Source organism: Halococcus hamelinensis 100A6 (assembly GCF_000336675.1).
Taxonomy (GTDB): Archaea; Halobacteriota; Halobacteria; order Halobacteriales; family Halococcaceae; genus Halococcus; species Halococcus hamelinensis.
Window position 1 is genome coordinate 1 of the sequence record NZ_AOMB01000032.1, and the last position, 56,267, is coordinate 56,267.

General features: G+C 68.5%; 51 protein-coding genes (1 of these 51 running past the window's edge). 19 read left to right on the plus strand and 32 right to left on the minus strand.

Going from position 1 to position 56,267, the window contains the following annotated elements:
* Positions 1-1,563, minus strand: a 1,563-nt coding sequence (locus C447_RS10610; protein WP_152416147.1) for a LolA family protein, incomplete at its 3' end; no start/stop codon positions are given.
* Positions 1,564-1,833: 270 nt separating this feature from the next.
* Between C447_RS10610 and C447_RS10615 the strand changes: the two genes are divergently transcribed.
* Both C447_RS10615 and C447_RS10620 read left to right on the plus strand, forming a co-directional pair.
* Positions 1,834-2,319, plus strand: coding sequence for a hypothetical protein (locus tag C447_RS10615; protein WP_237713441.1), 486 nt, complete (start codon positions 1,834-1,836; stop codon positions 2,317-2,319).
* The gene (locus tag C447_RS10620; RefSeq protein WP_007693724.1) at positions 2,312-3,193 is read left to right on the plus strand and encodes a hypothetical protein; all 882 of its coding nucleotides are present in this window, start codon (positions 2,312-2,314) and stop codon (positions 3,191-3,193) included. The genes C447_RS10615 and C447_RS10620 overlap by 8 nt, the downstream gene beginning before the upstream one ends.
* Before the next feature lie 6 nt (positions 3,194-3,199).
* Here the strand turns inward: C447_RS10620 and C447_RS10625 are convergent, their stop codons facing one another.
* The 3 genes from C447_RS10625 to C447_RS10635 are packed head-to-tail and all read right to left on the minus strand — an operon-like array spanning position 3,200 to position 5,526.
* The gene (locus C447_RS10625; RefSeq protein WP_007693726.1) at positions 3,200-4,192 is read right to left on the minus strand and encodes an AAA family ATPase; all 993 of its coding nucleotides are present in this window, start codon (positions 4,190-4,192) and stop codon (positions 3,200-3,202) included.
* Positions 4,193-4,195: 3 nt separating this feature from the next.
* Positions 4,196-5,251, minus strand: coding sequence for a DUF4350 domain-containing protein (locus tag C447_RS10630; RefSeq protein WP_007693728.1), 1,056 nt, complete (start codon positions 5,249-5,251; stop codon positions 4,196-4,198).
* Positions 5,251-5,526, minus strand: a complete 276-nt coding sequence (locus C447_RS10635) for a hypothetical protein (protein ID WP_007693730.1) — start codon at positions 5,524-5,526, stop codon at positions 5,251-5,253. The genes C447_RS10630 and C447_RS10635 overlap by 1 nt, the downstream gene beginning before the upstream one ends.
* Positions 5,527-5,699: 173 nt before the next feature.
* On the opposite strand from C447_RS10635, the gene C447_RS10640 reads away from it, so the two are divergent.
* Positions 5,700-6,698: a formylglycine-generating enzyme family protein gene (locus C447_RS10640; protein ID WP_007693731.1), complete on the plus strand. Its 999-nt coding sequence runs from the start codon at positions 5,700-5,702 to the stop codon at positions 6,696-6,698.
* Here C447_RS10640 and C447_RS10645 read toward each other — a convergent pair whose 3' ends face one another.
* Positions 6,699-7,307 (minus strand): hypothetical protein, encoded by a 609-nt coding sequence (locus tag C447_RS10645; protein ID WP_007693733.1) that lies wholly within the window; start codon positions 7,305-7,307, stop codon positions 6,699-6,701. It abuts the gene before it with no gap.
* A gap of 232 nt (positions 7,308-7,539) precedes the next feature.
* Between C447_RS10645 and C447_RS10650 the strand changes: the two genes are divergently transcribed.
* From C447_RS10650 to C447_RS10665, 4 genes are all read left to right on the plus strand, one after another.
* Positions 7,540-9,246 (plus strand): helicase HerA domain-containing protein, encoded by a 1,707-nt coding sequence (locus tag C447_RS10650; protein WP_007693735.1) that lies wholly within the window; start codon positions 7,540-7,542, stop codon positions 9,244-9,246.
* A 13-nt stretch (positions 9,247-9,259) separates the two neighbouring features.
* On the plus strand, positions 9,260-9,634 hold the full coding sequence (locus tag C447_RS10655) for a hypothetical protein (protein ID WP_007693737.1): 375 nt from the start codon (positions 9,260-9,262) through the stop codon (positions 9,632-9,634).
* A gap of 37 nt (positions 9,635-9,671) precedes the next feature.
* A complete protein-coding gene (locus C447_RS10660) occupies positions 9,672-11,321 on the plus strand; it encodes a hypothetical protein (RefSeq protein WP_007693739.1) in 1,650 nt (549 codons plus the stop codon).
* Positions 11,322-11,398: 77 nt separating this feature from the next.
* Positions 11,399-12,337, plus strand: coding sequence for an acetamidase/formamidase family protein (locus C447_RS10665; RefSeq protein ID WP_007693741.1), 939 nt, complete (start codon positions 11,399-11,401; stop codon positions 12,335-12,337).
* A 40-nt stretch (positions 12,338-12,377) separates the two neighbouring features.
* On the opposite strand, the gene C447_RS10670 is transcribed toward C447_RS10665, so the two are convergent.
* Positions 12,378-13,535: a glutathione-independent formaldehyde dehydrogenase gene (locus C447_RS10670; RefSeq protein ID WP_007693743.1), complete on the minus strand. Its 1,158-nt coding sequence runs from the start codon at positions 13,533-13,535 to the stop codon at positions 12,378-12,380.
* Between the two features lie 125 nt (positions 13,536-13,660).
* Between C447_RS10670 and C447_RS10675 the strand changes: the two genes are divergently transcribed.
* Complete coding sequence (locus C447_RS10675) at positions 13,661-15,466, plus strand: formate/nitrite transporter family protein (RefSeq protein ID WP_007693745.1); 1,806 nt, start codon at positions 13,661-13,663, stop codon at positions 15,464-15,466.
* Between the two features lie 51 nt (positions 15,467-15,517).
* Here C447_RS10675 and C447_RS10680 read toward each other — a convergent pair whose 3' ends face one another.
* Positions 15,518-15,697 carry a DUF7576 family protein gene (locus tag C447_RS10680; RefSeq protein ID WP_007693747.1) on the minus strand — a complete coding sequence of 60 codons (180 nt, stop codon included), beginning with the start codon at positions 15,695-15,697 and terminating at the stop codon, positions 15,518-15,520.
* 129 nt (positions 15,698-15,826) lie between these two features.
* Between C447_RS10680 and C447_RS10685 the strand changes: the two genes are divergently transcribed.
* Positions 15,827-16,540, plus strand: coding sequence for a ferredoxin--NADP reductase (locus C447_RS10685; RefSeq protein WP_007693749.1), 714 nt, complete (start codon positions 15,827-15,829; stop codon positions 16,538-16,540).
* A gap of 18 nt (positions 16,541-16,558) precedes the next feature.
* Here C447_RS10685 and glmU read toward each other — a convergent pair whose 3' ends face one another.
* Positions 16,559-17,740, minus strand: coding sequence for a bifunctional sugar-1-phosphate nucleotidylyltransferase/acetyltransferase (glmU, locus tag C447_RS10690; RefSeq protein WP_007693752.1), 1,182 nt, complete (start codon positions 17,738-17,740; stop codon positions 16,559-16,561).
* A 188-nt stretch (positions 17,741-17,928) separates the two neighbouring features.
* Between glmU and C447_RS10695 the strand changes: the two genes are divergently transcribed.
* Genes C447_RS10695 through C447_RS10705 form a run of 3 tightly spaced genes read left to right on the plus strand, consistent with a single transcriptional unit; the run spans position 17,929 to position 21,425 of the window.
* Positions 17,929-18,720: a QueT transporter family protein gene (locus C447_RS10695; protein ID WP_237713440.1), complete on the plus strand. Its 792-nt coding sequence runs from the start codon at positions 17,929-17,931 to the stop codon at positions 18,718-18,720.
* Between the two features lie 42 nt (positions 18,721-18,762).
* Complete coding sequence (locus C447_RS10700; protein WP_007693755.1) at positions 18,763-20,643, plus strand: ABC transporter ATP-binding protein; 1,881 nt, start codon at positions 18,763-18,765, stop codon at positions 20,641-20,643.
* On the plus strand, positions 20,640-21,425 hold the full coding sequence (locus C447_RS10705; RefSeq protein ID WP_007693757.1) for an energy-coupling factor transporter transmembrane component T family protein: 786 nt from the start codon (positions 20,640-20,642) through the stop codon (positions 21,423-21,425). The genes C447_RS10700 and C447_RS10705 overlap by 4 nt, the downstream gene beginning before the upstream one ends.
* Positions 21,426-21,467: 42 nt before the next feature.
* Here C447_RS10705 and tbsP read toward each other — a convergent pair whose 3' ends face one another.
* The 8 genes from tbsP to C447_RS10745 form a co-directional block, all read right to left on the minus strand.
* The gene (gene tbsP, locus C447_RS10710) at positions 21,468-22,298 is read right to left on the minus strand and encodes a transcriptional regulator TbsP (RefSeq protein WP_007693759.1); all 831 of its coding nucleotides are present in this window, start codon (positions 22,296-22,298) and stop codon (positions 21,468-21,470) included.
* Between the two features lie 111 nt (positions 22,299-22,409).
* On the minus strand, positions 22,410-22,814 hold the full coding sequence (locus C447_RS10715; RefSeq protein ID WP_007693760.1) for a VOC family protein: 405 nt from the start codon (positions 22,812-22,814) through the stop codon (positions 22,410-22,412).
* A 68-nt stretch (positions 22,815-22,882) separates the two neighbouring features.
* The gene (gene folP, locus C447_RS10720; protein WP_007693762.1) at positions 22,883-25,333 is read right to left on the minus strand and encodes a dihydropteroate synthase; all 2,451 of its coding nucleotides are present in this window, start codon (positions 25,331-25,333) and stop codon (positions 22,883-22,885) included.
* A gap of 59 nt (positions 25,334-25,392) precedes the next feature.
* Positions 25,393-26,241 (minus strand): sugar phosphate isomerase/epimerase family protein, encoded by an 849-nt coding sequence (locus tag C447_RS10725; protein WP_007693764.1) that lies wholly within the window; start codon positions 26,239-26,241, stop codon positions 25,393-25,395.
* A gap of 49 nt (positions 26,242-26,290) precedes the next feature.
* Positions 26,291-27,199, minus strand: coding sequence for a UbiA family prenyltransferase (locus C447_RS10730; protein ID WP_239639169.1), 909 nt, complete (start codon positions 27,197-27,199; stop codon positions 26,291-26,293).
* A gap of 5 nt (positions 27,200-27,204) precedes the next feature.
* On the minus strand, positions 27,205-28,035 hold the full coding sequence (locus C447_RS10735) for a sugar phosphate isomerase/epimerase family protein (protein ID WP_007693768.1): 831 nt from the start codon (positions 28,033-28,035) through the stop codon (positions 27,205-27,207).
* On the minus strand, positions 28,032-28,835 hold the full coding sequence (locus C447_RS10740; protein WP_007693770.1) for a TatD family hydrolase: 804 nt from the start codon (positions 28,833-28,835) through the stop codon (positions 28,032-28,034). The genes C447_RS10735 and C447_RS10740 overlap by 4 nt, the downstream gene beginning before the upstream one ends.
* 92 nt (positions 28,836-28,927) lie before the next feature.
* Positions 28,928-30,640 carry a glutamate--tRNA ligase gene (locus C447_RS10745; RefSeq protein ID WP_007693772.1) on the minus strand — a complete coding sequence of 571 codons (1,713 nt, stop codon included), beginning with the start codon at positions 30,638-30,640 and terminating at the stop codon, positions 28,928-28,930.
* A gap of 501 nt (positions 30,641-31,141) precedes the next feature.
* Between C447_RS10745 and uvrA the strand changes: the two genes are divergently transcribed.
* The gene (gene uvrA / locus C447_RS10750) at positions 31,142-34,084 is read left to right on the plus strand and encodes an excinuclease ABC subunit UvrA (protein WP_007693774.1); all 2,943 of its coding nucleotides are present in this window, start codon (positions 31,142-31,144) and stop codon (positions 34,082-34,084) included.
* A 15-nt stretch (positions 34,085-34,099) separates the two neighbouring features.
* Here uvrA and C447_RS10755 read toward each other — a convergent pair whose 3' ends face one another.
* From C447_RS10755 to C447_RS10775, 5 genes are all read right to left on the minus strand, one after another.
* On the minus strand, positions 34,100-36,505 hold the full coding sequence (locus C447_RS10755; protein ID WP_007693776.1) for an amino acid permease: 2,406 nt from the start codon (positions 36,503-36,505) through the stop codon (positions 34,100-34,102).
* A 63-nt stretch (positions 36,506-36,568) separates the two neighbouring features.
* Positions 36,569-37,513 (minus strand): universal stress protein, encoded by a 945-nt coding sequence (locus C447_RS10760; protein ID WP_010612510.1) that lies wholly within the window; start codon positions 37,511-37,513, stop codon positions 36,569-36,571.
* 196 nt (positions 37,514-37,709) lie between these two features.
* A complete protein-coding gene (locus tag C447_RS10765) occupies positions 37,710-40,121 on the minus strand; it encodes an amino acid permease (protein ID WP_007693785.1) in 2,412 nt (803 codons plus the stop codon).
* Between the two features lie 64 nt (positions 40,122-40,185).
* On the minus strand, positions 40,186-41,184 hold the full coding sequence (locus C447_RS10770) for a PrsW family intramembrane metalloprotease (RefSeq protein ID WP_029601917.1): 999 nt from the start codon (positions 41,182-41,184) through the stop codon (positions 40,186-40,188).
* 87 nt (positions 41,185-41,271) lie between these two features.
* Entirely contained in the window at positions 41,272-42,600 is a 1,329-nt protein-coding gene (locus C447_RS10775; protein ID WP_007693789.1) for a TIGR00341 family protein, read from the minus strand.
* Between the two features lie 84 nt (positions 42,601-42,684).
* Between C447_RS10775 and engB the strand changes: the two genes are divergently transcribed.
* The gene (gene engB, locus C447_RS10780) at positions 42,685-43,302 is read left to right on the plus strand and encodes a GTP-binding protein EngB (RefSeq protein WP_007693791.1); all 618 of its coding nucleotides are present in this window, start codon (positions 42,685-42,687) and stop codon (positions 43,300-43,302) included.
* Between the two features lie 19 nt (positions 43,303-43,321).
* On the opposite strand, the gene C447_RS10785 is transcribed toward engB, so the two are convergent.
* Positions 43,322-43,522: a hypothetical protein gene (locus C447_RS10785; RefSeq protein ID WP_007693793.1), complete on the minus strand. Its 201-nt coding sequence runs from the start codon at positions 43,520-43,522 to the stop codon at positions 43,322-43,324.
* Positions 43,523-43,655: 133 nt separating this feature from the next.
* On the opposite strand from C447_RS10785, the gene C447_RS10790 reads away from it, so the two are divergent.
* Entirely contained in the window at positions 43,656-44,102 is a 447-nt protein-coding gene (locus C447_RS10790; protein WP_007693795.1) for a DUF5799 family protein, read from the plus strand.
* Here the strand turns inward: C447_RS10790 and C447_RS18205 are convergent.
* The 9 genes from C447_RS18205 to C447_RS10830 form a co-directional block, all read right to left on the minus strand.
* The gene (locus C447_RS18205; protein WP_007693798.1) at positions 44,099-44,245 is read right to left on the minus strand and encodes a DUF7557 family protein; all 147 of its coding nucleotides are present in this window, start codon (positions 44,243-44,245) and stop codon (positions 44,099-44,101) included. The genes C447_RS10790 and C447_RS18205 overlap by 4 nt on opposite strands.
* A 38-nt stretch (positions 44,246-44,283) precedes the next feature.
* Positions 44,284-45,252 (minus strand): isocitrate/isopropylmalate dehydrogenase family protein, encoded by a 969-nt coding sequence (locus C447_RS10795; RefSeq protein ID WP_007693800.1) that lies wholly within the window; start codon positions 45,250-45,252, stop codon positions 44,284-44,286.
* Complete coding sequence (gene leuD / locus C447_RS10800; protein ID WP_007693802.1) at positions 45,245-45,871, minus strand: 3-isopropylmalate dehydratase small subunit; 627 nt, start codon at positions 45,869-45,871, stop codon at positions 45,245-45,247. The genes C447_RS10795 and leuD overlap by 8 nt, the downstream gene beginning before the upstream one ends.
* Positions 45,868-47,334 (minus strand): 3-isopropylmalate dehydratase large subunit, encoded by a 1,467-nt coding sequence (gene leuC / locus C447_RS10805; RefSeq protein WP_007693804.1) that lies wholly within the window; start codon positions 47,332-47,334, stop codon positions 45,868-45,870. The genes leuD and leuC overlap by 4 nt, the downstream gene beginning before the upstream one ends.
* Entirely contained in the window at positions 47,331-47,618 is a 288-nt protein-coding gene (locus C447_RS10810) for a hypothetical protein (protein WP_007693805.1), read from the minus strand. The genes leuC and C447_RS10810 overlap by 4 nt, the downstream gene beginning before the upstream one ends.
* Entirely contained in the window at positions 47,615-48,658 is a 1,044-nt protein-coding gene (ilvC, locus tag C447_RS10815) for a ketol-acid reductoisomerase (RefSeq protein WP_007693807.1), read from the minus strand. The genes C447_RS10810 and ilvC overlap by 4 nt, the downstream gene beginning before the upstream one ends.
* A complete protein-coding gene (gene ilvN / locus C447_RS10820; RefSeq protein ID WP_007693809.1) occupies positions 48,651-49,298 on the minus strand; it encodes an acetolactate synthase small subunit in 648 nt (215 codons plus the stop codon). Before ilvN ends, ilvC begins: the two co-directional genes overlap by 8 nt.
* Complete coding sequence (gene ilvB, locus C447_RS10825; RefSeq protein WP_007693810.1) at positions 49,295-51,145, minus strand: biosynthetic-type acetolactate synthase large subunit; 1,851 nt, start codon at positions 51,143-51,145, stop codon at positions 49,295-49,297. The genes ilvN and ilvB overlap by 4 nt, the downstream gene beginning before the upstream one ends.
* Positions 51,146-51,512: 367 nt before the next feature.
* Complete coding sequence (locus C447_RS10830; protein ID WP_007693811.1) at positions 51,513-52,757, minus strand: LeuA family protein; 1,245 nt, start codon at positions 52,755-52,757, stop codon at positions 51,513-51,515.
* Positions 52,758-52,972: 215 nt separating this feature from the next.
* Between C447_RS10830 and C447_RS10835 the strand changes: the two genes are divergently transcribed.
* The 3 genes from C447_RS10835 to C447_RS10845 all read left to right on the plus strand — a co-directional run bounded on the left by C447_RS10835 (position 52,973) and on the right by C447_RS10845 (position 55,076).
* Positions 52,973-53,956: a bile acid:sodium symporter family protein gene (locus C447_RS10835; protein ID WP_007693812.1), complete on the plus strand. Its 984-nt coding sequence runs from the start codon at positions 52,973-52,975 to the stop codon at positions 53,954-53,956.
* Between the two features lie 37 nt (positions 53,957-53,993).
* Complete coding sequence (locus C447_RS10840) at positions 53,994-54,287, plus strand: DUF5779 family protein (RefSeq protein WP_007693813.1); 294 nt, start codon at positions 53,994-53,996, stop codon at positions 54,285-54,287.
* Positions 54,288-54,359: 72 nt separating this feature from the next.
* The gene (locus C447_RS10845; RefSeq protein WP_007693814.1) at positions 54,360-55,076 is read left to right on the plus strand and encodes a hypothetical protein; all 717 of its coding nucleotides are present in this window, start codon (positions 54,360-54,362) and stop codon (positions 55,074-55,076) included.
* A gap of 9 nt (positions 55,077-55,085) precedes the next feature.
* On the opposite strand, the gene C447_RS10850 is transcribed toward C447_RS10845, so the two are convergent.
* Positions 55,086-55,766, minus strand: coding sequence for a VOC family protein (locus C447_RS10850; protein WP_007693815.1), 681 nt, complete (start codon positions 55,764-55,766; stop codon positions 55,086-55,088).
* A gap of 75 nt (positions 55,767-55,841) precedes the next feature.
* Here C447_RS10850 and C447_RS10855 point away from each other — a divergent pair, with 75 nt between their 5' ends.
* Positions 55,842-56,267, plus strand: the 5' portion of a protein-coding gene (locus tag C447_RS10855; protein WP_007693816.1) for a hypothetical protein. Its footprint extends 252 nt past the window's final position; the window shows 426 of its 678 coding nt (coding positions 1-426); the start codon lies at positions 55,842-55,844; its stop codon lies off the right edge, out of view.

Consider the following 56,267-nt stretch of genomic DNA (forward strand, 5'->3'; position numbering starts at 1 on the left):
GGTCGCCGTCGGCGTCACGGTGTCGGTCGCCGTCGCCGTCACGGTGTCGGTCGCCGTCGGCGTGTCCGTTGCACTCGACGTCGCCGTTTCCGTCTCCATCGTCTCGGTTGCCGTCACCGTGGTCGTCGTTTCGGCTGTCGTGGTCGCCGTTTCCGTTCCGGTCGACGTCGCCGTGGTCGTCACCGTCGATTCCTCCGTATCCCCGTTGGGCAGGTCGACGGTCAGGGTGTGGGTCCCCGACTCGAAGGTCTCGGTGTCGCTGTCGACGAACTCCTGGTCGGCCTCGGTCTGGGGGCTCCAGCCGGGACCGGTCTTCTCGTAGCTCGCGAGGGTCAACTCGATCGGTTCGCCCTCGCTGACGGTGAAGGTGATCGTCGCGGTGTCGTTCTCGACCGAGATGTCCTCGCTCTCGATCCGGTCGGCCACGGTTTCGTCGGTCACGAACTCGCCGTCGGAGACGCGTGTGATGTCCGAATCGGTGTTGCCGTGTGCGAAGCGGACCAGTCTATCGGGCGTGTAGTAGCCCTCGTCGCTCCGGAGGTTTTCGATCGCTTCGCCCGTCACGAAGTCCACCTGGTAGTACGTCGCGTTCTGGGGCATCGGCCGCTCCTCGACCGGCGTCACGTCGCCGTCGGCGAGGTCGAAGGTGGCGTTCGGGATCCCCGCGTTGACCGCGAGGTCGCTCACGAGGAACGAGGTGTTGATCGTGGTCGTCTCACCCTCGGTCGTGAGGGTGACGTTCGAGACGCCTTTCACCGGAACGCTCGACGCCCGGTCGAGGTAGACGGTCGCCGACGCGGTGTAGCCCAGCGATTCGTTCTCGCTCTCGATGGCGACCACGTCGGTCGTGTAGCCGTCGACCATCTCGGTGCCCTCGTAGGTCACGTCGCTGTCGGCCAGCATCGTCGAGGGGTCACTCGTGCCCATCGCGCTCGCGTTCATCCCCATCGCGTCGGCCTGCGAGACGCCGCCCGCGGTCGCCCCACCCATGGCGCTCGCCGGCGAGGCGTTAGCGAGGTCCGCCACCGGCAGCGCCGTCGTGGTGTCGGTCGCGGGGTCGTAGTACATCACCGTGGTGCCGTTCGAGGCCACGATGGTTCCGGCCTGGGCCTCGGGTTCGAGGACGTCGAGTCGGACCATATCCGGGGCCTTGTACGAGACGTTCGCGCTCGCGTCGAAGGACTGGCTCCCGGCGTCGTTCGAGACCACGGTCTCGCTCTCGACCGTCGCGCTCAGGTCGTGGAGACCGTCGTAGGACGTCCGTGCGTCCTGATACACGTCGAACAACGTCCGGTCGCCGTTTCCGGAAGCCGTCCCGGTCGCCGTCGCCGTGTCGGTGGCGGTTTCGGTCGCCGCGTTCGTTGCGGTGTCGGTCGATTCGGTCGCCGTTTCGTCCGCCGTCGACTCGACCTGTGCGTTCGCGCCGTTCGATACGTCCGCCTGTGCGCTCGCCGCGTTCGCGACCTGGTCGCCACCGAACGGGGAGACCCCCGAGACTGGAATCGCGACGGTGAGCAAGCCGAGCGCGACCACTATCGCGCCCAGCTGCTTCATTGATATCATCAGTTGTTTTATCTACGATAACCTCTATAAAACTTCGGGTCGGAAGAAAAGAACGAGTGACGTATCCCAGGAGAACGTCCCGAAAACGTATCGTCGACTGACCGACCGAGCCGCTCGATGCTCCGGTCGGCCCCACCGCTCGCGTCCGGCGTTCGGCTCCGAACGCGACCCCGTCTTTCGTGACTGGAAGGGCAAAAAATAAGCCGTCCTGGGTGGACCCGAACACGTGAACCGCTCCGCTTCCCAGCGACCGTTCCGGGAGCCCGTGAGGTGAGTGTCGCCGTTCGCGCCACCGGGGTCGGCCGTCATCCGCGCGCACGACGGGTGCTCGCCGCGCTCGGCGTGCTCGTCGCGACGGCGACGACGGTGCTGCTGGTCGGTCCCCTCGGACTGCTCGTTGCGGTCGCGGTTGGTGCGGGGCAGTACCTGTTCGGTACGGCGGTCGCGTTCGCGCTCGGACAGGTCGTACTCGTCGGCCTGCTTCCGTTCGACGGCCCCGTGGCCGACTTCGCCCTCGCCGAAGCCGGGCTGTGTCTCGTCCTCGTCTGCGGGCTCGTCGACCACGCGGAGCCGGTACGTTCGGTCGTGGCGACGCTCGTCGCGGGCGTTGCCGTCGGCGGCCTGACGTGGCTGGTCTTCCGCGCGACGGACTCGGTCCCGCTCACCGGCGGCGCGCTCGTCGTCGGGCTCGCGCTGGTCCTCTACGCGGGCCATCGGTACGAACGGGTTCGACTGGGGTTGGTCGAACGTGAGTGAGGCCGCTACGCGACCCGCCGAGGAAGACTCGACGGAGGCGGAGCCGTCCCCGAACGACGACCGCACGGCGCGGATCGAGGTGTTGCGCGAGGAGAACCAGCGCCTCCGCGAGGAGTACGCGCGGGCCCGTCGAACCCAGTATCGTCGGACGGCGCTCGCGCTGGCGGCGGTCGGGCTGGTCGCGGCGCTCGGCGGCGCGCTCTTTCCGAACTCCCGCACCGTGCTGTTCGCGCTTGGCGGGACGGGACTGTTCGCCGCCGCGCTCACCTACTACCTCACGCCGGAGCAGTTCGTCTCGGCGACCGTCGGCGAGGGGGTCTACAGCGCGTTCGCGACGACCGAAGCCGCGCTCGTCGACGAACTCGGGCTCCAGGACGACCGGGTCTACCTCCCAGGTCCCGAAACGGTCGAGGGGAGCTCGGTACGGCTGTTCGTCCCCCAGAACGCCGACTATCGCCTGCCGGAGCCGATGGCCCTCGGGTCGGTGTTCGTCGTCGACGACGAGGCAGCCCGTGGGGTGAGCCTCCATCCGAGCGGCGGGCCGCTGTTCGAGGAGTTCCGCCGGGCGCTCTCGACGGAACTCCCCGGCGACGCCGACCGCCTCGCCGACCGCCTCACCGACGGGCTCGTCGAGGAGTTCGAGCTGGTGCGGAGCACGACGCGCGACGTCTCCGGGACGCCCGACGGCGAGGGGAGCGTGACGATCGGGATCGACGGGAGCGCGTACGGCGCGGTCGACCGGATCGACCATCCCGTGGCGTCGTTTCTCGGCGTCGGGTTCGCGGAGGGGCTCGACCGAGCGGTGTCGGTCACCGCCCGCTCGGTCGACGACGACCGCGCCGACTACCTCGTGACGTGCTCGTGGGACGACTGACGGCGCTCATTCCTGTTTTCCGCCGTCGCTCACCGCGGCCTGCGGCTCGGCCGCGTCCTCGCCGGGCGGTTCGGTCTCGGCGGCGATGGTGTCGAGTACGTCCACGACCGAGACGTCGCTGAGCGAGGCGTCGGTGCTCAACACCAGCCGGTGGACGAGGATCGGTTCGATGAGGGCCTTGACGTCGTCCGGGATGACGTAGTCGCGACCGGTGATCGCCGCGCGGGCCTTCGCGGTGTTGAGGAAGGCGAGTGTCGCCCGGGGCGACGCGCCGTACTCGACGTGTGGGTTCTCGTGGGTCGCGCCCACGACGTCGAGGACGTACTCCTTCACCGACCCGTCGACGTAGACCTCGGCCACCGTCTCGCGGGCGTCGAGGAGCTCCTCGCTCGTGACGACCCGTTCGATCCGGTCGGGGCCGAGCGTCGGGTCGGTGTCGAACCGGTCGAGGAGTTCCCGACCCTCGGTCCTCGTCGGGAGCTCCGCCGTGAGCTTGAACTGGAAGCGGTCGCGCTGGGCCTCGGGGAGCTCGAAGGTCCCCTCCATCTCGATCGGGTTCTGGGTCGCGATCAGCATGAACGGCTCCGGCAGCGCGAGGGTCTCGCCGTCGATCGTGACCTGGCGCTCCTGCATGGCTTCGAGCAGCGCGCTCTGGGTCTTCGGCGTCGCGCGATTGATCTCGTCGGCCACCACGAGGTTCGCGAAGACGGGCCCGCGCTGGAGTTCGAACTCGCCGGTCGACTCCCGGTAGATGTGGGTGCCGGTGATGTCGGCCGGGAGCACGTCGGGGGTGAGCTGGACCCGATTGTGCCCCAGCCCGCTGGCCCGGGCGAACAGCCGGGCGACGGTGGTCTTCGCGACGCCCGGCACCCCCTCGAGCAGCACGTGCCCGCGGGTCAGGAGGGCGATCGTCATCCCCTCGACGAGCTCCGCCTTGCCGATGAGCACCGACCCCATCTCGTCGTGGAGGGCGGCGTAAATCTCGTCCGGTGTGGTCATTGGTTAGTCCTCATCCCGGCGGCTCATAATCCCTCGTATCACCCGGTCGACCCGTTCGTCGTCCCACTCCGGATGTCGGCTCCGGACGAACGACGACAGCTCGTCGGCGTCCAGGGTCGGGTCCGGGGCTGGCTCGCTCCCGAACCGGTCCGCGAGTCGCCGGAGTGCCCTCGGAGGACGGGTCCAAAGCCCGAGAACCCCGAGACAGAGGCTCCCGAGCACCAGTTGAAGGACCGGCACGTCCCGAACGACGAGCAGCGCCACCGAGAGCGGCGGCAGCCGACCGGCGTGGGAGTAGTCCAACAGGACCCGTTGGTGGTCGGCGAACAGCGACCGAACGAACGCCCGGTTGTCGGCTCGATCCAGCATCGCGTTGATGAACAGGCTCGGGTCGCCGACCACGACCACCCGCCCGTCGCCGACCGGTTCGGTCGTTGCCACCGGATAGCTCCCCACCCGGTCGCTGTCGTCGAGCTCGTCGTTAGCGTTGGCATCGAGGTACGCCACGCTGGACGAGCTCGCGAGCACCCTCGCGCCGTTGGGGTCGACGCCAGTGCCGTGGTTGAGCGTGAGGCTGTCGACGCCCGCCATCAGGCCTCCGTCCGAGACGTTCCGCGCGACCGGCAGCGCCGGCGAGCGGTAGTTGTAGCGTTCGTCGCGGAGCGTATCACCGTCCAGGCGTGCGTTCGCCCCCAGCCGGGCGAGCAGCGGGTTCGAGTGCGGTCCGACGTCCTCGGCGACGACGAGGGTGCCGCCGCGCCGGACGAACGCCCGAAGACGGTCGGTGTCGCTGGGGCCGTAGCCGGTCTCGGGCGAGAGCACGACCGCGACGGAGCCGTTCGCCGGCCCGCTCGAATACTGGGTGGTGTTCCTGACGATCGCGCTCTCGGCCCCGACGGCTCGGGCTTCGTCCTGGAGCTGCGAGGCCCCGTCCCAGCCCTGATTGAACGACCCGAACGCCGCGCTCGACGTGGTCGCCGCGAGGACGAGGCCGACGGCGACGACGACCGTGAGCCCGACGAGTACGACTTGGGGATAGTCGAAATCCGGCCGATCCATCAGACCACACCCTGCGGAAGGATGGCGAGCACCCGTCGGACCACGACGTAGGCGAAGACGACGAGCCCGGCGAGGATCACCCACCGGAGTCGGGCGCGCCAGCGCGGCGTCACGGCGAACGGGGCGGTGAGTTCGACTACGACGAGGAAGCCGATGAGCGAGAGCACGAAGAAGAGCTCCAGCGAGAGCGCGCCCAGCAGCGACAGGCAGACCACCGTCGCGAGCATCCAGGCGGTCTGCCCGTAGACGAAGCGCCGTCGCCGCTGGGTTGCCATGGTACCGCCTCCCGGTCGTCGTCCTTCAACCTACCGACTCGGAGGCTTATTTATCCCGTTCGTTCGCCCGACGGAACCCCTCTCACCACACCCAGGTCGTTTCACGACGTGCGTTCGGTGCGGGTCGGCGGGCCGACCGTAACCCCTTCACTACGGCGGCACGACGACCGTCCATGGCACGGGACGACCGCACGTGCTGTGCGGCCTCGCGCGACCCGGAGCGGCCGTCGCGGGAGCGACCCTCGGCGGCCGACCGGGACCGGGTCGAACGGACCGCCCCGGCGACGGCCGACGACGGGAGAACGACGCGAATGGTACGCCTCGACGGCGGCCGGTTCACGATGGGGACCGACGACGGGGTCGGGTTCCCCGAGGACGGCGAGGGGCCGGCGCGCGAGGTGGCGCTCGACCCGTTCTACGTCGACCGGTTCGCCGTGACGAACGCCGAGTTCCTCCGGTTCGTTCGCGAGACGGGCTACACCACCGAGGCCGAACGGTTCGGCTGGTCGTTCGTCTTCGAGGACTTCGTCGCGCCCGCCGACGAGTCACACGTGATGCAGTCCGTGGCGGCAGCGCCGTGGTGGGTCGCCGTCGAGGGCGCGACCTGGCTCCGACCCGAGGGTCCGAGTTCGAGCGTGGTCGGGGACGACCGGTTGAAACAGCCCGTCGCGCACGTCTCGTGGAACGACGCCCAGGCGTACGCCGACTGGGCCGGCAAGCGCCTCCCGACGGAAGCCGAGTGGGAGTACGCCGCACGCGGCGGGCTGGAGGGAAAACGGTATCCCTGGGGCGACGACCTCCGACCCGACGGCGAGCACCGCTGTAACATCTGGCAGGGCGACTTCCCGGAGCACAACACCGGCGACGACGGCTACCTCGGCCCCGCACCCGTAACCGCCTACGAACCGAACGGGTTCGGGCTCTACAACGTCTCCGGCAACGTCTGGGAGTGGTGTGCCGACTGGTTCAGCTCGGAGTACCACACCACCGAGGCCTACTCCCACACGAACCCGACGGGTCCGCCGGACGGCGATTCGCGGGTGATGCGCGGCGGGTCGTACCTCTGTCATCGGTCGTGGTGCAACCGATACCGGGTCGCGGCGCGCTCGCAGAACACGCCCGACAGCTCGACCGGGAACATCGGCTTTCGGTGCGTGGTCGACGTCGCCTGATCACTCCGGCGGGGACCGTCTCGCGAGCGACGACCGGATGCGCTCGTAGACCGCGGGATTGGCTTCGGCCGCGTACGCCGGGAAGCTCTCGTTCGTGATCCCGTGGAACCGCGAGGTGCTGGTGAACGCGACGACTGGGCGGATCGTCTCGGGGTCCGGCAGCCGAAAGCAGACGTTGGCGACGACCCGCTCGACCCCGTCCAGCCGCGAGACGTCGTTCGCGACGCACTGGGCGTACATCTCGGCGTTCTCGACGAGGTGCCGAGCGGTGAGCGCGGTCGGGACGAAACAGAGTTCGAAGTGAACCTCGTCGGGAACCGGGTGGTCGGTGCCGGGGTAGAAGTGGCCGCGCATCCGGTTGAACTGGCGGACGATCTCGTTGGCCCCGGTCGCGTGGCGCACCGCCGACTCGGATTTGACCTCGTAGAGGTGGCCGCTCGACGTCCCCGTGGTCTGATAGAGGTCGACGACGCCCCGGTCGCCGTAGTGGTTGTAGTGTTCCTCGGGGTAGAGCTTCGTCTCGATGTCCCGCTCGCCACGCGAACGAGCGGCCCGCTCGCTTCGTTTGTGGTGGCGGATCAGCGCGTTCGTGATGTCGTCCTCGTTCATCGTGGGCGGGGTCGGTGGCCGGCTACGCGCCGTCCGCACTTATACCTGCGCGGTCCGAAGCCGAGCGATCGTGCTCGCGTCGCCGTGTTTTTCGCTCGATTCGGTGGCGTCGCCCCGTCCGCTAGGGCTTTGTGTCTGCCGGTTGCAGAACCGTCACGAATGGGGAGTCGAGCCGCGCCCGGACCGGGTGAGACGGACGGAGCATTGGATCGTATCCGACGAGAGGTGACGGATGGCGAGTGAGGACGCGGAGACGGTCACGCTCGACGCCGCCGGCGAGGTTCGAATCCCGACCATCGAACTCCTCACCGGTCGTGGGTTCGTCACGGGCAAGAGCGGCGGCGGGAAGTCGAACACCGCGAGCGTGGTCGCCGAGGAGCTCCTCGACGACGGCCACCCGCTCATGATCGTCGACACGGACGGTGAGTACTACGGCCTGAAGGAGCGCTACGAGGTCCTCCACGCGGGCGCGGACGACGAGTGCGACGTCCAGGTCGGGACCGAACACGCCGACAAGCTCGCCGAACTCGCGCTCGACGGCGGCGTCCCGGTGATCCTCGACGTTTCGGCCTACCTCGACGACGGCGGTCACGACATCGTCCGGGCGACCGTCGAGGCGCTGTTCCGGCGCGAACAGGAGGCCCGACGGCCGTTCCTCCTCCTCGTCGAGGAGGTCCACGAGTTCATCCCCGAGTCCGGCGGGCTCACCGAGGCCGGAAAGATGCTCGTCCGGGTGGCCAAGCGCGGGCGAAAGCGCGGCCTCGGTTTCTGCGGTATCTCCCAGCGGCCGGCGAACGTCAAGAAGGACGTGATCACCCAGTGCGACTGGCTCTGCTGGCACCGCCTCACCTGGAACAACGACACCGCGGTGGTCGGCCGCGTGCTCGACAACCAGGCCGCGGAAGCAGTACAGAACCTCGCGGACGGCGAGGCGATCCTCGTCACCGACTGGGACGGGACCCGACGTCGGGTGCAGGTCCGCCGGAAGCGGACGTTCGACGCGGGCTCGACGCCGGGCCTCGGCGACGTCGACCGCCCGGAACTCAAGTCGATCGGCGAGGGGCTGCTCGGCGACCTCACCGAGATATCGGACCAGAAGCGCGAGCACGAGAACCGCCTCGCCAAACTCGAAGCCGACCTCGAAAGCAAGAACGAACGCATCGCGGAGCTCGAACGCGAACTCTCCCGGGCGCGGGACCTCAGCGAGATGGCCGAACAGTTCACCCGCGCGCTGACCGGCGATGCTGTGTCGTCAGCGAGTCAGCGAACGAGGTCGGCCGACGATCCTACGCACCACGAACTCGGCGATTTCGAGGCGACCGACGAGGGTGCGGACGGTGACGGCACCGCCGACACCCCCACTGACGACGCCAGCACCGGCGACGCCACTTCCAGCGACAACACCGACACCGCCGCCACTACCGATATCGCCGGGACGGTCGACGCCGACAACGCCCTCGATACCGACGAGGGCAGCGAGGACCCGGCTACCGACGAGGCCGCCGGCGAACCGTCGTCCGAGGCGGGCGAGGCCGACCCGATCAGGGTCGCCGACGACCCCGGTGGCCCCGGCGGGTCGAACCCCGATCCGGCGGACGGGAGGTCGTACGCCGACCTGCTCGACATGGACGTCGTTCGCCACGAGGTCCAGCAAGCCGAGGACCACTCGCGGGCGTCGCCGACCTACGCGAAGGGGATCATCGCCACGCTCATCGACGAGGGCGGCCCGGTGAGCCAGCGCACGCTCCTCTCCCGAGTCGGGGGGTCGAGCACGGACGAGGTCACCACGATGGCGACCACGCTCGAAGCCATGCGGACCGTCGAGAAGGAGCACACCGACGAGGGATTGATGATCGGCATCGACCCGGACGGCGTTCGCGAGTTGCGCGAGACGAGTCTCGGGCGCGAACGGACCCGAAGCCTGGCCGACGGGTTCTGAGGCGGACGGTTCCGTGGCGCTTCTCGACATCCTCGTCGTCCTCGTCGTCGCCACCCTCGTCGGTGGACTGGGGATCTACGCCGTGGTTCGCCTCCTCGTCGACGACGCGATCGAGCCGATCGACGGACTGGTGCTCGCGCTGGTCGGTGCGGCCGCCTGGGGTGCGGTAAGTCTGTTCCTCGCGTCCACCCCGGTCCTCGGCCCGGTACTGGCGCTCCTCGTCTGGGTCGTGCTCGTCGAGGTTCGGTACCCGTGCGGCTGGCCGGCCGCGAGCGCGCTCGGGTTCGTGGTCTGGCTCCCGTCGGTCGGACTCCTGTACGTCCTCGGCACCTTCGGGGTGGTATCGTTCGCCGCGGTCGGCGTCCCCGTCGTCTACTTCGGGGGATAACGCTCATCACGCCGCGGGTCCCCAGCAGGACCATATCGTGGAGGAGCAGGCATCCGAGATCGAACTCACCAAGCGCGGGGTGCTGCGGGCGGGACTCGGCATCGGCGCGGGGAGTGCGCTGTCCCGTCCCGTGGCCGCCCGACCGGAACCGTCCCCCGGTCCGGTGGCCGTCACGAACGACGCTCGACCCGGTAGTAGAAAATTCGAGTCGCCGGGGTCGCCCTCCAGGGCCGCCTATCGCGCGCTCGCGGCGGTCGAGCGCCAGGTTACCCAGCGCTCGGGGTCCTCCGATTTCGACCGCACGGTGAACGCGGTCGAGTACCTCGGTCTCGGGTCGAACGACGCGGTGAACGAGGCGCTCGAACGCGCCGACGCCGCCGGCGACCTCGACGGAGTTCGACTCCGGTTCCCCGCCGGCACCTACCGGGTCGCGGACGACGTCAACATCTCGCCCGCCGGACCGTTCGGTATCGTCGGTCCGCGGGCGGTCTTCCGGGTCGACCCCGGCGTTCGGTGTGAGCTGAACGTTCACACCGGCTCACGCGGGCTGTTCGAGGGGTTCACGATCGACCAGCGCGCCGACCGGGCCGCGGTCTCGCTGCTCCTCGAAACCGACGACCACATCGACGCCCGCGGGCTCACGTTTCGCGGCCCCGTCGAGGCGGTGGGCGACGACCAGCAAGCGCTGGTTCGTCCGGTCGCCACGAGCCGGGAGGCGAGCGTCCGGATCGAGAACCTCCGTGCGGTCGGCGGCACCAACGCGGGCTCACACGCCTGGGTCCGGCCCGAATCCCCGCCGCCGGGCCACGTCGCCGGCGGGGTACCGGGCGCGTTCGTCGGGGAATCGAACGTAGGCGTGGTCCAGTTCGTCGAACCGGTTCTCCACGGGTGGGAGAACGGTCTCTACGCCTCGCGGACGCCCGGCGCGGTTCAGGTCGTCGGCGGTACCTTCGTCAACAACAACAACACTGCGGTGCGGATCAGCGGCGCGGAGTCGTTCTGCGACGGGGCCACCGTCGTCCTCGACGCGGGTCGCTGGCCCGACGGACGCCCCGGACGGTTCACGATCGGCGAGATACAGGGCGTGAGCGGCGTCCGCTCGGAGACCGGTCCGCTGAACAAGGAGGGCGCACGGTTTCGGAACCTCGACGTTCGGGCCAGGCGGCTGGACCGGTGTCCCGGACTCGTCGTCTACGACGGCAGCGCCGCCACCGGCCGAATGCACAACTGTCGGCTGACGAACGACATCGACGGGACCCCGGCGGTCCGGATCGACGAACCCGGAACCGGGCCGCATCCGGCCTCGACGGGCCCGCAGGCGATACGGATGGACCGGATCGAGATACGCGGGAGCGCGACGGGTGGCCCGGCCGTCAGCGGCACCGACGCCCGGCCGAACACCGTGCTCGCGGATAGCTGTGTCCGACTTCCCGGTGCAGGGCCGGCGAGTATCGTCGGGGTGACCACCCGAAACGTCGGCTACGGCGCGGACTGTACCGCGAGCCAGGGTACCGACGGGCCGGTCGGGGCTCCACCGGGGACCCCCGAGGTTCGGGACCTGACGGTCCGGCCCCCCTCGCCCGACCCGGGCCTGTCGGGGCTCGGCCTCCTCGTCGCGGCGGGCGCGCTCGTCTCGTTCGGCACCGCGACCCTCGTCCCCGCGCTCCGCGACCGTTTGCGGAAGTGAAGCCGAGCGAGTCGGTCCGACCGGTATCGAGCGGGTGTCGCCCGTAGGATGAAGACACCGACGGCCGTCGTGCGGGTGTGAACCCCGATACCGTCGTCACCGACGCCGACGAACACATCCACTACACCTGGGACAACGGGCTCGACCCGGTCGCGACCGTCGCGGACGGCGCGGTCGTCGAGTTCGAGTGTCGCGACGCCGCCGACAACCAACTCGCGACCGACGCCACCGGCGCGGACGTCGCCGCGATGGAGTCGAAGGGCCACGCGCTCTCCGGCCCGGTCGAAATGGGGAATGCCGAGCCCGGCGACACCCTCGCGGTCGACCTCCTCGACTTCGAGCACCACGGCCACGGCGTTTCCTACTTTCCGCCCGGCGACAGCGGGGCCGGACTCCTCCCCGATGAGTTCCCCGAGCCGTTCTGTTACAACTGGGAACTCGACGACGGGGTCGCGTTCTTCGAGAACGGCATCGAGGTTCCGCTGGCACCGTTTCCGGGGAACCTCGGTCTCGCGCCGGCGGAGCCGGGGCCGCACTCGACGACACCCCCACGAAACGTCGGCGGGAACCTCGACGTCAAACACCTCACCGCCGGTAGTACACTGTTTCTCCCGGTCGAGGTTTCGGGCGGGCTGTTCTCGATCGGCGACTGCCACGCCGCCCAGGGCGACGGCGAGGTCTGTCTCACGGGTATCGAGGCCCCGATGGACGTCACCGCCCGTTTTCGGCTGGTCGAACGCGACCTCATCGCTCCCGAGTTCGAGACCGGAGGACCGTTCACGCCGTCCGGCCGGGACGAACCCGCTCACGCTACAGTCGGAGTCAGCGACGACCTCATGGACGCCTGCCGGCTCGCGACCTCGCGGATGCTCGACCACCTCGAAGCCGAGCGGGGTCTCACGCGTGAGGCGGCCTACGTCCTCGCTTCAGTCGCCGTCGACCTGAAGGTGAATCAGGTGGTCGACGCGCCGAACTGGACGGTCTCGGCTTACGTCGCGGACTCGCTGTTTCCGTAGCCGTCGCTCCAGGGCGGGCTCGATAAAAGTCGGGAGTCGGTTAGGGTTCGAGCAGGACCTTCGTGACGCCTTCCTCGCGGTCGTCGAAGCGCTCGTACATCTCGGGGGCCTCGTCGAGGCCCACGCGGTGCGAGACGAGGAAGCTCGGGTCGGCGCGGCCCTCGATGATGAGGTCGCGGAGCTGGCGGTTGTAGGACTTCACGTCACACTGGCCGGTACCGAGCTTCTGGCCCTTCTCGAACAGCAGCCCGAAGTCGATGCCGAGGCGACCCTGGGCGGCCATGTCGTCCGGTGCGCCGGGGTCCTCGGGAACGTAGAGCCCGACGATGCCGAGTTGGCCGGTCGGGCGAACGGTTCGAATGAGGTTGTTGAGGACGTTCGCGGGGCTCTCGCGCGCGGGGTCGTACGCACCATCGCCTTCCTTATCGGGGTCCACGGCCTGATAGCCCACCGCGTCGACGCCCTTGTCGACGCCGCTGCCGTGGATCTCCTTGATCTGCTCGACGGGGTCGCCCTCCTCGAAGTTGATCGGGGTGGCGTCGCAGTGGTCGCGCGCGAGGTCCAGTCGGCTGGGGACCCGGTCGACCACGTAGATCTCCGAAGCACCCTGGATCTTCGCGCTGTAGGCGGCCATCAGTCCGACGGGACCCGCACCGTAGACCACGACCGACTCGCCGGGTTGGAGGTCGGCGAGTCGCGTGGCGTGCCAGCCCGTCGGGAAGATGTCGGCGAGCAGCGCGAACGAGTCCTCGTTGCTCCCGCCCTCGGGGAGTTTGAGCGCGTTGAAGTCGGCGTACGGTACGCGAAGCTTCTCGGCCTGTCCACCCTTGTAGGGCCCCATCGCGACGTAGCCGTAGGCCCCGCCGGCGAAGCCAGGGTTGACGTTTGTACAGAAACCCGTCTTCCCGTTCTCGCAGTTCCGGCAGTGGCCACAGGCCACGTTGAACGGGAGGACGACACGGTCGCCCGCTTCGAGGGTGTCGACGCCCTCGCCGACCTCCTCGACGATCCCCATGTTCTCGTGGCCGAAGACGATCCCCGGCTCGGCGGCGGTTCGCCCCTCGTACATGTGGAGGTCCGACCCACAGATACACGACGTCGTGATGTCGATCACGATGTCGTTGGGGTGTTCGAGTTCCGGTTCGTCGACGTCCTCGACCGCGACGTCGTGTGCGCCCTGATAGACGACGGCTCTCATTGACATGTGTGGTGGCTCCACCCACTCTTCGACTCGTATCGTAATGTATTTTCCCCATGGTAAATCACCGTATCGAGGTCCGGACGAACGCCAATGCTTAGTTCTCCCCCGAACACCCACCTGCAATGGCCAGTCGAGACGACCCCAGCGACGACGAGCAGGTTCGCGACGCGATCGATCGCTCGCGGAGCGGCGTGCCGGCGGCGGGGGCCGTGGTGCGCGACCGGTTCTCGGCCGACGAGGTGTTCCAGCGGATCATCGCCGCCGCCGACGAGGAGGTCACCTCGGGTCGGCGCGAACTCTTCTTCAGCGGGCTCGCCGCGGGCTTCGCGATCACGATCACCTTCCTGCTCTACTCCTCGATGACGGCCACGACCGACCACGACCCGATCCTGAGCGCGCTGCTCTACCCGCTGGGGTTCATCTACATCATCATCGGTGGCTACCAGCTCTACACCGAGAACACCCTCCCTCCCGTCGCGCTCACCCTCGAACGCCTCGTGAGCCTCCCCAGGCTCCTCCGTCACTGGACGATCGTGCTCGCGGGGAACCTCACCGGCGGCGGGCTGGGCGCGGTGGCGCTGACCTGGGGCGGGGTGTTCTCGCCCGAGGCGACCCAGGCGGCGCTCGAACACGCCCAGCACGGCATCGACACGCCGGCCCCCGCGCTGTTCTCGAAGGCGGTCTTCGCGGGGCTGATCGTCGCGGGCGTCGTCTGGGTGGTCTACGCCTCGCGCGACACCATCTCCCGGCTCGTCGTGGTCTACCTCGCCTTCCTCGCGATCCCGCTCGGGGACCTGTTCCACGTCGTGGTCTCGTTCACCGAGATGCTCTATCTCGTCCTCGCGGGCAACCTCGAACTTGGCGTCGGGTTGACGGCGTTCGTGATCCCGGTGTTGCTCGGCAACACCGTCGGTGGGATCGTCCTGGTGACGGTGGTCAACTACTTCCAGACCTCCGCCGAGCGCCGCGACGCCGCCCGGTTCGAGGGCTCGCAACGACAGCTCTCGCTCCGCGAGTGGCTCCTGGGTGGACTCGCCGGCCGGTCGTACGTCTCGATGGTCGATACCAGCGGGACGGTCGCCGACGACGGGACCTACCGGGTGCTGGTGCCGATCGGCAACCCGCGAACGGAGGCCCCCGTGGTCGACCTCGCCTGCCGGCTCGCCAGCCGCCACGACGACGCGGTGGTTCACGCCGTCCACATCATCCAGACGCCCGACACCCCCGCGAGCTATCGGTTCGCGGACCGCGAGCGGATCGTCGCCGACTCCGCCGACCGGATGGAGCCGCTCGCGGAGCTCATCGAGTCCTACGAAGTCACGGCCAAGACTTCGACCATCGTCTCACGGCGGTCGTTCGAGGAGGTGTTCGACGCCGCCGGCCGTCTGTGTGCCGACCTCGTCGTGATGGGATGGGGTGCGGACCGGCCCTGGGCCGACGCCCGCACCGAGCGCCCGCTCGACGAACTCACTCACCAACACGGGACGGACTTCCTCGTGCTCAACGACCGCGGCACCGACGCCTCTCGCGTGCTGGTGCCGGTCGGCGACGGCCCCTCCCCCGAACTGAGCGCCGAGGTCGCGCGGGCCTACCGGTCGAGCAAGGGCTCCTCGGTCACGTTGCTCCGCGTCGTCGACACGCCGGCCGACCGCGAGGCGGGCGAGGCGTTCCTCGACGAGTGGGCGAGCGAGCACGACCTCGCGGACGCCGAGCGAGTGGTCGAGGCCGGCGACGTCGGGCCCGTGATCCGGCGGGTCGCTACGGACCACTCCCTGTTGGTGCTGGGAGCGACCGAAGCGGGCGTTCTCTCGCGGCTCGTCACGGACTCGCTCCGGTTCGACGTCGTCGAGGGGGTGTCGTGTTCGGTGGTGATCGCCGAACGCTCCACCGAACGGAGCCTCGTCGAGCGCCTCGTCGGTCGGCTGTAGCCCGCCCGTCCACGACCGCTCGATCGGAATACGGGTGTGGCGTCGGCGGATTCAGCCCTCGTACGCCGAGAGACAGTCTTCGTCGCAGAAGTGGGTGATGACCACAGCTCCGTCCGCGACCTCGGTCGTCACACGGTGGGTCGGCTGGTTGAGGATCGTCTCGCCGCAGGTCGCACACGTCGGCGCGGTTTCTTCGGTGTCCTCGGCCACGTCGGAGACTGGGTCGACCATGGGCTACCGAGGGAGCCGGCCCGCATAACTCCACCACTTCGGCTCGGAGTGGTCGTGAGGGGGCCGAGCGAACTCGGTCACGCATACCGCAAGCCCGGGGCTTACAACGGTACACGGCGAGGTGCTCTCATGTCGTTCGAGGCAACTATCACGTCGATCCATCGGATGACGCCCCGGGTGAAGCAGTTCGTCGTCGAGCGCGACGAGCCCTTCGAGTTCGAACCCGGCGAGCACACCAACGTCGAGTTCGAGCAAGAGGACCCCGACGAGGACGAGGACGCGGAGGTCTCGCGACCCTACACCGCGACCAACACGCCGGGCAACGACGCGATCACCCTCGCGATCAAACGCTACGACGACGGCACCGCCTCGGTCTACATGCACGACCGCGAACCCGGCGACACTATCACGCTCGCCGAGTTCCACGGCGAGCTCACCCTCCGGGACACCGACGAGGACGTCGTCTTCGTCTCCACGGGGACGGGCATCACCCCGATGATGGCGATGCTGAAGGAGTATCTGGAGGAGGGCACCGGCGAAGCCCACTTCCTCTACGGCGAGAAGAGCCAGGAGAACCTCATGTACCGCGAGACGCTCGACCAGCTCGCGAGCGAACACGGGAACCTCTCGCTCACCTTCTCGCTCTCCGAGGAGGACTGGGACGGACGCACCGGCCACGTCCAGGACCACGTCGAGGACGTGCTCGACGACCTCGACAGGCACTTCTACGTCTGCGGGGTGCCCCAGATGGTCGTCGACACGAAGGACCACCTCGACGACCTCGACGTCCCCGAGGATCGGGTCTTCTCCGAGGGCTGGGAGGACGGCGAGGTCGAGGACTGAGAGCGCTCGAACGCAGGTCTATCGGTCCCGGTCCACCGTCTCGTTGGGCATCGTCCGCGCCCCCGTCGAGAGCACGACGCCCGGATGGAGCGCCGTGTGGATGCCGGTCTTCGCGCCGTCGCCGACCACGACGCCGTACTTCCTTCGTCCCGTCGAGACCCGCTCGCCCTTCACCGTCTGTTTGACAGGTTTATCGTCGTGACGGAGGTTCGCGACCGTCGTCCCCGCCCCGAGGTTGACCTCGCGGCCGAGCAGGCTGTCGCCGACGTACGAGAGGTGGGGGACGTGGGTCTCGGCCATCACGACCGAGTTCTTGATCTCGACGGAGTGGCCGACTCGAACCCGTTCGCCGAGCAGCGTCGCGCCCCGAACGTAGGCGTTCGGGCCGACGTGGGCCCCCGACCGGATCATGGCTGGACCCTCGACCACCACGCCGGGTTCGATCGCCGCGCCCTCCTCGACCACGACCGGCCCGCGTAGCTCCGCGCGTTCGCTGACGTCACCCTCGACGCGTCGTTCGAGGTCGGCGAGCTTCCACTCGTTGGCCGTCAGGAGTTCCCACGGCCTGCCGACGCCCATCCAGCGGTCGAGCGGGGTGTAGGAGACTTCGTACTCGGCGAACACCCTATCGAGGACATCGGTGAGTTCGTACTCGCCGCGGGCGCTCTTCTCGACGTCGAGCCACTCGCGGGCCTCGCCCGGCAGCACGCACGCGCCCGCGCTCACGAGGTCCGTCTCGGGTTCGTCTGGCTTCTCGGTGACACCCACCACTCGGTCGCCGTCGGTGTCGAGCACGCCGTAGTTCGAGGGGTTCTCGGCGCGGTAGGCCGCGATCCCGGGACGGGAGGCGAACAGCTGTTCGATGCTCGCGGGGTCGTAGAGGTCGTCACCGTAGAGCACCGCGAACTCGCCGTCGAGGTGTTCGCGCGCCGCCCGGACGGCGTGGGCGGTTCCCAGCTGCTCGTCCTGGGTGGCGTACGCGACCGGCACGCCACGGTACTCCTCGCCGAAGTGCTCGCGCACCGCGTCGGCCTCGTAGCCGACCACGAAGACCAGTTCGTCGGTCCCGGCCGCGACCGCGGCGTCGGCGGTGTGGGCGCACAGCGGGCGGTCGGCCACCGGGAGCATCGGTTTCGGGGTGTGGGCGGTGAGCGGTCGCATCCGGGTGCCTTCGCCGGCCGCGAGCACGATGGTCTGCATACCGCGGCCGACTCGCGGGCGGGAAATAGTCCTACCGCTCCGTCGTCGGCGGGGAGCGCCCGGTCCGTCGTTACCCATCGGGTCCCCTCAGCGCTGTGTCGAATGTGACGGAATACGGCGCGAAAGCGATCAGGCATCCAGACGAAAGGGAATATTTTAAGCGTAGCGTCTTCGAGGGGCGTCGTATAATGCGAGAAGCATTCACGATGTGGCGCGACACCCGAATGATAATGCTGGTCGCGGTGGTGGCGGCGGTCTACGCCGCGATCCTGGTCCCCTTCAAGGCGTTTCAGATCATCCCGGGGTTCGTCAGCGTTCGACCCGCGAACGTGTTCCCGGTGATCTTCGGGCTGATGTTCGGTCCCGCGGCGGCGTGGGGGTCGGCGATCGGCAACCTGATCGGCGATATCTTCGGCGGGACGCTCTCGCCGGGGAGCATCTTCGGGTTCGTCGGCAACTTCTTCTATGCGATGGTCGGCTACAAGCTCTGGGGGAGCCTCGGGCCGCTGTCGAGCGGCAACGAACCGGACTTCCGCTCGAACACCGGCACGCAGCTCGCCGAGTACGTCGTCATCGCGGCAGTCGCCTCGGCGCTCACCGCGTCGACCATCGCGTGGGGGCTCGACACCCTCGGCCTCGCGCCCTTCCCGGCGATCAGTATCTCGATCGGCGTCAACAACTTCCTCACGTCCGCGATCCTCGGGCCAATCTTGCTCTTCTTGCTCTGGGGACGGGTCAAGGACCTCGGCCTCCTCTACCCCGACGTGATGCGAAGCGAGGACCTCCCGGACGTGGGCACCTCGCGAACACAGCTCGCCGCCTACGGGTTCCTCGTCGTCGCGTTCGTTTGGATCGCGGTCGGGACGTTCGTCGCACCTCCGGGATCGACCTTCCAGCTGGTGCTCGGCGCGGTCGGGCTCGTTCTCGCGTTCGCCCTCGCGGCGGTCTCGGGCGAACGGCTCTCGTCGATCGTGAGTTAAAAAATTGCGTTTAACCGTGTGGGAAGCGAGCCACTCATAAGAATGGGAGAAGCGACCGACGAAACCGACCCCGCAGCCCGGCTCGAAGACGTGGTCTTCGCCTACGAGCAGGGCGTGGACCTGCCGGCCGCCGCGACCTTCGCCGACGATTCGGCACCGGACCCCGACGAACGCGGCGGGCCGGTGCTTCGCGGGACGAGCCTCGACTTCGCTCCCGGCTCGTTCACCGTCGTGATGGGCGCGAGCGGCGGCGGGAAGTCCACCCTCCTCCGGACCCTCAACTCGATCATCCCGGACTTCATCACGGGCTCGTTCTCGGGGGAGGTCACGGTGCTCGGGCGCGACGCCACCGAGGCGCGCGTCAGCGAGATGGCCGAAGTGGTCGGCATGGTGCTCCAGGACTACGAGGACCAGCTCTTCGGGACGAGCATCTCGGCGGAGGTGGCGTTCGGGCCCGAGAACCTCGCGGTCCCGTCCGAGGAGATCGGCGGCCGGATCGAGCACTCGCTCGACCTGATGGGGCTCGCCGACCTCGACCGCCGCCGCTCGCCCGACACCCTCTCGGGCGGGCAGAAACAGCGCCTCGTCTTCGCCGGCGTGATGGCGAATCACCCGGACCTCCTGTTGCTCGACGAACCCACGAGTGATCTGGACCCCGGCGGCAGCCGCGACACCCTCTCGGTGGTCCGCTCGCTCGCCGACGGCGCGGGCGAGGAAGGCGGACCGAACGACATCGTCCTCGTCACCCACAAGATCGAGGAGGCGCTGCTCGCCGACCGGGCGGTGCTCCTCCGGGGCGGCCGGGTCTTCCGCCACGGAACCGCACGCGAGGTGTTCACCGACCCCGAGGCGCTCCGCGAGGCACGCGTCGGCGTCCCCGCCGTCGTCGAGGTGTTCGACCGGCTCGGCTGGGACGACGACCTCCCGCTGACGGTCGAGGAAGGGATCGAGTGTGTCGCCGAGAGCCCTCTCGAATGGAGTCCGCCCGGGACCCGCGACGGGTCGAGCTCGGACGCGCCGGCCGGCACCGGCGGCTCCCTCGGCGACCCGGTCTTCGAGTTCGACGACCTCGTCCACACCTACGACACCGACCAGGGCGTCGTCCGGGCGGTCGACGGCGTGGACCTCACGGTCCGCGAGGGCGAGGTGGTCGCCATCGTCGGCCACAACGGCAGCGGGAAGACCACCCTCGCGAAGCACTTCAACGGCCTGCTCGCGCCGGATTCGGGGAGCGCGAGGTGGCGCGACCGCGACGTATCGGACCTCTCGATGGGCGAGGTCGGGCGGTCGGTCGGCTACGTCTTCCAGAACCCCGACCACCAGATCTTCGCGACCTCGGTGGCCGAGGAGGTCCGGTTCGGCCCCGAGAACTTCGGGCTGGAGGGCGAGGAGCTCGACCGGCGGGTCGAGCGCGCGATCGAGACCGTCGAGCTCGACGGGCTGGAGGAGGCCGACCCGTTCAGCCTCTCGAAGGGCCAACGTCAGCGGGTCGCGCTCGCGAGCATCCTCGCCACCGACCCCGAGGTCATCGTCTTCGACGAACCCACGACGGGGCTCGACGCCACCCAACAACGCCAGTTCCTCGACCTCGCGGCTCGATTGAACCGCGAGGAGGGGCTCACGCTGGTGATGGTGACCCACAGCATGAGTACGGTGGCGCGGTACGCCCCCCGAACGGTGGTGATGGCCGACGGCGAGAAGGTCGCCGACCGCCCGACCCGGGAGCTGTTCGCCGACGCCGACGCGCTCGAACGCTGGGAGCTCAAGTCCCCGCAGCCGGTCGCGCTCTCGAACCGGCTCGCGGGGGAGGGCGACCTGCCGGCGCTCTCGGTCGACGAGGTGGTGGCCGGGCTCGGCGGCGAGGACACGGTCCCGGCCGATAGCACGCCACGGGGTGCGGCGAACGACGGGGGTCTCGGATGAGCGGCTCGACCTCGCTCTACGTCGACAAACCCACGATATTTCACCGGTTGACGGCCCGCTCGAAGCTCGCGCTGCTGGTCGGCGTGCTCACGACCGCCTACGTCTTCGGGAACCCCGTCGTGGTCGCCGTCCCGCTGGTCGCGCTGTTCGTCGCGCTGGTGTACGCCGGCGGGTGGCGCAACGTCAAGCGCCTCTCGTTCGTGATCGTCGCGGTGTTCCTCGTCGGGTTCGTGCTCTGGCCGGCGTTCACCCCGCCCGGCGACACCGTCGTGTTCCGGACCCCGTGGTTCGCCGTCACGACCTACGAACTCCTGTTCGCGCTCGGGCGGAGCGAACGCATCGTGGCGTTCATCCTCGGCGGCCTGCTGTTCATCACCACGACCTCGAACGAGGAGATCGTCACCGGCCTCCGCTCGCTGGGGCTCCCCTACGCCTTCTGCTTCGCGGTCGGCACCGCCCTCCGGCTGTTTCCGACCTTCCTCGGCGCGACCGGCACCGTCCGGCAGGCCCAGGCCGCCCGCGGCCACGAGGTGAGCGGGGCGAACCCGATCGAGCGATTCCGGGCCTACATCCCGCTCATCGTCCCGGTGTTCATGACCGCGGTCCGGTCGGTCCAGACCCAGGCGATGGCGCTCGAAGCCCGCGGGTTCGACCCGCGACGCGACCGGACGTTCTACGACAAACCGACGTTCGGCACCGTCGACTGGGCGGTCGTCGTCGTGGGGCTCGTGCTGGTGGTCGGGTCGGTCTGGCTCTCCTTTCAGGGCTACGGCCAGGTCTAACCCCGCTCGAAGAACCGTCGGACCGGGGCGAATCCGGCGTCGTCAGACGTCGGCGTCCGCGAGCAGCTCCTCGGCGGTCGCGACCACGTCGGTGGCGTCGCGGAGGCGGTCGTCCCCGAGCAGGAGCCGGAGCCGCGGCCGGCCCACGTCGATCGGGACCTTCTCGGTGTCGATCAGCCCGGCGTCCTCGAACTGGGTCTTCTTCCGCGAGAAGGTCGCGCGGCTGGCGAGGCCGACGCTCTCGCCCCACGTGCTGAGGTTGTAGAGGAGCACCTCGTTCTTCGCCGCGGCGAGCAGGGCGATGTCCACCTCGTCGAGACCGCCCGAGGCGTCGTCGTGGGCGAGCGAGGCGCGCATCCGCTCGAAATCCGCCGTGGTTTCGGGGCCGAACTCCTCGTCCATGGTCTCGCGGACGCGTGAGAGCGGCGGGGTTCGGAGGGTGAACGGATCGGCGTTCTCCCAGCACGCGGTGTACTCCTGCCGGGCGGTCGCGACGAACGTCTCGTCGTCGGTGCTCAGGATCGCGCTCCGGCTCTCGGTCGAGACGACCGACACCACCTCGTCGTCGGTCAGCACGAGCGGCCCGTCGAAGAGGTCCGCCGAGACACCCAGCGAGACCACGTCGGCGGCGACGAAGTCCGCGAGGGTCGCCGCGTCGGTGAAGTCGCGCACGAACGCCTTCAGCACCGACTCGGCCGCGAGCAGGCGTATCGTGGGCGGGTCGGCGTGGTCGTCGAGGGCGTCGAGGAGGCCGTCGATGACCGTCGGCGACGGGCCGACCACGAGTATCGTGTCCGAGCGGCCGTCCAGCAGGGCGTGACAGACCTCGGTGACGTTTCTTTCGGTCCGGACCGACTGTGTTGCGAACGTCATCTACATAGCACAACGCGGGTCGCTATTGTAACGAATACCACTAGGTACCTAGGTCGGGCCAGGACGATCGGGATGGGTCCACGACCGGGCCGGATCCGGGGTCGGGTCGGCTCAGTGGAGTTTGAGTTCGACCCGGCGGCCGTCGGGGTCGCGGACGTAGGCCGCCCAATCGCGACCGTAGGCCCCGAGCCGCTCGTGGGGTTCGCCCGACTCGACCGTCACGCCCGCCTCGCGGAGCTCGTCGAGCAGCGTCGTCATCGCCTCGCGGGTGTCTGTTTCGTCGGAGCGGAGCAACAGGCAGACGTGTTCGCCGTCGACGTCGAAGGGCTCGTCGGTCGGCACGAGGTGGAGGTGTCGGCCGCCGGCGGCGACCGCCACGAACGGGACCTCGTCGCGTTCGAAGGCGTCCCGGTCCCGAACGGAAAGACCGAGTACGTCGTGATAGAACGCGAGCGCGTCGTCGAGGTCGCCGACGCGGAGCGCGACGTGGTCGAGGTCGACGGGTTCGAAGGCCATGCTCGACGGTCGGGTCGACGGACGAAAAGCGCTGTTGCCGTCCGCCGACGATGGGCTCGTCGACCCGCTCACTCGATGGTGAACGTGTCGGGGTCGCTCGCGACCTCGCTGACCCGGACCGCCGCCACGGTCCCCGCGACGTCGTGAACCCGCACGATGTCGGCACCGCGTTCGGCGGCCACCGCGCTCGCCGCCACCGTCGCCTGGAGGCGCTCGTCGGCGTCGCGCCCCACGAGGTCGAACATCGACTTGTGGGAGTGGCCGAACAGGACCGGACAGCCGAGCGCACGGAACTCGCCGAGCCGTCCGAGCATTGCGAAGCTTTCGCGACGGTCCTTCCCGAAGCCGACCCCCGGGTCGACGATGACGTTCTCGCGGTCGATACCCGCCCGTTCGGCGACGAGGACGGTCTCGCGGAGTTCGCGGAGCGTGTCCGCGACCACGTCGTCGTAGTCGACCTCGGTTCCGGGGTCGACCGGGGCGTCGATGCTGTGCATCACCACCACCGGGCAGTCGTACTCCGCGACCACGAACCGCATCTCGGGGTCGGCGAGCCCCGAGACGTCGTTCACGATGTCCGCACCGGCGTCGAGCGCCGCCCGCGCCACCGCGGCCTTCCGGGTGTCTATCGAGACCATGACATCGAGGTCCGCGAGGCGTTCGATGACGGGCACCACCCGGTCACACTCGTCGGCGACCGGGACCTCGTCCGCGCCGGGTCGGGTGCTCTCGCCGCCGACGTCGACGATGTCCACGTCGTCCGCCATCATCTCCTCGGCGCGCGCGACGGCGCGCTCGGTGGTCTCGAACTCGCCGCCGTCGTGGAAGCTGTCGGGGGTGACGTTCAAGATTCCCATCACCGCCGTTCGGTCGTCCCACGGGTAGCCCCGGTCCCGGTCCCCGTCATCGAGCGAGAGCGCCGACGAGATCCCGTCGGCCAGCGGTCCGAGGCCGTAGGGCTGGGCGTCGAGCTTCCGGGTGAGCCGCTTGAACTGCGCGAGGGTGCCCATCAGGAGGACGTCGAGGAACTCCTCGTCCTGGTCGTTGAGCCCCGAGATCGCACACTCGCCACCGAGCGAGAGGAGCTCCTCCTTCAGGTACTGGGCCTGCCGCGGTCGAACACGGGTCTTCAGAGTTCGATGGACGGCTTTCCCGCGCATCCGGTAGACGCCGGGTTCGGTGACGTGGGCCTCCCGGAGCGCCTGCCGGGCGTCGGCCACGTCGTCGACGGCTTTGGGAACGTCGAGCCGGCTCCAGCGGGTTCTGGCCTCCCGGACGGTGTAGAGCGAGCCACAGACCAGCACGCAGTCGTCGGGGTCCGCCCGCGCGAGCGCGTTCGCGAGCGCGTCGGTGACGTCGCTAGTCGTTTCGACTTCGAGCCCAGTGACGTCCTCGACGACCGCCGCGAGCACCGCGTTGTCCTCGGCCCGGTCGATGTCGGGACGGCAGGCCACGACGCTGTCGGGGATCGGGAGCGCCTCGACCATCCCCCGGTGGTCCTTGTCGGCGAGCGCGCCGAACACGAGGTGGAGGTCGTCGTAGTCGAACTCGTCCAGCGTCCCCGCGAGCCGCTCGCACGCACCGGGGTTGTGCGCCCCGTCGAGCACCGCCAGGGGCTCGCGTTCCATGACCTCGAACCGGCCGGGCCAGTGGGCCGTCCGAAGACCGCGTTCGATGGTCTCCGTGGGAAGGTCGACGTCGAGCGCGGACGAGACCTGCCTCGCGAGCACCGTCGCGACGCCGGCGTTGTCGGCCTGGTGTGTGCCGACCAGCGGAACGGCCGTCTCGACGCGCCAGTCCGACCCGGACAGCCACACGCGGCTCTCGACCCCCGTTCGGCCGCCGTAGGACACCTCGACGGCCCCGCTATCGCCGACCCGAACCACCTCGCCGGCCTGTGCCTCGATCCCCGCGAGCGCGTCGCCGTCGGCGGCGGTCACGAGCCGGCCGTCGGCGGGTGCGACGTGGGCCAGGTCGCGGCCGATCGCCTCGACGGTGTCGCCGAGGACGTCGGTGTGTTCGAGCGTCACGCTGGTCACCGCGCTCGCGACCGGGTCGGTCACGCTGGTGGCGTCGTAGCGCCCGCCGATGCCGACTTCGAGGACCGCGACGTCGACCTCGTTTCGCGCGAACGCCCAGAGCGCGAGCCCCGTGACCGCCTCGAAGAAGGTGGGCGATGCCCCCGTAGCCGCGCGGTCGAGGATATACGGGCGGACGGTCTCGACGTACTCCGTAAGCGCGCGCTCGGTCACTCGGCGGCCGTTTATCCGGATCCGCTCGCGGACCGAGTCGAGGTGGGGTGAGGTGTAGAGACCGACGTCGAGCCCCGCCTCGCGGAGGACCGATTCGGTCATCCTGGCGGTGCTCCCCTTGCCGTTCGAGCCGGCGACCTGGACCACGGTCAGGTCCTTGTGGGGGTCGCCGAGGTGGTCGAGCAGGGACTCGGTGGCCGCGAGCCCCGGTCTCGGGGGGTAGCGGCGAAGCCCGAAGAGGAAGTTCGCCGCGTCGTGGAACTCCATATCCGAACCGCGTTCGACGCGGGTTTGAGGTTATCGGAGTTTCGGACCCCTTCGGGTCGCTATCGGAACTCGGCGAGCGCTTCGGCGGCCCGGCGCGCGGCCTCGTCGGGGTTCGCGGTGTGGGTGTAGAGTTCGAGCGTGGCGAACCCGTCGTAGCCGACGTCGTCGAGCGCGTCGAACATCGCCCGGAAGTCGAGGTCGCCGTCGCCCGGCACCAGGTGGTAGTGCTTGCCACGTCGTCCGCCGGCGATGTCTTCGAGGTGGACACCCGTGATGTGACCCGCACACTGGCGGATCGCCTCGGCCGGGTCCTCGCCGTAGACCGCCGCGTGGCCCAGGTCGAGGTTGACGCCGAGCGAATCCCGGCCCACGTCGCCGATCAGCGCGAGGACTTCGTCGGTACACTCGACGAGGAGTTCGGGTTCGTACTCGATCCCGACCCGGACGTCGTGTTCCTCGGCGTGGTCGAGGATCGTGTGGAGCGAGTTCTCGAGATACTCGTGGGCTTGTTCCGGCGGGTTGTTGGCGAGCGGGCGGCCGGTGCCGACGCTGACCGCGGGCGCGTCCACGGCGTCGGCGAACTCGATGGCGCGTTTCGTGTACTCGATCCGCCACTCGCGGTCCTCGTCGTCGGCGGTGACGATGCTCGGGTCGAAGAACGAGGACGGCGGCGCGTCGTCGTAGTAGCCCGTCGCGGTGTTGGCGTTGACGCTCGACACGTCCAATCCCGTGTCGTCGAGCGCCGCGAGCGTTGCCTCGCGGTCGCGTTCGGAGAACTCGGGGAAGAAGGCGTGCGGCGTGTCGGCGAGGAGTTCGACGCCGTCGTAGCCGTGGCCGGCGATGCGGTCGATCGCTTCGGGGAGCGGGTGGCGGGTGTAGGCGTTCGTCGAGAACGCGAGGTCGACCATGGTCCCACGACGGCCGTGGTCTTCAAACGCCTTCCGAGACGGACACGACCTACGAGACGTCGAACAGTCGCGAGAACCCGACGGCCGGCACCAGAAACGCGAACGCGACGAGCGCCCACGGAACCCCCGCGACCGCCGCGAACGCCGCGTCGAGGACGACGAGCGCGAGCACGCAGGTCCCGACCGCCGGGCCGACGGTGTCCGGTCGGGGTGTCGCGTAGGCCTCCCCGATCGCCCGTCCGGTCCACGCGAAGAAGCCGGCGACGAGCGCGACCGCGAGGAGGGTCTCGACGAGCGGCGGCCGAACGACCCCGACCAGCGCGAAAACCGCGGCCCCGCCGAGAACGACCCCGCCCGCCGCGCCCGCTACGACGCCCCGCTCGGTGGTGGTGGCCTCGTTCGCCGCCATCCTCGTGACGAGCGCGATGTAGACGACCACGACCAGCGGGACGAACACGACCCAGGTCGGTAGCCGAAAGCCGCCCGCTGCGAATCCGAGTACGACATCGAGGCCGCGTGCGACCCCCATCGCGAGGAAACCAACACCAGTTCCCTTCAGCCAGCCGTCGTAGGCGAGCACGACGCCGGCGAGCGCCGCGGCGACCAGTCCAGCCCGCGGACCGGCTGCGAGAAAGCCGACGAGAACCCCGGCCACGAGCAAGCCACCGCCGAGCGCGCCCGCCCGCGACCGCGGGACCCGTCCGCTGGGGATCGGGCGCTCGGGGCGTTCCCGCGAATCGACCGGCGCGTCGAAGTAGTCGTTGAGCGTCGTCCCGCCGGCATACAGGAGGACCGAAGCGACTGCGAGGCCGGCGAGCGCCGGTATCGACACCGCCCCGCCGCTCGCGGCGACGAGCGCCGCGCCGAGCATCACGTCGGGCGGGGCGCTGAAGAGGTTCGGCAGCCGGACCAGACTCGCGTAGGCCTCGAACCGGTCCCGAAGGTCGCCGCGCGCCACCCCTCTCAGGCCCACCCGTGGGTTTCGAGGTAGGCCATCGCGTCCTCGACCGTCTCTGCCGCCGTCTCCTCGTAGGGGTAGAGTTCGACCGTCACGAATTCCTCGTACCCCGCGTCGTCGAGCGCACCGAGGAAGCCGTCGATGTCCATCGCGCCCTCGCCGAGCTGGGTGTGTTCGTGCCGGCGGTCCTCGGGAATGTCCTCGAGGTGGACGTGGTCGACGTACTCCGAGAGGGTCTCGTACGCCGCGACCGGGTCCTCGCCCACGCTGAAGAGGTGGCCCGCGTCGAAGTTACAGCGAACCTGTGGATGACTGATCCGCTCGACGAATTCGAGGTACTCGTCGGCGGTCTCGATCAGGAGGTCGGGTTCGGGTTCGACGTGGAGGTCCACACCCACTTCCTCCGCGACGGGCAGGACTTCTTCGAGGCTCTCGACGAACGTTTCGAGCGCCCACTCGCGGGATTTCTCTTCCGGGATCGGGCCACCTGGCTCGATCGAGATGTAGTCGTGGTCGAGCGCCGCCGCGGTCCGGAGCGCGTCCTTCGTGTAGTCGATCCGGCGCTGGCGGTAGTCGGTGTCCGGCTCGATGTAGGAGGGGTGGTGAAAGCCCTCGATCGCGGTCAGCATGAACGCGTTACAGTTGCTGATCGCGAGGTCGTTCTCGGCGAGGGTTTCTTTGACTCTCTCGACCGTCTCCTCGTCGGTGTCGGGCGGGTAGAGGTGGGGCCGGTCGAACAGGAGTTCGACCCCGTCGTAACCCGCATCGGCGACGATCTCGATGGTCTCGTAGGGGTCGTACTCGCGGAACGCGTTGGCGGAGAACCCGAAGTTCATGGTCGCTCGTAGTCGAAGTTCGGCGACTGGTCGAAAAAGTCGTAGGGGTTGTCGAAGACGACTTTCTTCACGTCCTCGTGGTCCCAGCCACGGTCGAGCATCTTGTCCCGTGCTTTGGGTACCGCGAGGGGGTCCGAGGGATCCCAGTCGGCGGCGCTGTTGAACAGCATCTTGTCGGTGCCGTACTCTTCGAGGAGGTCGATCGCCGCCTCGTCCTCGATCTTCCCGGGGTAGAGCGTGAAGCCGACCCAGCAGTCGGTGGTGAGCGAGGTTTCGATGGTCTCCTCCGTGTTGTGGTCGATCACGATCCGCTCTTGGGTCACGCCCTCGTCCTCGATGACCTCCACGATCCGCTCGGTGCCCGAGGGTTTGTCGGTGTGTGGGGTGTGGATGATGACCGGGAGCTCGCGCTCGTCGGCCATCCGAAGTTGCTCGCGGAGCGCCCACTCTTCGTCGTCCGTCCCCTGGTCGAAGCCGATCTCGCCGACCCCGACGACGTTCTCGCGGTCGAGGTACTCGGGGATGCCTTCGAGCACCTCCTCGGCCATCTCGCGGTAGTTGGCCTCCTTGGGTTCGAGGCCGATGGTCACGTAATGACTCATCCCACCGGCGCGCTCGGCGCGTGCGGTCTCGAAGTCGATGATCTGCTCGAAGTAATCGAAGAACGATCCCGCGTGCTCCTTGTCGGTACCGCTCCAGAAGGCGGGTTCGATGCAGCACTCGACGCCGGCCATCCGCGCGCGCTGGTAGTCGTCGGCCGAGCGCGAGACCATGTGCATGTGCGGGTCGATGATCTCCATGCCCGGCGATCCGTTCGGACGGAGTTTATACCTGCTGAAAACGGGAAACGTGGTCTCAGCCGCCGAGGCGCGCTCTGATCGATTCGGTGGCCCTACGGATGCGCGAAGTACGCCACCGTGTCATCCGATCCCTGTCGGTCGATCCGGGCGAACCCGATCCGCTCGAACTGCACCACGTCGTCGGGGTCGTAGGAGCCAATACCGGGTTCGGCGTGACCCGCAACGTCGCCGTCCATCGTCCGGAGCGTGAGCGGGCGGTTCTCGTCCGCCGGAACCCAGTGAATCACCGAAACGTCCTCCTCGCGAACCACGTCGATGTCGGTACCGACGAACTCGAATTCGTCCCCACTGTGCCGAACACAGCCGTAGCCCTTCAACCAGACGCGCTCGCCCTCCTCAGGGAGGTCTTCGGGTTCGACGAGGACTCCCTCGTCGACGGGGATCTCACGAACACCGCGGTCGTCGTGGTCCGGGTGGACGGGCGGTTCGCCGGTCTCCGGTCCGCCGTGGAGGGGTTTCTCGACGCCGTCGCGAACGAAGAACGCGCGGTCGGCGTCGTCGTCGATCCGCTCGCGGTTCGCGGCGTAGACCGAACTCATCGCGAGGTCGACGTTCGAGGTCGAGGTGCCGAGGGCGACCATCGCGGCGGTTATCGCTTCGCCCTCGATACCGCGCCGGCGGAGGCTCGCGAGCGTGGGTGCGCGCGGGTCGTCCCAGCCGTCGAGCCTCCCCTCGTCGATGCGTTCTTTGATCGTCGAGGTGCTCATCTTCACGTCGTAGGCGTCGACCTGGACGTGGCCCCAGTGGACGACCTCGGGGTACTCCCAGTCGAAGTAGTCATAGAGGAAGCGCTGGCGCTTCGCGGAGTCCTGGAGGTCGATGCCGCGGATGATGTGGGTGATCCCGAACAGGTGGTCGTCGACCCCGCTCTGGAAGTCGAGCAGCGGCCAGCAGCGGTACTCGTCGGCCTCCGGGCGCGGGTGTGGTGTGTCGACCATCCGGAAGGCGACCCAGTCGCGGAGCGCGGGGTTCTTGTGGGTGATGTCGGTTCGCACTCGGAGGACCATCTCGCCCGCGCCGTACTCGCCGTCGACCATCGCCTCGAACTCCTCACGGGTCTGCTCCGTGGATTTCTCGCGGTGGGGACACGCCTCGCCCGCGTTCTTCAGGTCGGAGAATTCGCCGGCGGGACACGAGCAGGTGTAGGCCCCGCCCAACTCGATGAGTTCGCGGGCGTGCTCGTAGTAGGTCTCCATCCGGTCGGAGGCCTTGACCACCTCGTCGGGTTCGAAGCCGAGGTACTCGACGGCATCCACGATGGCGTCGTAGGCCGAGAGGTCCGGTCGTTTGGTCTCGGGGTCGGTGTCGTCGAACCGACAGAGCATCCAGCCGTCGTAACGTTCCTTGTAGGTCCCGATGACGGCGGGCATCCGACCGTGACCGAGGTGCCAGGGGCCGTTGGGGTTCGGCGCGAGTCGCATTCGCACGGTCGAGTCCTCGGCGTTCGGGAGGTCCGGGAGCGGGTGGTCGTCGCCCTCGTCGTCGGCTTCGAGTTCGGCGAGGAAGTCGGGCGCGACGACTTCGAGGCGTTTCTGTCGCCCCTCGGTGTCGAGTTCGTTGACCCGGGAGACCACCGGTGCGACGACTCCTGGGACTTCGTCGCCGTGTTCGCGGAAGTCGGGGTTCTCGCCCATCAGGGGACCGATGACCGCGCCGACGTCGGCGTCGCTGTCGTGTTTGACCGCGTTGAGCAGGGCGTGTTTTTCGGCCTCGTGCTCGACCCGCTCGCGGAGTTCGTCGTTCATTGCGCCCCGTTTCCCGCCCGCGACGAAAACTCGTCTGGTTGCCGACGGCCGCGGCGCGGCCGGCGGGTGCGGTGCGGTTCGCGGTGGCAGTGCGGTTGCGGTGGCGGTCGCCGCGTGCGGTGCGGTGGTGGCGGTGTCGCGGCCGTGGTGCGGTTGCGGTCCCTGGTGGATGAAGGGCGACGGCGCGAGCGAAGCGAGCGCCGGAGGGCTTCGGCGGTGCGGAGGCGGTGCTGTGTGGTTGCGGTAGCGGTGCCGAGCGGAAGGGTTAGTGACTGTGCCGTGAGCGAGTGAAACGAGCGAGCGGGCCAAGGAATCCCCGAGCGGAGCGAGGGGGTGACGTGGTTCGAGGGAGCGGAGCTCCCTCGTCATCACGAAACGGCTTCGCCGTTTCGAACGACAGGCTTTTGATCCACATTTTGCCAGGGAGCGAACGAAGTGAGCGACCGCAGCAAAAGGTGGGGAACCGACAGTGTTTCACTCCCGGCGACCCCAGCGAACACAATGAGTAAGGACGCCATCGAGGTCCGGGGAGCCGAAGAACACAACCTCAAAGACCTCGACGTCACCATCCCGCGCGACGCGTTCACGGTCGTCACCGGATTGTCGGGGTCCGGGAAGTCCTCGCTGGCCTTCGAGACCGTCTACGCGGAGGGGCAGCGTCGATATATCGAGTCGCTCTCCGCCTACGCGCGGAACTTCCTGGGCCAGATGGACAAACCGCAGGTCGAGACCGTCGAAGGGCTCTCGCCTGCGATCTCGATCGACCAGAAGAACGCCGCCAACAACCCTCGTTCGACCGTCGGTACCGTCACCGAACTCCACGACTACCTCCGGCTGCTCTACGCCCGCGTCGGCGTGCCCCACTGTCCCGACTGCGGGCGCGAGGTCGGCGAGCAGTCCGCCCAGCAGATGGTCCGACGGATCCTCGAACTGCCCGAGGGAACGCGGGCGAAGGTGGCCGCGCCGGTCATCCGCGACCAGAAGGGGGCCTTCGAGGACCTCTTCGACGACCTCGTGAGCGAGGGCTACTCGCGGGTCGAGGTCGACGGCGAGAGCTACGACCTCGCGACGAATCGGCCCGAACTCGACGAGAACTACGACCACACCGTCGACGTGGTGGTCGACCGGGTGAAGATCAGCGAGGACGCCCGGTCCCGGATCACCGACAGCGTCGAGACGGCGCTCGAAGAGGCCGATGGCGTCCTCAAAGTCATCCTGCCCGACCCGCCGGCGGACGCCGACCTCGGCGGGGCCGTGGCGCGCGCGACGGGCGACCTCGCAGGCGAGGGCGACGACCGTGCGGTGGTCGAGTTCTCCGAGGCCCTCGCGTGTACCCACTGTGGGATCGACATCTCCGAGATCGAGACCCGGAGTTTCTCGTTCAACAGCCCGCACGGGGCGTGTCCCGAGTGTGAGGGGATCGGCGAGACCAAGGAGGTCGACGAGAACCTCGTCGTGCAGGACCCGGAGAAGCCCCTCAAAGAGGTCTTCGAACCCTGGAGCTACTCCCGGTCGTACTACCAAACTCGATTGGACGCCGTCTCGGACCACTTCGGCGTCTCCCTCAGTACGCCCTTCGAGGACCTCGACCCCGACGTTCGAGAGGCGTTCCTGTATGGGACCTCCGAAAAGGTCGTCTTCGAGAGCCGGACGCGGAACGGCACGCGGCGCAAGGAGAAACGCTTCGAGGGCGTGATCCCGAACCTCGACCGCCGCTACGTCGAGACCGAGAGCCAGAGCACGCGCGAGCACATCGAGAAGTACATGGCCGTCACCACGTGCCCGGCCTGTGAGGGGACCCGTCTCAAGCCCGAGAGCCGCGCGGTGCTCGTCGACGACACCCCGATCACCGAAGTCAACCGGATGTCCATCGGGGACGCTCTGGCGCACTTCGAGGGGATGGAGGACGGCATGTCCGACCGCGACCGCACCATCGCCGAGGAGATCCTGAAGGAGATCCGTTCGCGGCTCGGGTTCATGTGCGAGGTCGGCCTCGAATACCTCACCCTCGACCGCCAGGCCGCCACGCTCTCCGGCGGGGAAAACCAGCGGATCCGGCTCGCGACCCAGATCGGCTCCGGGCTGGTGGGCGTGCTCTACGTGCTCGACGAGCCCTCGATCGGGCTCCACCAGCGCGACAACGACCGCCTCCTCAACACCCTCGAAGAGCTCCGCGACATCGGCAACACCCTCCTCGTGGTCGAACATGACGAGGCCACGATGCGCCGGGCCGACGAGGTCATCGACATGGGTCCCGGCCCCGGCAAGCGCGGTGGCGAGGTGGTCGCCCAGGGCACCGTCGAGGAGATCGAGCAGGTCGAGGGATCCATCACGGGCGAGTACCTCTCCGGGCGGCGGGCGATCCCCGTACCCGAGGAGCGCCGCGAACCCCAGGGCGAGATCCGGATCCGCGGCGCGCGCGAACACAACCTCGCGAACCTCGACGTCTCGATCCCGACCGGCTGTTTCACCGCGATCACAGGAGTGTCGGGCTCCGGGAAGTCCACACTGATGCACGACGTGCTCTATAAGGGCCTCGTCCGCGAGATGAACGACAACCGGACTGTGGACCCCGGCGAGCACGACGCCATCGAACACGAGGACATCGAGACCGCGAGGCTGATCGACCAGTCGCCGATCGGTCGCACGCCGCGTTCGAACCCCGCGACCTACACCGGCGTGTTCGACCACGTCCGCGAGCGGTTCGCGAGCACCAACCTCGCCAAACAGCGCGGCTACGAGAAAGGTCGCTTCTCCTTCAACGTCAAGGGCGGGCGGTGTGAGGCCTGTGGCGGCCAGGGCACCGTCAAGATCGAGATGAACTTCCTCTCGGACGTCCACGTGCCCTGCGAGGAGTGCGGCGGCGCGCGCTACAACGACGAGACCCTCGAAGTCGAGTTCAAGGGCAAGACCATCGCGGACGTGCTGGACATGAGCGTCGAGGAGGCCTACGAGTTCTTCGAGGCCGACACCCGACTCAAGCGCCGGCTCCAGCTCCTCCGCGACGTCGGCCTCGACTACATGCGCCTCGGCCAGCCCTCGACCACCCTTTCGGGGGGTGAGGCCCAGCGCGTCAAGCTCGCCGAGGAGCTCGGCAAGAAACAGACCGGCGACACCCTCTATCTCCTCGACGAACCCACCACGGGGCTCCACTCGGCCGACGAACGCAAACTCATCGGAGTGCTCCAGCGCCTCGTCGACAACGGCAACACCGTCGTCGTGATCGAACACGAACTCGACCTCGTCAAGAACGCCGACCACGTCATCGACCTCGGCCCCGAGGGCGGCGAACACGGTGGCGAGGTCGTCGCGGCCGACAGCCCGGAGGCCATCGCCCACAACGACGACTCCCACACCGGGCGCTACCTCAGGGACCTCCTCCCGACCGTGGAACTCGACGGACCCCGTTCGGACCGCCGCGTCAGCGCGGCGGGCGACGACTAGCCGGAACGAACCGGCTCACGACCCGCCGTTGCGGGCCCGCCAGAACCACCGCGAGAGCCGCGACCGAAGGTCGAGCCGGCGTTTCGCCATGATGACCGTGCCATCGGCCTCCAGCCCGACGGCTTCCGGGATCGCCCCGAACACCAGCCGCTGGAGGAGCCCCTCGCGGCTCGCCCCCACGACCGTGACGTCGTGGTCGGCCGAGAGCGAGACGATCGTCGGGACGACCTCGTTCCCCTCGACCACGTCGGTTTCGACGACCTCCGGCTCGACGAGGGCGGCCGTGGTCTCGACGGTACGTTCGGCTCGCTCCCGGTCGTCCGCGGACGCGCCCGGTGGCACGACCGAGACCACGCGAACGCGGGCGTCGTTCGCTTTCGCGAGGGCGTCGGCGACCTCGGCGGCGTACTCGGCGTGCGGGCCGCCCGCGGTGGGAACGAGGATCGACCCGACCGCGGTCGGCGGGCCGATCCGCTCGACGAGGACGTCACACGGTGCGTCGGTGGCGACCCGGTCGACGTTGCTCCCGAGCACGAAATCCCGGCGACGGCTCCGTCCGCGCCAGCCCAGCAGTATCTCGTCGACGTCGTCTTCCTCGGCCGTCGCGATGACCGCTTCGGCGACGTCGTGGCCGATCCTCACCGTCCCCCCGGCGGGAACCCCCGCCGCTTCGGCGGTCCCGATCGCGTCTTCGAGGTGCTCACGCTTCGTATCGACGAACTGTCGCCCCTCCTCGACCGGGGTCTGACGGGGCACCGTGACGACGCTCATCACCCGGATCTCGGCGTCGCGTTCGCGTGCGAGGTCAATCGCGGTTCGGAGGAGCCGGTCGGTCGTCTCGGGGTTGGCGAGCGGCACGAGGATCCGCCGCTCGCGCTCCTCGGGGGTCTCCTCCGCGAGCACCGTCGGGGTCTCCGCCTCGCGCTCTTCGGCCCGTTTGCCCTTCGAGTAGCCGTAGAACACCGCGAGGCCGAGGACCATCCAGACGGCGGTGACGGCGAGCGCGACGAGCCCCTCGTTGCTGGTGCCGATCCCGGCCGCTTCGAGACCGAGTTCGTAGATCAGGAAGGGCAAGAGCACGACCTGCGCGACGATCCCGACCAGCGCGGGCCAGGGCATGAACGGCACCGTGAAGGTGCGCTCCAGGTCCGGGTGGGTGGTCCGCATCCGTATCAGCGCCCAGTTGACCTGGACGAAGAGCAGGATGAACATGATGTCGGCCGAGGCCGCGACGCTCTCGATCGGGAGCGTGACCGACATCGCCACGATCAGCACCGTCGAGAGCAGGATGGCGATGTGGGGCGTGCGGCGCTCGGGGTGGATCCGCTCGAAGAACGCGGGGAGTTCCCGATTCCGTCCCATCGCGAACGACACCCGGCTCGACGAGTAGACGGTTGCGTTGAGCGCGCTCGACGTCGCCGCGATACCAGCGACGAGCAGGAGGAGCGCGCCGTAGGGCATGAACTGGTTGGCCGCCTCGACGATCCCCAGCTCCCCGAGGCCGCCGAGCGCCTGCCACGTCGGCGTGCCCGCGCTCACGCCCGCCATTCCCGCGATCTCCCGGGTGACGTCGATCCCGCCGATCACGACGAAGGCCACGAGGACGTAGATCGGGACGACGACCGCGAGCGAGTAGAACACCGCCTTCGGGACGTTCTTGCCGGGCTCTTTGACCTCCTCGCCGGACTGGACGATGATCTCGTAGCCCTCGAACGCGATGTAGGTGAAGCCCATCGCGCCGATGATCCCGAACACGCCGCCCGGTGCGAACGAGGGATTCGAGAGGAACTTCGCGGGCCAGTCGGGATTCGTGAAGGTGGCGTACGCACCGAAGACGATAAACAGCGCGAGGATGACGAGCTTGACCACCACGACCACCACCTCGGCGCGGCCCGTCTCCTCGGCTCCGCGGTAGTTGATGTAGCCGAAGCCGACCGCCATCAGCGCCGCCAGCAGGCGCTCGGCCAGCGAGTGGGTCAGGAAGCCGAAGAACACGAAGTCCTCGGTGAGCGGCGTCACGGTGACCAGGAACTCCGTGAAGTAGGTCCCGAAGGTTACGGCGTAGAGCGCGCACGCGACGGCGTGGGCGAACCAGCTCATCCATCCGGCGTAGAAGCCGTTGGGTTCGACGAGCGACTCCTCGACCCAGAGGTAGCCGCCGCCGGCCTCGGGGAACGCGCCACCGAGTTCGGCGTAGGACATCGCGGTGAACAGCGCCACGAACCCGTTGATCAGGAACGCCACCGTGAGCGCGGGCCCCGCGATCCCGGCGGCGAAGCCGGTGAGCGCGAAGATGCCCGCCCCGATCATCGCCCCGACCCCGATGAACGTGATGTCCGCGAGGCCCATGTCCCGCGAGAGCTCGGTCGCGACGCCGGCGTCGTCCCGCCCGTCCGCACTGGTTTCCGTCGGTCCTGTCATGAGGTATGTCCGGTTGAGAATCCGTCGGCTATCGGCCGGTTCGAGAGCCGTTGGTGGGTCGCCCTATTCGGACGCGTCGCCGACGACCCACCGCTCGTAGATCGATTTGCTACCGGTGTCGTCCCGCGCCATCAACACGGCGTTCTCGGTGCGCTGGTTCACCGAGTCCGGGACCGTGCCGAAGACGAACTGTGCGAGGAGGCCGCCGGTGGGCGAGCCGAGCACAGTCAGGTCGTAGGCGTCGGAGCGGCTGATGATGGTCTCCCCGACGTTCTCGACGGCTTCGACCGTGGCCTCGACCCGCTCGACGTCCGCCAGCGCCCGTTCGGCCGCCTCGACGATCCGGGTTCCCTCCTCGTGATCCTCGTCGCTCGCGTCCTCGGGCATGAAGTGGATCGCATCGATACGGGCGTCGGTATCGAGTGCGAGCGCGCGTGCCGCCTGCGCGGCCAGCCCCGAGTGCGGCCCGCCGCTGACCGCGAGGAGGACCGTCTCGACCGGCGTTTCGTCGGCGGCCTGCTTCTCGACGAACACCTCACACTCCGCGCGCGCGACGACCCGTTCGGCCACGTCGCCGGTGAGGAGTCGGCGGCGCTGTGATTGCCCGCCCCGGATGGCGAGCGACACGCCGTCACACTCGTAGGCCTCGACCGCGTTGAGCACCGAATCCGACTCCCGATGGGTCAGATGCACACGACCGGTCACCGGGACGCCGGTTCGCTCGACGGTCTCGACGAACCGCTCGGCCGTCTCACGCGCCGCGACCAGTTTCGGCTCGTCGGCCGCGACCGCATCGAGCGGGGTCTGACGCGCGAAGTTCACGATCGAACACACCACGAGCCCGCCGTCGCGTTCGCGCGCGATGGCCGTCGCGGTCCGGAGACGTCGCTCCGCGTCCGCCGGCATCGTTTCGCCGGCGACCGGGAGCAGGAGCCGGTAGCGGCCCTCCGGGAGGGCGTCCCCGACCCGCTCCGTTCCCGACCGGTGTCCACCATCGGTTGCGAACATACCCACGTAGAGTTGTCGCAACAGCATAAACCAAGCGCCGGGATTGTTCTTGGAGCAATATACATCCGATAAATTCAGTATCGGCGTACCGGAGTGAGGGGATCACCGTGTTGCCGTCGACTTCGTACCGGTGTTCTCACGCGAGGCGTCGACGACCCCCGCTCGCCCTAGAGCCGACACGACGGCCCGAGCCGTCTCAGCGCCAGCGCAGTATCTCGCGGAGGCGCGAGGTGATATCGAGGTTGCGCTTTGCGAGGATCACCGTGCTCTCGGCGCGCTCGCCAACGCGTTCGGGGATCGCGCCGAACACCACGCGCTGGAGGAGGCCCTCCCGGGTCGCGCCGATGATCGTGAGGTCGTGGTTCGACGACTCGTCGGTGATCGCCCCGACGATATCGTCGCCCTCGACGACCGTCGCACCGGCGTCGATCGCCTCGAAGTCGGCCAGCGCCGCTTCGAGCACCGACTCGGCATCCGCCCGGTCGGCCTCCTCGTCGTCCGGATCCACGACGCGAAGGAGTTCGACGTGCGCGTCGGTCACGCGGGCTATCGACCGGGCGACCTCGGCCGCGAGGTCGGCGTGCGGGCCGCCCGCGGTCGGGAGGAGGATCGACCCGACGGTGGGCGCGCTTCCGGGGTCGATCCGCTCGACCAGTACGTCGCAGTCGGCCTCCTGAACGACGGTGTCGACGGTGCTCCCGAGGACGACGTCGCGCCGGCGGGCACGCCAGCCACCCCAGCCCATCAGGACCGCGTCGCTACCGTACTGTTCGATGGTGTTGAGGATCGCGCGGTCGACCTGGTGGCTGATCCGCACCGTGCCGCTGACCGGGACGTCCGCGCCCTCGCCGCCGTCGGCCATCGCCATCGCCTGGTTGAGCACCTCGCGGCGCTCGTCGGTGTACTGCTGGCCCGACGCAAGCGGGGTCTGTTCGGGGAGGTTCACCACCGAGAGCACCATCACCTCGCCGTTGCGGTCGCGCGCGATGTCGGTCGCGGTCCGCATCAGGCGCTCGACGTTCTCGGGGTTCGCGATCGGCACTACGATCTGGTAGTCGCGGTCGCGGCCCGAGGGGTTCTGCTCGGCGACCGCGGTGGGGGTCTCGCGCTCGATCTCCTCGGTCGAGGGCGCACGACCCTTCCAGGCGAACCAGAAGGCGATCCCGATCGCTTCCGCGGCGAGGCCGAGCGCGATGGTTTCGAAACCGAGACTGACCACGAGGCCAACGTTGGCGAGCACGGCGAGGATCGGAACGTACGGCACCAGCGGCACGCGGAAGCCGCGTTCGAGGTCCTCGAACTTCCGGCGCGAGAAGATCACCGCGACGTTGACGGTCGAGAACCCGAGCAGGAGGAGGAAGTTCGCGACCCCGGTGATGCTCTCGAGCCCCAGATGAATCCCGAACAGCGGGAGGTCGGCGAACAGACCGAACAGCGGGTGCTCGCCGCCGGCACCCGGCACCTCGCCGAAGAAGACGCTGAAGATCAGGATGAAGGTGAAGATGAACCCGCCGGTGAGGATGGTCGCCTTGTACGGCGTGCCGTACTCGGGGTGGAGGTCCTCGAACTGGCTCGGGAGGTGGTTGCGCCGCGCGAGCGCGAGCTTGACTCGCGAACCCGCCAGTACTGTGGCGTTCGCCGCGCTCAGCATGGAGAACAGTGCGCCCACGATGATGACGTAAAAGCCGATGTTCCCCAGATAGTACTGGGCGGCGAGCGCCATCGAGACCTCGCCGTTGTTGGCGACGTACTGGGTCGGCGAGAGACCGCCGAGGTCGGTGTTCTGGGAGAGGAAGGTGAGGAACTGCTGGTCGTTGATCGCGATCACGATCACCAACACGACGAGGGCGTAGAGCACCGTCACGAAGCCCATACTGATGTAGATCGCCCGCGGGATGGTGGTACCGGGTTTCTTGATCTCGTCGGCGTTGGTGGCGATCGCCGAAAAGCCGATGAAGGTGATGAAGACCAGCGCGCTGGTGGCACCGATCTCGACGACGTTCCCGATGTTCTGGGCGAACGAGGTCGCGACGACGTCGGTGCTGAACGAGCGGAGGCCGCCGTAGAGGAAGAGGAGGAGGAGCAGGATCTTCGCGGCGGTGACGACGATCTGGAACTGGCTCGACTCCTCGCTCCCGCGGCTGTTGATGAACACGAGGAGCCCGAGGACGAGGAGCCCGGGGATCCAGTAGGGGATCCACTGGGGGATGCCCAGAACGGGGTAGATGAATCGATAGAACCAATCGGAGAAGGAGGCGAGGTAGAAGGCCGCGCTCGCGGGATAGCCCACGATCATGGTCCAGCCCATGATGTACGTCAAATTGCTCTTGAAGGTCTCGGAGACGTACATGTAGCCGCCGCCCGACTCGAAGTAGATCGAGGAGAACTCGGCGTAGGCGGCGGCGGTGAAGGCCGCGACGAGCGCCGCGAGCACGAACGAGACGATCGCGACGGTCCCGACGTTCGCGACCGCGAGCCCCGAGAGCACGAAGATACCGGCCGCGATCATCGTCCCGATACCGATCGCGAGCGCACCGAGCAGCCCGATGTTCCGGTCGAGCTCCTCGCCGATCTCCCCGCCGCCCGCCTCCGATGTACCCTCAGCCATTGTGCGTGGGATGGCTGCAGTTTATAAAAAGGCTGATGTTCGTCTCGACCGTCCGAGCACGGCTTCAGTCCTCGAACTCGGTGCGCTCGACGCCGGCGGGAGCGCGGTCGCCGTCGCTACCGGCCGTCCGATAGGCCGCCCGATACCGGGCGAGCTTTCGAAAGAGGAAGTAGCCGAAGAAGCCGTCGTAGACCACCACGAACCCGAGCAGTGCGAGGAAGTACGGGACGTCGAGGAGCCCGGCGACGATGCCGGGGACGAACGAGAGGGTGTTGTAGGTGGCGTGGATGAACACCGCGATCAGGAGACCCTTGACGACGATCGGTCCCGCCCGGTCAGGGTTGAACTTCGCGAGCCCTAGGTAGTAGCCCGAGAACGCGGCGTAGATCACGTGGCCCGGGCCGGCGATCGCCCGAACCGGCGTGATCCCGCCGCCCGCACCCAGCAGGTTGCTCGCGACCGGCGTCCCGACCGCGTTCGTGATGTAGAGCGCGTTCTCGATCGTGGCGAAGCCGAGGCCCGCGACCGCACCGTAGACCGCCCCGTCGATCACGGCGTCGAACCGCGCGCTCCGAAAGGCGTAGAGGCGAACCGCGAGCCACTTCACCGTCTCCTCGATCGGCCCGACCACGAGGTAGTAAAACCAGATCGGACCGACCAGCGGGATGACCGCGAGATACCGCCTCCCGACGCCGTTGACGACCGCCGCGAACCCCGCGAACAGGACCCCGAGCGCGAACGTCGCCGCGAGCAGCGAGACGGGTTCGGTGGTGATGTCGCTTCGCCAGACGAACACCACCAGCGCGAGCGCGGGCACGACCGACAGCAGCGTGAAGCCGGTGACGACCGGATTGGATATCTGCGAGAGGCTGCTGGACCGGACGAACTGAACGAGCAACAACACCGCGACGAGGAGGAGTATCGCACGCGCGGTCGCGCTCAGGAAGCGATAGACGAAGACTGCGACCCGGTCGAGCGGCGAGCGCACGTCCCACGTCGCGATGTCGTAGAGGTCGCGCGACCCATCGGCGCTCGATTGCACCGGGTCCCTACGGCTGGCCATACACCCGTGATGGCACCCGGCGTCTAACCGTTTCCCCTCGCCCTTCGATTCCCTTTCGAATGTCCGTCGCGACGGCCGCGCTTCGCGTCAGGCCCGTTCGCTCTCGACGTAGCGGATCCTGACGTCGAACGAGCTGACGTTGTGCGACTGGTCGAACGGGAGTGTGGTCGGTTGGACGGTTTCGTTGATCCGCTGCTGGAGGGGCTTCGCGAAGTTCGGGTCCTCGCTCCCGGTCGGCCGACTCAGGGTCACGGTGACGCTGGTGGGCTCTCGCGGCGGGATCGGGTCGTCGTACTCGAACTCGGAGTTGACCAGCACGAGGTCCTCGTAGGGCTGCTGGTTGAGGAGACCGTTGATCTCGCCGCGGACCTCCTCCTCGAACGTCGCGGTTCGATAGGAGTCGTAGGTGACGAGCCCGAGAAACGCCGACAGCACGAGGACCGCGGCGACGAGCGCCCCGACGCGTTTCCGGGTCGCGCTCTGGGCGGCGTCCGCCTGGAACCAGTGGTCGGGTCGATATCCCATATACCAGAGCACGACGAGGGCGCTGAGGTTGATCGAGAGGGTGTTGATGAGCACGATCACGGTCGCGCTGAGCACGGGGCTCGGCAGTCCCCAGGCGATCCCGATACCGATCACCCCGAGGGGCGGCACGAGCGCCGCGGCGATCATCACGCCGACGAGCGCGGCCGAGACGCCGGTCGCGAGGCTCACGCCACCCGCGACGCCCGCACCGAGGGCCACCACGAGCGCGAGCAGTCCCGGCGACGTTCGAATGCTCACCTGTTGGATCGAGAGGACGTCCGTCCCGGGCGGGGCGAGGTTCGTCGCCCGCACGAACGCGGCGAACAGCGTCGCAGCGACGACGGCCACGACGAGACCGACCACCTGGAGCTTGACCCCGCGACGGAACATCTCGTGGTCGTCGACGACGGTGCCGACCGAGGTGGCCATCGCCGGCCCGATCAGCGGGGCGATGACCATCGAGCCGACGATGATCGCCGCGTCGTTGAGGAGGAGCCCGGCCGTGGCGACGAGCGCGCTCACGACGGTCATCACCAGGAACGGACCGACGTTGGGAGCGAGCTCCTGGGCACGGCTGTGGATCTCCTCGCGCGCGATGCGCTCGTCGCTCTCGCCGTCCTCCTCGTATCGTTCCTCCAACTCGTCGAACCGCCGGGAGATCACGGTTTCGGCGTCGAGCACGATGGTGTAGGCGTCGTCGTCGATACCCGTGTTTCGGAGCCGGTCGAGAACGGGCTCGACCGCCTCCGTCGGCAGTGGGAAGTGGACCACGCCGGTGAACTCCCGGCCGCTGGTCTCCTCGGTGAGCACGTAGTCGATACCCTCGTCGTCGAGTTCCGCCAGGACGGTCTCGCGTTTGCCCGCCGGGATCGTCACCTGGACGAGTCGCACATCCGTCCGTCTCGGCGGGTCGACAAATACCCCCCGATCGCACGGAGCCGACGGGGATTTACCCGCCGGCGGTCGAGACCCGGTATGTTCGAGGGACGACCCGACCGGAGCGCCGAAGTGGTCTTCTGCGGCCGTTCGAACGTCGGGAAGTCCACGATCCTCCGCGAGCTCACGGGGCACGACTTCACGACCGGGAAGAAACCGGGCGTCACGCGCTCACCCGGCCACTACGACTGGGTCTCCGAGGACTTCGTGCTCACCGACCTCCCCGGCTTCGGGTTCATGTCGGGGGTCCCCGAGGAGGTCCGCGAGACGATCAAGACCGACGTCGTCCACTACATCGAGGACCACGCCGACGAGATCCTCGTGGGCGTGCTCGTCCTCGACGGCAAGAGCGCCGTCGACATCATCGACCGCCACGCCGACCGCGGCGAGGTCCCCCACGACGTCGAACTCTTCCACTTCCTCCAGGACGTCGGGATCCCGACCGTGGTCGCCGTCAACAAGATGGACAAGGTCGACGACCACGACGAACGCCTGAACGCGGTCTGCGACCGATTGGGGCTTCCCTCGCCGTGGCAGCAGTGGCAGGACACCGTCGCCCCCGTCACCGCGAAACGCGGTTCGATCACGCCGCTCACCGAGGCGGTCCGCACCCACCTCCACGACCAGCGCCGCGACGACCTGCTGAAGTTCTTCTAGAACCCACCTTTTGCTGCGCTCAGTCGCTTCGCTCCTTCGCTGGCAAAATGTGGATCAAAAGCGCGTCGGGTTCCCGATGGTCACCCTCGCGCCCGCTCGTTCGCCTTCGGCTCACTCGCGGTGCGACCACTATCACCTCCGCGACCGCAACCGCCCTGCACAGCATCGCACCGCCGAAGCCCTCGCCGCGCTCACTCCGTTCGCGCGACTCGCCCTTCATCCACCAGGCTCCGCATTGCCGCCACCGCCGAACCACACAACACCGCACTACGGCGACCGCACCGCACAGCCGCCGCACCGCGGCCGCACCGGCTGGCGGAAAGCCTGATACCACCGGCCCGCGAAGGCCGCCCATGAGCACGCGCGCGTGGGGCGACATGATCGCCGGCGACCGGATGGCGGTCGACCGCGAGTTCGAAGGCGAGATCGAAGAGTCCGAGTTCAACCGCCAGCAGTGGGGCCTCATCATGACCGCCGTCGAGTTCGAGATCGAGAACCCCGACGACCCCGACCGGGCACGGCTCGTCGCGAACACGGACAAACTCGGACACGTGATGGGCGAACTCGACAACCTCGACTCGCCGAACGCGATGGGCGGCGGTAGCGGGAACGGAAACGGCGGGTCGGGCGGCGGGGTCGTGGACTCGATCAAACGTTCGCTCGGGTTCGGCGGCGGTGGCGGGAACGGCGGGCGGCGCGCGGCGGCGGCGGACCTCACCGAGCGCTACGCCGAGCAGCTCCAGGCCCACCTCGAAAACAACGGCAAGTGGGAGCGCGTTCGAACGACCGCCGCGAACTAGGGACTGCCGCCGCGGAACAGGGTCCGCTCCTCGGTCTCGTAGATGTTGATGAGTTCGGTGACGATCTCGTCGTAGCTCTCCTCCTCCACCGCGAGGCGGTCGAGGCGGTCGACGGTCTCCTCGTCGAGTTCGATCTCGGGCATATCCGGGCCATCGAGCGCGACCGGCTTAACCCCGACGGTCAGAGCCGGTCGAGCAGCGCGCGCTCGACGTCCTCGGTGGTGGCCTCGCCACCCAAGTCGGGCGTTCGCGGCCCGTCGGCGAGCACCTCCAACACCGCCTGACGAACCCGTTCGGCGGCCTCGTCGTGGCCCAAAAATTCACAGCACATCGCGGCGCTCGATACCGTCGCGACGGGGTTCGCGACCCCCTCGCCCGCGATGTCGGGTGCGGTGCCGTGAACCGGCTCGAACAGCGCGCGCTCCTCGCCGATGTTCGCCGAGGGAAGGAGCCCGAGCCCGCCGACCAACCCAGCGGCGAGGTCCGAGAGCACGTCGCCCGCGAGGTTCGGACACACCACGACGTCGTACTGGGCGGGATCGAGACAGACCTGCGTCGCGAAGGCGTCCATCAACACCTCCTCGGTCGGCACCCCGCGCTCCTCGGCGACGTCGAGCACCGCTTCGCGGAACCGACCGTCCGTCTCGCGCATCACGTTCGCCTTGTGCGCCACGGTGAATCCTTCACCCTCGACGTACTCACAGGCGAACTCGGCCAGCCGGCGCGAGGCCGAATCGGTGACGACCCGCGTCAGCGTCGAGAGGTCCTCGGAGAGTCGGTCCTCGTGGCCCGCGTAGACGCCCTCGGTGTTCTCGCGCAGGAAGACGATATCCGTCTCGGGCCGGAGCGCGTCGACCCCCGGATACGCCCGCGCCGGCCGGACGTTCACGAACGACTCGACCGTCGACCGGAGCGGGAGGATGACGTCGGCGGCGGTCTCGCCCGCCGCGCCGAACAGCGTCGCGTCGCTCTCCGCGACCGCCTGCCGGGTCTCGGCGGGCAGCGCCTCGCCGGTTTCCTCGTAGACCGCATCGCCCGCGTCGTACTCCTCGAACTCGAAGTCCCCCACCGTATCGAGTACGGAGATGGCGACCGGGACGACCTCCCGACCGATGCCGTCGCCCGGGATCACGGTGATGGTCTCAGTCATCGTCGGCGAGGTAGGGTAAGGAGTTCGCGGTGTCGGCCACGGCACCCGAATTGGACTTCATCAGCGCCGTGGTGTCCCAGACGCCGTCGACGAGCGCCCGCCGCTGGGCGTCCTCGACGGTGACGGCGACTTCCTCGTCGCCGTAGCGAACGACTTCGTTCGCCACGTCGATGTCGATCTCGCCGTCGGGGTTCGTGTCGATCCAGTCCTGAATCGCCGTGACGGTTTCGTGGTCCGCCGTCACCGTCGGGATCCCGAGCGCGAGGCAGTTGCCCGCGAAGATCTCCGCGAAGCTCTCGCCGATCAGCGCGTCGATCCCCCAGCGCATCAGCGCCTGCGGGGCGTGTTCGCGCGAGGAGCCACAGCCGAAGTTGGCGTTCACGGCCATGATCGAGGCGTCGCGGAAGCGGTCCTCGTTCATCGGGTGGTCCTTCTCCTCGTCGTCGTCGTCGAAACGCTGGTCGAAGAAGGCGAACTGGCCGAGACCGTCGAAGGTGACGACCTTCATGAACCGCGCCGGGATGACCTGGTCGGTGTCGATGTCGTTGCCCCGAATGGGGATACCGGTTCCCGAAACACGTTCGACAGTATCGACCGTGACTTCGTCGGCGGAACTCATCGCACCGCCACCTCCGGGAGTTCACGGACGTCGGTCACTTCGCCGGTGACCGCCGCCGCCGCGACCATCACGGGACTCATCAACACCGTCCGCCCTTCCTTCGAGCCTTGCCGGCCCACGAAGTTCCGGTTCGAGGAACTCGCGCAGGCTTCGTCGCCTTCTAGTTGATCTTCGTTCATCCCGAGACACATCGAACAGCCCGCCCCGCGCCAGTCGAAGCCCGCCTCGGTGAACACCTCGTCCAGTCCTTCGTCCTCGGCGGCGGCCTTCACCCGTTCGCTGCCGGGGACGACCATCGCGCGCACGCTGGAATCGACCTCGCGACCCTCGACGACCTCGGCGGCGTCGCGGAGGTCGGGCAGGCGCGCGTTGGTACACGACCCCAGAAAGGCCACGTCGACGTCGTAGCCCTGCATGGTCTCGCCGGGCGTGACCCGCATGTGTTCTTGGGACCGTCGTGCGGTGTCCTGTTTGTCCTCGGGGAGGTCCTCGGGTTCGGGGATCGGTTCGGAGATACCGATGCCCTGACCCGGCGTCGTTCCCCACGTCACCACGGGTTCGATCTCGTCGCCGTCGATCGTCACCACGTCGTCGTATTCGGCATCGGAATCCGAGCGGATCGACTCCCAGTACTCCTTTCGGCGCTCGAATTCCTCGGGATCGCCGCCGGGCTTTGCTCGGCTGCCCGAGGGACTGCGTCCCTCGCTGTCCGCGAACGCGTCCGTCTCGCGGAGCCAGTCGTAGGTGGTCTCGTCGGGGTTGACGTAGCCCGCGCGCGCGCCGCCCTCGATCGACATGTTGCAGATCGACATTCTGCCTTCCATCCCGAGGCTCTCGATGGCCGAGCCGCCGTACTCGTAGACGTAGCCGACACCGCCCTCGACGCCGAGCTTTCGGATGATCGTGAGGATGACGTCCTTCGCGCCGACGTGGGAACCGAGTTCGCCCGTGACCTCGATCTTCCGGACTTCTTTCTTCTCCATCGCGATCGTCTGGGTCGCGAGCACGTCCCGGATCTGAGAGGTGCCGATGCCGAACGCGAGCGCGCCGAACGCGCCGTGGGTCGAGGTGTGCGAGTCGCCGCAGACCACGGTCATTCCGGGCTGGGTGAGTCCCTGCTCCGGGCCGATGACGTGGACGATGCCCTGGTTTCCGCTCCCGGGGTCGTCGAAGACGATCCCCGAGTCGCGGACGTTCCGTTCCAGTTCGCTCATCATCTCCTCGGCGGCGTCGTCGCCGAACGGCCGTGACTGGTCGGCGGTCGGCACGATGTGGTCGACCGTCGCGTGCGTGAGTTCGGGATAGGCGACTTCGAGGTCGCGTTCGCCGAGCATCCCGAACGCCTGCGGGCTGGTGACCTCGTGGATGAGGTGGAGGCCGACGAAGAGCTGCGTCTGTCCGGTCGGGAGTTCCGTGACGGCGTGTTCGTCCCAGACCTTGTCGTAGAGGGTTCCCCGACTCATCGATCGCCGTCGCGGCCCTCCCGACCACGCTCGAACACCCGGTTCGCGTCGGCGTCGTTCGGCGGCTCGTGGTCGACGTCCTTCATCCGTACTGCCTCGTCCTCGTCGGCGTCCGTCTCTTCGGCCTCGTCCACGTCGGCCTCGCGCCCGCCGTCGGCCGCGACGACCGGGCCGCGGGCGAACACGACCTGGTCGCCGAACGGCCGGTCGGTGTCGGGGTGGGTGTGGTCGACGCTCTTCATCGCTCGGTTCGGTGTCTCGTTTCGGTTTGACTCGTTGCTCATACCTGTACTCGCTCCTCTTCGGTTTCGTCCGCGGTCTCGTCAGGCTCCTCGGCCCACGCGAACAGCCCGCGGAGCCGTTCGCCGACCGCCTCGATCTCGTGGTTCTTCTCCGCGTTCCGCAGCTGGTTGTAGGAGGGCCGGTTGGCCTGGTTCTCGGTGATCCACTCGCGCGCGAACTCGCCCTGCTGGACCTGTTCGAGCACCGTCTCCATGTTCTCGCGGGCGTGGTCGTCGACCACGACGTCGCCGCGGGTCAATCCGCCGAATTCGGCGGTGTCGCTCACCGAGTCCCACATCCCGCCGAGCCCACCCTCGTACATCAGGTCGACGATGAGCTTCATCTCGTTGAGGCACTCGAAGTAGGCCATCTCGGGCGAGTAGCCCGCGTCCACGAGGGTCTCATAGCCCATCTTGATGAGCTCGGTGACGCCACCGCAGAGCACCGCCTGCTCGCCGAACAGGTCGGTCTCGGTCTCCTCGCGGAACGAGGTCTCGATCACACCTGCACGAGTGCAGCCGATGGCCTGACCGTAGGCCAGCGCCTCGTCCCACGCCTCGCCGGTCGAGTCGCGGTAGACCGCGAGCAGTCCGGGGGTTCCCTCGCCGCGCTCGTAGTCCCGGCGGACGATGTGGCCGGGGCCCTTCGGCGCGATCATGGTGACGTCGACCCCCTCGTCGGGTTCGATCTGGCCGAAGTGGATGTTGAAGCCGTGGGCGAACTGGAGGGTGTCGCCCTCGTCGAGCTCACCCCTGATCTGCTCGTAGAGGTCGGGCTGGACGGTGTCCGGCACGAGCACCGACACGATGTCGGCCTGGGCGGCGGCGTCCACCGGGGTGGTCACGTCGAGGCCGTCCTCGCGGGCGGCGTCGCGCGAACTCGACCCCTCGCGGAGGCCCACCACCACGTCGACCCCGCTGTCGTCGAGGTTCTGGGCGTGGGCGTGGCCCTGTGAGCCATAGCCCATTACGGCTACGGTCTTGCCGTCGAGTGCGGTGCTGTCGGCGTCGTCGTCGTCGTAGATGGTCGCGTTCTCAGTCATCGTTGGTTTCGGGTTGGGTCTGCATTCGTTCGTAGCGTTCCTCCTCGGCGTAGGTGGTCCACTCGCCGCCGCGCGCGAGCGCGGTCTGGCCCGTGCGGGCGAGTTCGCGGACCCCGAACTGCTGGTAGGCGTCGACCGCGTCGTCGACCGTCTGCTCGTCGCCGGTGATCTCGATCGTGATGGTGTCCCGGCCGGCGTGGAGCGTCGTACCGCCGTACATCTCGGTGACGGCGTGGACCTTGTCGGGCTCGTCGCCGTGGACCTTCAACACCACCAGCTCGCGACCCACGGCGTCGTCGCCGAGCTCGCGCACCGAGATCACGTTGACCAGCTTCGCGAGCTGGGTCTCGACCTGGCGGATGCCGGGTTCGGACTCCTCGATCACGACCGTCACCCGCGAGGTCTCGGGGTTCGTGGTGGTGCCCACAGTCAGTGATTCGATGTTGAACTGCCGGCGCGAGACCAGCCCCGAGATCTTCGCCAGCACGCCGGGTTCGTTCTTCACCAGCGCCGAGAGGACCGTACGGCGCGTGTCGGGTTCGGCCTCGGTCTCGGGGTCGATCCGGATCCCCTGACCGTTGCGCCGACCCGTGGGATGGGGGCGCTCCTCGGGCGCGGGTCCCTGCAGACCCTCCCTCATAGCTGCTCCTCCGCCAGAACGAACTGGCCGTTCGCCCCGCCGCTCGGGACCATCGGGTAGACGTTCTCGTCGGGGTCGATCTGGGCGTCGACGATCGAAGGTCCGTCGTAGGCGAGCGCCTCCTCGATGGTCTCCTCGACCTCGTCGTAGCCCTCCATCCGGAAGCCGCGCGCGCCGAACGCCTCGGCGAGCGTGGCGAAGTCGGGCATCCAGGGGTACTCCGAGGCCATCCGTCGGCCCTCGAAGAAGCCGTCCTGCCACTGGCGCACCATCCCGATGCCCTCGTTGTTGAGCACGAAGACGGTGATGTCGAGGTTCTCGCGCACCGCGACCGCGAGCTCCTGGAGCGTCATCAGGAAGGAGCCGTCGCCGTCGAAACAGACCACCGACTGGTCGTCGTCGACGGCTTCGCCGTCTGCTCGTTGCTTCTTCGAAGCAACGGCGTCGGCGGCGACCCGCGCGCCGATCGCGGCGGGCAGCCCGTAGCCCATCGTCCCGAGACCGTGTGAGGAGACCCACGTCCGCGGCTGGGTGTAGGTCCAGTACTGGCAGGCCCACATCTGGTGCTGGCCGACGCCGGTGGTCACGACGGTGTCGTCGGCCGTCGCTTCGTCCACCGCCTCGACCACGAACTGGGGCTTCAGCGGGGCGTCGTCCGGCGCGACGTAGTCCATCGGGTAGTCCTCTTTCCACCCTCGGCACTGCTCGCGCCACTCCGCGAACCGTTCGCCGGTGGCCGCCATGTCCGCCGCCCGCTCCTCGGCGAGCGCCTCGCCAACCTGTTCGATGACGGTGCCGGCGTCGCCCAGCAGGGGGTGGTCGGCGTGGATGTTCTTCGAGATCTCGGCGGCGTCGATGTCGGCGTGGATGACCTGTGCTTCGGGCGCGAAGGTCTCGACGCCACCCGTGAGGCGGTCGTCGAAGCGCGTCCCGACCGCGAACAGCACGTCACAGTGGGTGATCGCCATGTTAGCGTAGCCGGTGCCGTGCATCCCCGCCATCTCCAGGGCGAGGTCGTGGTCCTCGGGGAACGCGCCGATCGCGGGCATCGTCGTCACCACCGGGATGCCGTACTCGGTGGCGAACTCGTAGAGCTCCGCGCTCGCCTCGCCCTTGATGACGCCGCCGCCCGCGAGGATCACGGGTTTGTCCGCGCGTGCGAGCACGCCCGCCGCTTCCTCGACTGCACTTTCGTCGGCGGCTTCGGGCGGGTTGTACGTATCGGGCGTTCGACCCTCGTCGGGTTCGGTCTCCGTGGGACCCGTCGTGATGTCCTTCGGGAGGTCGACCAGCGTCGGGCCCTGTCGGCCCGCGCCGGCGAGCGCGAACGCCTCGCCGACCGTGTCGCCGATCGAGTCGGCGGAGTCCGCGAAGTAGTTCTCCTTCGTGACCGGCGCGGTCACGCCCGTCGTGTCCGTCTCCTGGAAGGCATCGCTGCCGACCATCTCCGATGGAACCTGCCCGGTGAGCGCGATCATCGGGTCCGAGTCCATCGAGGCGTCGGCGATCCCGGTCACGAGGTTCGTCGCGCCGGGTCCCGAGGTCGCGAGACACACACCGGGTTCGCCCGAGACGATCCCGAAGGCGTCGGCGGCGTGGGCCGCGCCCTGCTCGTGGGCCATCGTCACGTGCCTGAGGTCGGCGTCGTAGAGCGCGTCGTAGACCGGCATGATCGCGCCACCCTGGACCCCGAAGAGCTGTTCGACGCCCGCGCGTTCGAGCGCCCGAACGACCGACTCCGCGCCGGTCGTCACGGGAGATCGTGACTCCTCGTCGGTCCGGTCGGCGGCTGCCGGTTCCGGTTCGGCCTCGTCCGCCGCGCGCTGGGGCGGCTGGCCTTCACTCACGATTCATCCCCCCGTTCGAAGCGGGGTTCGGTAGTCGATACCTCGGTGCGGTCGGTCGCTGTGTGGGCTGCGGGTTTCGGTCTGTCATGTGGTCGGTGGGTGTCGCGGGTGCTGGTCGCTGTGTGGTCGATTCGGGGGTCGGGGGAAGGAGGTGCGTAGGGGTTATACCCCTACAATAATCGACTCGCGAACACCCGCCGCGTCGCTCGGGACTCGCGTGCCCTGAGCGGCCGTCGGTCGGGTCGTCATACCCGGTCCATTCGGTCGGACGGTAATAACCCTTCCGTGGCGTGCAAACGTTGCACGAACCTCTGGGCGGATCCGAGACGTGCGACTCACGGGTGGGGGCGTTCGGGGCGGGCATGGGTCAGGCGTTGACCTCCGCTCCCTCGCTCTCGTGGTCGATGCCGACCTCGCGGGCGAAGCGTTCGAGCACGCTCATCGTGACCCGCTCCTTCTCGGCCCCGAAGTCCTTGACGCGGCGTGTACACTCGCGTACCTCGTCGTCGGTGGGCGCATAGCCCGCCTCGACCAGCCGCTCGCGTACCGAGTGGGTGCCGGTGTGTTTGCCGAGCACGAGCTCGCGGCTCGCACCCACCATCTCGGGGGTCATCACGCCCGGCTCGAACGTATCGGAGTTCTCGATCACGCCCGCGGCGTGGATCCCCGACTCGTGGCTGAAGGCGTTCTGCCCGACGACCGGTTTGTTGCCCGGCGTGTCGATGTCGCTCGCGGCCTCGACCAGCCGCGAGAGCTCCGTGATCCGCGCCGTGTCGATGCCGGTGTCGACGTCGTAGAGCGACTCGGCCGCCATGACGACCTCCTCGTAGGCGGCGTTGCCGGCGCGCTCGCCGATGCCGTTGACGCTGACCTGGGCCTGCGCCGCACCCGCCTCGAAGCCCGCGAGCGCGTTCGCGCTCGCCAGCCCGAAGTCGTCGTGGGTGTGGACGTCGACCCGCGCGTCGGCGTGGGCGCAGACGTCGGCGATCAGTTTCCCGAACCGGGTCGGGGTGGCGACCCCGCAGGTGTCGGGGATGTTGATCCAGTCCGCGCCCGCCGCCGACGTGGCCTCGATCACCTCGAAGAGGTACTCGGGGTCGGTGCGGGTCGCGTCCATCGGCGAGAACATCACCTCGACGCCCGCCTCGGCCGCGCGCTCGACCGCGTTCACCGACCGTTCCTGCATCTCCGCGCGGTCCGAGTGCATCGCGTCCTCGAGTTGGATGTCGCTCGTCGAGGCGAAGACGTGGACCATCTCGACGCCGGAGTCCAGCGCCGCCTCCACGTCCTTCTCTACTACTCGGGCCAGCCCGCAGGTGGTTACGTTGGTACTCTCGGCGATGTCGCGCACCGCCTCGAACTCCGCGTCGGAGTTCACAGGAAAACCCGCCTCGATGACGTGGGTTCCCATCTCGCCCAGCACCGCCGCTATCTCGCGCTTGTCGTCGTAGCTGAACGAGGTGCGTGGCGATTGCTCTCCGTCACGGAGCGTCGTGTCGAAAATCCGTGCGTCGTCGAACTCAGTCGTATCTCCCAGGGTGCCCTGGAAGAACTCGACCCGCCGGGGTGTCCGACGAAGCCTCCGTGTCCGCGTTGTGGTAAGCCATTGCAATCCTCACGAGGCCGATGTAGCATATAAGTCTGGCGTTCCGTAACGGGGTTCGTCCGAAAGCCGGCCGGGAAATCGAACGACCACGAACCGTGGGGGTGGAGACGGGCCGTCGAGTATCCGATACCAACCCTTTTGATCCGGGCCGTGCAGGCAGGACGCATGGAGAGCCGGATGCGAACGACGCACACACCCGAACCGAGCCGGGTGGCAGCGACATGAACGTTCTCGACGGCCTCGAACGCGTCGGGGAGCTCGCGAGCAGTTACTTCGTGGTCTGGATCCTGGTCTTCGCGGGCGCGGCGCTCGTCACCCCCGACTCGTTCACGTGGATCACGCCGTACATCACGCCGCTCCTGGGGATCATCATGCTCGGCATGGGGCTCACGCTCCGACCCGTGGATTTCGAGCGGATCGTCGAGCGGCCGCGCGACGTCGCCATCGGCGCGATAGCCCAGTGGGTCGTGATGCCGGTCGCGGCGTGGGCGCTCACGGTCGCCCTCTCCTTACCGCCCGCGCTCGCGGTCGGCGTGATACTCCTCGGGGCCGCCCCCGGCGGGACGGCCTCGAACGTGATGACCTACCTCGCCGACGGCGACGTGGCGCTCTCGGTGTCGATCACGACCGTGACGACGCTCGCCGCCCCGGTCGTGATGCCGGCGTGGGTGGTCGCGCTCGCGGGCGAACAGCTCCAGGTCACGTTCGCCGAGATGTTCTCGAGCATCGTCCAGGTAGTGTTGATCCCCGTCGTCGCGGGCTTCGTCCTCCGACTCGTCCTCGATCGCTACGCGCCGCGGGTCGCCGAGGCCGGCCTGAACGTCTTCCCGGCGGTGAGCGTGGTCGCCATCGTCGCCATCGTGGCCGCGGTGGTCGGCGCGAACGTCGAGAGCATCCTGACCGCCGGGGTCGTGGTCTTCGTCGCGGTGGTCGCGCACAACGCGGTCGGCCTCGGGGCCGGCTACGGCGTCGGGCGCGCGAGCGGCATGAGCGAGGCCCGCGTTCGGGCGTGTACCTTCGAGGTCGCCCTCCAGAACAGCGGGCTCGCGGTCGCGCTCGCGACGGCCTACTTCAGCCCGCTCGCCGCGCTCCCGCCCGCGCTGTTCAGCGTCTGGCACAACGTCTCGGGGCCCGCGGTCGCGACCTACTTCTCGCGCCGGTCGCGGGCCGCCCCGACGGACGCGACCCCGGCCGGCGACGACTGAAGGGAGGGTTTTTGCTTGCCGACGATGAGGGGCGGATATGAGCGATTTCGACCTGGACCTGCAGGCCATCGAAGGCGAGATCGACGAGGCGGACGGCGCGGCGACACGGGTCGTCCTCGGCGTGCTCGACGGTGGAACCCCGAAGTCCGACTGGGTCGCCGAGGTCGAGTCGGGCGGCGTGCTCGTGCTCGCGGTCGAGGGCAACCTCAACCGGCTCGCCGGCGGCTTCGCGCGCGACGTTCGCGAACTCGGTGGCGAACTCATCCACTTCCGACAGTTCCTGATCGTGACTCCGCCGGGCGTCAGCATCGATACCGACCGACTGGGGTAACTCGGCAACCCTGCCGTCCTCGCGATGCGGGGCGGACGGAACCATTATTCGGCCGTCGCGTGTATCCCGCCCATGGAATTTCGAGACCGGGTAGCGGAGGCGAGGGATACGGCCGCGACCACCGCCTCCGATGCCAGAGAGACCGTCTCCGAGAAGGCCGACGAGGCGAGGGGGAGGGCCTCCGACGCCACGGGAACGGCATCGACCGTGGTCTCGACGGCGACCGAAGCGGTTTCGAGGAGGGCCGACGACACCAGGGGACGGATCACGGCGAGGCTGCCCGACCGGGTGGTCGACGGTTCGGTCGTGAGCGAGCGGGTCGGGAACCGGCCGTCCGTCCACCGGTTGACGTCGGTGTCCTACGAACGATTCGCGCTGCCGGACGTCCACGTGCGGCCGGCTATCGAGCGGAGCGGTGGCAGGGCCGTCAACGCCGCGCGAGAGGCCAACCTCCGACGGGTGTTCCGGTTCGGGAAGGACGGCTTCGCGTACGGGAAGACGGTCGGCGACTACGTTCCCATCGTCGGCAGTTACCTCCCCTACGTCGGGTTCGCGACGGGTCTCGGGGTCGGCGTACTGGACGACATCGACGTCCTCACGGCCGACACGGTCGCCGAACTCTCCGCGTCGTTCTCGACCGCGCTAGAGGAGGTCGTTCGACGTGACGGCGAACCCACAGAGCGCCCGGTCACCGACGACGTCACCGATCCCGCGTACGAGGAGCGGGGATCGGACGGACCGCGGACGCTTCTGGAGATGGATTTCGAGGAGTTCGCCGGCAAGCGGTGACGACGGGACTCACACGAACGTCAGGGAATGGCCGTCCGGGTCGCGGACCCGGATCCCATCGCCGAGGCGCTCCGCCGACGTGACCGAACCCTCGACGGTTTCGAGCGCCGCTTCGGGGTCCGGATACCGAAACCCGCAGTCGACGTGGACGCCGCCGCGGGCGTCCGCCAGCCCCAACTGGGGTTCCCAGAGCTCGAGGTCGAAGCCGTCGCCACGGAGGCGAACCCGTCGGCGCTCGCTTCCGCGGTCCACCATCTCCATCCCGAGCGCGGTGTAGAAATCCTCGGCCCGATCGAGGTTCACGACTTCGAGCACGACCTCGAAGACGCCGACGACGCCGGAGCCCTCGCCGTCCGACTCGCCGAGTTCGACGCAGTTCCCGTCGAGGTCGTAGAAGTACAGCGAGCGCGCGTCGCCGAAGGCGTGTTCGTCGAGGTCGAACGTTCCGGCGAGTCGGTCGTACCACGCGTCGTACTCGGTCCGGGGAATCGAGAGCGCGTAGTGGGTGTGGAGGCCGCCGCGCGGCGGACCGGTGGGTCGGCGGAGCACGAGGTCGGTCTCGCCCGCCGCGAACGCGACCTCGGTGTCGGTTTCGCGGGCCACGTCGAGTCGGAGGTGGTCGCGGTAGAACGCTGTCGCGCGGTCCAGTCGCTTGACTTCGAGGGCGAGCCAGTCGAGCGCGGGCTGCATGGCCCCCGGACGGGTCGTGGGGGCATAACTCCCGCCACCGACGGCCTCATCCCACGCGCCCCCGAAAGGAGAGTCATGCCGATGAAAGGTTCCGGCCGAACGGGCTACGAGGAGATCGACCGGTTCGAGGGCGGCGTCGGCTGGCTCGCCTACCCGGACGAACGCATGGAACGCGCGAGCCACGCGCTCACGACCGACGAGGGCGTCTGGCTGGTCGACCCGGTGGACGCCGAGGGGCTCGACGACCTGCTCGCCGAGGAGGGCGAGGTCGCGGGGGTCGTACTCTTGCTCGACCGCCACGAGCGCGACGCCGCGGAGCTCGCGACCCGCCACGACGTCTCGGTCCACATTCCGTCGTGGATGGCGGGCGTCGCCGACGACATCGACGCCCCGGTCGAGCGGTTCTCCGGCGAACTCGGTGAAACGGGCTACCGTCTCCGGATGGTCGCGACGCCGCTCTGGCAGGAGGCACTGCTCTATCACGAGGACGAGGGAACGCTG

Coding starts and splice junctions, on each gene's coding strand:
- C447_RS10670 (WP_007693743.1), bottom strand. CDS start 13,535: ATGAGAGCCGTCGTCTATCAGGGCGCACACGACGTCGCGGTCGAGGAC.
- C447_RS10760 (WP_010612510.1), bottom strand. CDS start 37,513: ATGTTCGCAACCGATGGTGGACACCGGTCGGGAACGGAGCGGGTCGGG.
- C447_RS10635 (WP_007693730.1), bottom strand. CDS start 5,526: ATGGCAACCCAGCGGCGACGGCGCTTCGTCTACGGGCAGACCGCCTGG.
- C447_RS10675 (WP_007693745.1), top strand. CDS start 13,661: ATGGCCAGTCGAGACGACCCCAGCGACGACGAGCAGGTTCGCGACGCG.
- engB (WP_007693791.1), top strand. CDS start 42,685: ATGTTCGAGGGACGACCCGACCGGAGCGCCGAAGTGGTCTTCTGCGGC.
- C447_RS10810 (WP_007693805.1), bottom strand. CDS start 47,618: ATGAGCAACGAGTCAAACCGAAACGAGACACCGAACCGAGCGATGAAG.
- C447_RS10735 (WP_007693768.1), bottom strand. CDS start 28,035: ATGAACTTCGGGTTCTCCGCCAACGCGTTCCGCGAGTACGACCCCTAC.
- C447_RS10770 (WP_029601917.1), bottom strand. CDS start 41,184: ATGGCCAGCCGTAGGGACCCGGTGCAATCGAGCGCCGATGGGTCGCGC.
- C447_RS10680 (WP_007693747.1), bottom strand. CDS start 15,697: ATGGTCGACCCAGTCTCCGACGTGGCCGAGGACACCGAAGAAACCGCG.
- C447_RS10745 (WP_007693772.1), bottom strand. CDS start 30,640: ATGAACGACGAACTCCGCGAGCGGGTCGAGCACGAGGCCGAAAAACAC.
- folP (WP_007693762.1), bottom strand. CDS start 25,333: ATGGAGTTCCACGACGCGGCGAACTTCCTCTTCGGGCTTCGCCGCTAC.
- C447_RS18205 (WP_007693798.1), bottom strand. CDS start 44,245: ATGCCCGAGATCGAACTCGACGAGGAGACCGTCGACCGCCTCGACCGC.
- leuD (WP_007693802.1), bottom strand. CDS start 45,871: ATGAGTTCCGCCGACGAAGTCACGGTCGATACTGTCGAACGTGTTTCG.
- uvrA (WP_007693774.1), top strand. CDS start 31,142: ATGAGTAAGGACGCCATCGAGGTCCGGGGAGCCGAAGAACACAACCTC.
- tbsP (WP_007693759.1), bottom strand. CDS start 22,298: ATGACGTTCGCAACACAGTCGGTCCGGACCGAAAGAAACGTCACCGAG.
- C447_RS10715 (WP_007693760.1), bottom strand. CDS start 22,814: ATGGCCTTCGAACCCGTCGACCTCGACCACGTCGCGCTCCGCGTCGGC.
- C447_RS10795 (WP_007693800.1), bottom strand. CDS start 45,252: ATGACTGAGACCATCACCGTGATCCCGGGCGACGGCATCGGTCGGGAG.
- ilvC (WP_007693807.1), bottom strand. CDS start 48,658: ATGACTGAGAACGCGACCATCTACGACGACGACGACGCCGACAGCACC.
- C447_RS10725 (WP_007693764.1), bottom strand. CDS start 26,241: ATGGTCGACCTCGCGTTCTCGACGAACGCCTACACCCGCCACCCGCTC.
- C447_RS10645 (WP_007693733.1), bottom strand. CDS start 7,307: ATGAACGAGGACGACATCACGAACGCGCTGATCCGCCACCACAAACGA.
- C447_RS10630 (WP_007693728.1), bottom strand. CDS start 5,251: ATGGATCGGCCGGATTTCGACTATCCCCAAGTCGTACTCGTCGGGCTC.
- C447_RS10695 (WP_237713440.1), top strand. CDS start 17,929: ATGCGAGAAGCATTCACGATGTGGCGCGACACCCGAATGATAATGCTG.
- C447_RS10700 (WP_007693755.1), top strand. CDS start 18,763: ATGGGAGAAGCGACCGACGAAACCGACCCCGCAGCCCGGCTCGAAGAC.
- C447_RS10640 (WP_007693731.1), top strand. CDS start 5,700: ATGGCACGGGACGACCGCACGTGCTGTGCGGCCTCGCGCGACCCGGAG.
- C447_RS10765 (WP_007693785.1), bottom strand. CDS start 40,121: ATGGCTGAGGGTACATCGGAGGCGGGCGGCGGGGAGATCGGCGAGGAG.
- C447_RS10790 (WP_007693795.1), top strand. CDS start 43,656: ATGAGCACGCGCGCGTGGGGCGACATGATCGCCGGCGACCGGATGGCG.
- C447_RS10755 (WP_007693776.1), bottom strand. CDS start 36,505: ATGACAGGACCGACGGAAACCAGTGCGGACGGGCGGGACGACGCCGGC.
- C447_RS10685 (WP_007693749.1), top strand. CDS start 15,827: ATGTCGTTCGAGGCAACTATCACGTCGATCCATCGGATGACGCCCCGG.
- C447_RS10625 (WP_007693726.1), bottom strand. CDS start 4,192: ATGACCACACCGGACGAGATTTACGCCGCCCTCCACGACGAGATGGGG.
- C447_RS10835 (WP_007693812.1), top strand. CDS start 52,973: ATGAACGTTCTCGACGGCCTCGAACGCGTCGGGGAGCTCGCGAGCAGT.
- C447_RS10705 (WP_007693757.1), top strand. CDS start 20,640: ATGAGCGGCTCGACCTCGCTCTACGTCGACAAACCCACGATATTTCAC.
- C447_RS10650 (WP_007693735.1), top strand. CDS start 7,540: ATGGCGAGTGAGGACGCGGAGACGGTCACGCTCGACGCCGCCGGCGAG.
- glmU (WP_007693752.1), bottom strand. CDS start 17,740: ATGCAGACCATCGTGCTCGCGGCCGGCGAAGGCACCCGGATGCGACCG.
- ilvN (WP_007693809.1), bottom strand. CDS start 49,298: ATGAGGGAGGGTCTGCAGGGACCCGCGCCCGAGGAGCGCCCCCATCCC.
- C447_RS10840 (WP_007693813.1), top strand. CDS start 53,994: ATGAGCGATTTCGACCTGGACCTGCAGGCCATCGAAGGCGAGATCGAC.
- C447_RS10845 (WP_007693814.1), top strand. CDS start 54,360: ATGGAATTTCGAGACCGGGTAGCGGAGGCGAGGGATACGGCCGCGACC.
- C447_RS10850 (WP_007693815.1), bottom strand. CDS start 55,766: ATGCAGCCCGCGCTCGACTGGCTCGCCCTCGAAGTCAAGCGACTGGAC.
- leuC (WP_007693804.1), bottom strand. CDS start 47,334: ATGAGTCGGGGAACCCTCTACGACAAGGTCTGGGACGAACACGCCGTC.
- C447_RS10740 (WP_007693770.1), bottom strand. CDS start 28,835: ATGGAGATCATCGACCCGCACATGCACATGGTCTCGCGCTCGGCCGAC.
- C447_RS10785 (WP_007693793.1), bottom strand. CDS start 43,522: ATGAAGGGCGAGTCGCGCGAACGGAGTGAGCGCGGCGAGGGCTTCGGC.